Source organism: Pseudomonas sp. KU26590 (genome assembly GCF_026153515.1).
GTDB lineage: Bacteria > Pseudomonadota > Gammaproteobacteria > Pseudomonadales > Pseudomonadaceae > Aquipseudomonas.
In genome coordinates this window covers 5,352,712-5,410,382 of the sequence record NZ_CP110644.1, presented here as the reverse complement: position 1 = coordinate 5,410,382, position 57,671 = coordinate 5,352,712, and the positions used below count along the sequence as shown (strand labels likewise).

The window sequence follows — 57,671 nt, the reverse complement described above, 5'->3', positions numbered from 1 at the left end:
CAGCGCGTGTCGATGCACAGCGATGCGCTGGCCGTCGACGTCGAAACCCGCTCGACCGTGGTGTTTCGGCTGGGCGAAGAATGGCTCTGCCTGCCCACCCGTTGTCTGGTGGAAGTGTCGCCGGTGCAAGCCATTCACTCGCTTCCGCACCAGCGTTCCCGCGCCTTGCTGGGCGTTGCCAATGTGCGCGGTGCCCTGGTGGCCTGCCTGTCGTTCGTTGAACTGCTCGGGCTGGACCCTTCAGTCGCGCCGGTCGGTGATGCCCGAACATTGCCGCGCATGCTGATCGTTTCGGCAGACGGCGGTCCGGTGGTGGTGCCGGTGGACGAGGTTGACGGCATTCATGCCATCGAGGCCCGACTGCTGGATACCGCCTCGGCCTCGGCGCAGAACAGCAACGCCCGCTTCACCCGAGGCGTCGTGCAATGGAAAAACCGCAGCCTGCGCCTGCTCGATGAAGACCAACTCTTGTCGGCTGTGAACCGGAGCCTGACATGACGCCCGATCAAATGCGCGACGCGTCGCTGTTCGAACTCTTCACCCTGGAGGCGGAAGCGCAGACCCAAGTGTTGAGCGCGGGCCTGCTGGCCCTTGAGCGCAACCCGACCCAGGCCGATCAGCTGGAAGCGTGCATGCGCGCGGCCCATTCGCTGAAAGGCGCGGCGCGGATTGTCGGGGTCAACGCGGGTGTCAGCGTTTCCCACGTCATGGAAGATTGCCTGGTCAGCGCCCAGGAAGGGCGACTTTACCTGCTGCCCGAACACATCGACGCCCTGCTGATGGGCACCGATTTGCTGATGCGCATCGCCACGCCCGGCGCCAACGTGCCGCAGGCGGATGTGGACGGCTATGTGGCGCTGATGAACAACATGGTCAGCGACGATCCGGCCTTGAAAGCCATGCTGGTGCCCACCGCATTGCCTTCCCTGGAAGACATCCTGCTCGCCAACGCGCAGTCGCTGGTCACCTCGCTTCAGTCTGCGCAGGATTCGGCGGCCGAAGAGCTGGCAGCTTCCATTGTCGAAGCCGTTCCGGATCCTGCGCTCAAAGCGGATGGCCCCGGCGAGCGCCGCGTGGCCGAGACCGGTGAACGGGTCCTGCGCGTCACCGCCGAACGCTTGAACAACCTGCTGGACCTGTCCAGCAAGTCGCTGGTCGAGACCCAACGGTTGAAGCCTTATCTGGCCGCGATGCAGCGGGTCAAACGCTCGCAGACCGGCGCAACCCGAGCGCTGGACAGTCTCGAAGCCTTGCTCGGCGCCAACGCCGATCCCGACGCGCAAAAGACGCTGGACGAAGCGCGGCGTCTGCTCGGTGAGGCGCAGCACTTGCTGATTCAACAGACGGCCGACCTCGACGAGTTCGGCTGGCAGGCCTCGCAACGCGCGCAACTGCTCTACGACACCGCGCTGGCCTGCCGCATGCGTCCGTTTGCCGATGTGCTGGCGGGGCAAGCGCGCATGGTCCGTGATCTGGGCCGCTCGCTGGGCAAGCAGGTGCGCCTGGAAATCGACGGCGAGAAAACCCAGGTCGATCGCGATGTGCTGGAAAAACTCGAAGCGCCGCTGACCCATTTACTGCGCAACGCCGTCGACCACGGCATTGAGCTGCCGGCACAGCGCATCGCTTGCGGCAAGCCGGCCGAGGGGCTGATTCAGCTGAAGGCCTCGCACCAGGCCGGGCTGCTGGTGGTCGAGCTGATCGACGACGGCGCCGGCGTTGACCTCGAACGCCTGCGCCTGAACATCATCGAGCGCAAGCTCTCGCCCGCTGAAACCGCTGCGCAGTTGAGCGAAGAGGAGCTGCTGAGCTTCCTGTTTCTGCCCGGTTTCAGCATGCGCGACACGGTCACCGAAGTGTCCGGTCGAGGCGTCGGCCTGGACGCGGTCCAGCACATGGTTCGGCAGCTGCGTGGCGGCGTCGAACTGGACCAGCGCGCCGGGCAGGGCAGCCGCTTCCATCTGGAAGTGCCGCTGACGTTGTCGGTGGTGCGCAGTCTCGTGGTGGAAGTCGGCGGCGAAGCGTACGCCTTTCCGCTGGCGCACATCGAGCGCATGCGTGACGTGCGTGCCGACGAAATCGTACAACTGGAAGGACGTCAGCATTTCTGGCATGAAGAGCGGCATGTCGGGCTGGTCGCCGCCACACAGCTGCTAAACCGTCCGGCCAGCCAGCACAGTGAAGACGTCCTCAAAGTGGTGGTGATTCGCGAGCGCGATGCGGTGTATGGCGTCGCCGTGGAACGCTTCATCGGCGAACGCACGCTGGTGGTTCTGCCGCTGGATCCGCGCCTGGGCAAGGTTCAGGACATCTCTGCGGGCGCCTTGCTCGACGATGGCTCGGCGGTGCTGATCATCGACGTCGAAGACATGCTGCGTTCGGTGGAGAAACTGCTCAATACCGGACGCCTGGCGCGCATTGACCGGCGCAGCCAGCAGGCGGACACCCGAGCTCGCAAGCGCGTGCTGGTGGTCGATGATTCGCTGACGGTCCGCGAGCTGGAGCGCAAGTTGCTGGCCAGCCGTGGTTACGAAGTCGCGGTGGCCGTGGATGGCATGGACGGCTGGAACGCGTTGCGCGGTGAGGATTTCGACTTGCTCATCACCGACATTGACATGCCGCGCATGGACGGCATCGAGCTGGTGACGCTGGTGCGTCGCGACAGCCGCCTGCAATCGCTGCCGGTGATGGTGGTGTCGTACAAGGACCGTGAAGAAGACCGCCGTCGCGGCCTGGATGCCGGCGCCGATTACTATCTGGCCAAGGCCAGTTTCCATGACGACGCGCTGCTTGATGCCGTCGTTGAGTTGATAGGAGATGCGCAGGGATGAAGATTGCCATCGTCAACGACATGCCCATGGCGGTGGAGGCGCTGCGCCGTGCGCTGGCCTTTGAGCCGGCGCACCAGATTGCCTGGGTGGCCAGCAATGGCGCCGAGGCGGTGGAGCGCTGCGCGCAGCTGACGCCCGACCTGATCTTGATGGACCTGATCATGCCGGTGATGGACGGCGTGGAGGCCACTCGACGTATCATGGCGGCGACGCCGTGCGCCATCGTCATCGTCACCGTGGATCGCGAGCAGAATGTGAATCGGGTGTTCGAAGCCATGGGCCATGGCGCGCTGGACGTGGTCGACACGCCCGCGCTGGGGGCCGGCAATCCCAAGGATGCAGCCGCGCCTTTGTTGCGCAAGATACTTAATATAGGCTGGCTCATTGGCGAGCGGGACACGCGGGTCCGCGCCGCGCCGCCACCGGTGCGGGAGTCGGCCCAGCGTCAGCGGTTGATCGCGATCGGCTCATCGGCCGGCGGACCCGCGGCGCTGGAAATACTGCTCAAGGCGCTGCCGACGGATTTCCCGGCCGCCATCGTGCTGGTGCAGCACGTGGATCAGGTGTTCGCCGAAGGGATGGCGCAATGGCTGAGCAGCTCTTCGGGGCTTCAGGTCAGGCTGGCGCGCAATGGCGAGCCGCCGCAAGTGGGCACGGTGCTGCTGGCAGGCACCAACCACCACATTCGTTTGCTCAGGAACGGCACACTGGCGTACACCGCAGAGCCGGTTAACGAAATTTACAGGCCCTCCATCGACGTGTTTTTCGAAAGTGTGGCCAGCTATTGGAATGGTGACGCAGTGGGTGTTTTGTTGACCGGCATGGGCCGTGATGGTGCGCAGGGACTCAAGCTGATGCGTCAGAGGGGCTTTCTCACCATTGCCCAGAATCAGGAAAGCTGTGCGGTATACGGCATGCCCAAAGCGGCTGCGGCGATTGACGCCGCCATGGAGATTCGCTCACTGGACTCGATCGCACCTCGCTTGAAGGAGGTATTCACCCAATGAATTTCCAGGTGATTTCACAGCCCGCCTGTGACCAGGAGCCCACGCATGCATGATTTGCAACTGGACGATCTGAACGCCACGGATGAAAACGCGGCCATGGTGTTGCTCGTCGATGATCAGGCCATGATCGGCGAGGCCGTCCGACGCGGGCTGGCGCACGAAGACAACATCGACTTCCATTTCTGCGCTGATCCGCATCAGGCGGTTGCGCAAGCGATTCTGATCAAGCCCACAGTGATCCTTCAGGATTTGGTCATGCCCGGCCTTGACGGCCTGACCCTGGTGCGTGAGTACCGCAACAATCCGAAGACCCGTGACATACCGATCATCGTGCTTTCGACCAAGGAAGACCCGCTGATCAAAAGCGCCGCCTTTGCCGCTGGCGCCAATGATTACCTGGTCAAACTGCCGGACAACATCGAACTGGTCGCGCGCATTCGCTACCACTCGCGCTCGTACATGACGCTGTTGCAGCGCGACGAAGCCTATCGTGCCCTGCGCGTCAGTCAGCAACAGCTGCTCGACACCAACCTGGTGCTGCAACGCCTGATGAACTCCGACGGCCTGACCGGCCTTTCCAACCGCCGCCACTTCGATGAATACCTGGAACTGGAATGGCGCCGCTCAACCAGAGAGCAGACCCAGATTTCGCTGTTGATGATCGACGTGGATTACTTCAAGGCCTACAACGATGCCTTCGGGCATCTCGAAGGTGACGAGGCGTTGCGTCAGGTCGCCAAAGCCATCCGCGCCAACTCCAGCCGTCCATCCGACCTGCCGGCGCGTTACGGCGGCGAAGAGTTTGCGCTGGTACTGCCCAACACCTCACCGGGCGGCGCCCGCCTGCTGGCGGAAAAACTGCGCCAGACCATCGCCAGCATGAACATCCCCCACGTCGCCCCCAGCCAAGGCTCGAGCCTGACGGTCAGCATTGGTCTGGCCACTGTGGTGCCGCAAGTGGGCAGCCACAGCCGCCAGCTGATTCAGAGTGCGGATCAGGGGTTGTATGCGGCCAAACACAATGGCCGCAATCAGGTGGCGGTGGGGTAGGGCCGGAGGGGTGTCCGGCCCTGTTGTTTCAGGGCTGTATTGCCTGATCTGCAGTGCTGTAGCTGAAGGGCGCAGTACCTGCGGCCATTTTCGCCGCATCCAGCTTGATGACGGGCAGCCATTGTCCGCCAGTTCTGGACGCGTATTTCTGTTGGTAAACCCTGGCCTCAGGCAAGCCGGTAGGATTCTGGTAATAGAACGCCTGCAAGGGCAGTCTGGATGGAGTTCCAGCCGCCCAGACCTTGATCAGCAACTCGTTCCAGGTGCTGAATACTTCATTTCGTATGGGTTGCTGGCGTGCTTGCATGAGAACCGAAAAATCGGTGACTTTTTGAGCGCTCAGGGAGCACTGTTGGACTCGATGGGTTAACCGACTGGTGTATGGAAGCCACGTTGCAAGCGTGTTGGCGCCTACACCCGCACAGGTGCTTGGGTCCGCTACGTTGACAGAGGCTTTGTTTGCGGCCTCCATGAGATCAAGGTTTTCACGCAGTAGACTGCCCAGTTCGGGCTCTGAGCCAAGAATGGCTGCAAGCGCGGGATCTTGCTGCGAAAGCGCATTTGCGTCCCTGCCGTTGGCAAGTTGGTCCACGAGCTGCTCATCCTGTTTCAATAGGTCAAACAGTTTTGGGTGCTCTGTGGCGATCTTCAGCAGTCTGCCAGCCACTTCGCCAGCACGCCCGGTTTTCGGCGCGAACCCGCATCCATAAGCCAGCCTCCCGAGATCAGTTGCTCCGTCGTGGGGGAATCCGCACAGATACTCTTGCGCCTTCCCCTGCCTGATCGCCTCATTTTGAGAGAGCAGTACATAGCCGCTGTTCTGCCACAGGTAGGTCACCTTCGAGTCTTTGCGAATGTGCGAGACAGACACCGAGCCTTTTTTGAGCTGGGTTGGGCTCGGGTCCCAGGGATCAAAGTTGCCGTTGGCTGTGCCGCGGGTGGTGACGCCACTGCAATAATAGGATGGGGTGTTGTTATCGCAGGCCGCCCTCGTATCGTTGTAACGAGCATTGAGATCGGCCGCTACTTCCTCACCCCGTGGGCGAGTGTCGATGACTTTCAATGCCAGCGAGGGCGAGACGGCAAGTTGACCGTCCCCGATACCGACGCTGGCGGTCAGTTGGACGGTCTTGTCTTTCTCAAGCTTGACTTTGTCGTACGGGATGGTGAATTCCAGCGGACGAGGTGTCGCACCGATGACAGGGTGCGGTGTGTCGTAGACGGGGTTCCCTGCCCAGCGTATGCCGACCGTGTGGCCCGCCGCGATGCCGTTGTAGGTATAAGTCACTTTCAACGGTTGACCCGCCAGGTTTTTCAGGTCGAGCTGATCCCCATTGGCCGAAGGCACAACTGGGGCGGCGTCCACTGTTTGAAGTTTGATGTGCAGCGTTGTGGTGTCGGATGGCTGAGAGGGCTGCCCGTCAACCGTGACCTCGTAGCTAACGGTGACAGGCGTGCCGAGGCTGGCGAGCACCGTCGCATGGGGGATGGTGAATTCGAGCGGGTTGCCGTCCGGCACATTTCGCGGTGCTGTTTCATAGGCTGTCGCGCCTCGCCACAGTACCCTCGCGATCTGCCCGGCCGCCATGACAGGCGGGTAGTAGACGCTGACCGTCAGATCACCGGTGAGTGCGCCGATATCGACTTGATTGCCGGGCGCCCCCCCCACCGTTGGCGGAGGGTACTGTCCCACCGGGGTGCTATTGATGACTTTGATCGTCTGCGGTTCGGAAATGACCAGGCGGTCACTGCCTACCCCGACGCTTGCCGTCAGCGTTACGGTCTGCCCCAGATCATTCATGACGCTGGCATTGGGGATTTTGAAAATCACGCTTTTCGCGTCGTCTTTGACGGTTTGCACAGGCGTGCGGTACTGCTGAATGCCGCTCGTCCAGTACAACCCGGCAGTGTGACCGTTTGCGATTTCGGGGTATTTCAATTCAACGGTAACGTCGGCGCTGTTCAGAAGGCGTACATCGAGTTCGCCGTTCGCCGCCTCCTGGACCTGCGGTGGCGGCGGTTTGGCGATCGCGGTAGGACTGACGCTGAAAGAGGCCGGTGAGGCCGGTGTTTCGCACTGGCAAGCGCAGTCACATTGTCGGGTGTCCGCCAGGGCACCCGTTGTGATGTCCAGCGCTATAAACGTCGTCGCGATGAGCGCAGAGAAGCGTTTCATAAGACCTCCATGTCGGTCTGTGTGAAGCAACTGATGTTCCCTTTGTTTTTCGATGCCGAAACAAGGGGGCAGGCGTCCTGTCGGCATCAGGGCTGGATTGATTGATCCGTTGGGCTGTAGCTGAACGGCGCATCACTCAGGCGGGCCAGATCCAGCCTGATGATGGGCAGCCAACCGCCGCCGGTACGCGTGGCGTACTTCTGCTGATACGCCCTGGCTTCAGCCAGTCCGCTGCTGTTCTTGTAGAAAAAGGCTTCCAGAGGCAACGCGTTCGGGGTGTTCTGATCCCAGGCTTTGACGAGGACTTCGTTCCAGGCATCCGGCATGTTGTCAGGCCGGTTGCTACGCACTTTGATGCTGGTCATGAACTGTTCCGGGTCCTGAGCGCTCAGGGAGCATTGGTCCTGCTGCTTTGCCAGCGTGCGGGTGAAGGCGTACCAGCCAGGGCCGGTGACTGCGTCCACCTGGCTGCAGGTGCTGGGGTCAGGTGCCAGCGCCGCTCTGGGCTGAAAACCACAACCGGCGTCCGGCCGGTCGGGCTGGGCAGTCCATGCGTCATAGGCGTAGACGCACAGGTAATCCAGCCCTTTGTCCTTGCCCAGGGCCTCCTGTTGGCTGAGCACGGTGTAGCCGCTGTTGCGGTACACATCACTGATATGGGCGTCCTTGCGCAGGTAGGAAAATGACACCCCGCCCAGCGCCAAAGCAGCGGTGCTGGGGTTCCACGGATCGAAATTGCCATTCTGCGTACCCCGCAGCACGACGCCGCTGCAATAGTAGGCAGGCATGCCGTTGTCGCATTTCTCGCGCGTGTCGGCGTACCGGTCATTCAGCCGTGCCGCGACATTTACGCCGACGGGCAGTGGCAGCGCGGGAGGCGGGAAGTTGGCGACCTCCAGTTGCAGGGGCAGCGGCGCCGAGGTCTGCACAGGCACCCCGGCGATCTCGACCGTGTAAACGATGTTTACCGATTTGCCCTGATCCCTGGCGAGCACTTCGCGGGGGACGTTGAAGGTGAGCGGCGCATTACTGGCAGTGGTCTGCGGGGCCGTCTTGTACGCAACCGTGCCCTCCACGCCGAGCGTCACCTTGTGTGCCGCTGACTGGCTAGGGTAGGTGACCTGAAAAGGCACCTGCAGCGGTGCTTTGCCGATATCCAGCCTGCCGTCCACGGGCAGCGCTGATTGCGGGGCCGATAACGGGTCCAGCGTGACGTTCACGATAAACGGAGCGGATGTCTGCACTGGCGCGCCAGGGACTTCAACGGTGTAGCTGATGCTGATTGTCTTGCCAAAGTTAGGCGCGATCGTCGCCTTGGGAATGGTGAAGGTCAGAGGCCGCGCAGTGGCCGTCGTCTGTATTGCAGTTGCATACTCGGTCACGCCCGACAGGCGAAGAATGACCTTGTGCCCGGGCCCGAAACTTGGATAGTCGACAATGAACGGTACCGCTGCCGGCGCGCTGCCGATGTCGAGATTGCCGTCGATGGCAGCAGGTGACTGTGCGGCAGCGAGGGAATTGATGGCCGTCGGCGCTGCTGGCACGGGCCCGGCCTCCGTGTCGTTTGCCTCGACAGACAACGCCCGGGAATTACCCAGGTCATCAACCGTTGCCGGCATCTCTGAGCCGATGCACGTCAAGGCCAGGGCCAGATTCATCAAGATCGAAAGCCCGATAGCAACGGTTTTCATGGTGACCTCCTGTCACGGTTGGTGAATGTCCAACTTTCCTTCGGGCCTGTCTGGCCATGCGAGATCAACCGGCGGCCGGTCAGGGCAGAGTCGACTGGTCGCTGTGATCGTAAGCAAACGGCACGGACTGACTCAGATCCAGGCGCAGCACCGGCAGCCACTCCCCGGTTCTGTCCTTGAATTTGGCCTGGAAACTTCTGGCTGCGCTCAAGCCGCTCTGGGCGGTGTAGAAAAATCCCTGCAAAGGCAATCTGGCAGGCATGTTCTGCGCCCACGTCTCGATCAGGAATTCGTTGTGTGCCGTATTGGCCGGTGTCGCGGCACGGACCCCCAGCATGGTCATGAACTGGGCGGGGTCCTGGACGCTGAGTGAACATTGCGCACTGGTTTTGGTGTAGGCGAGCCAGCTCTCTACCGTGGTGGCGTTTTTGCTGGCGCAGCTGCTCAGGTCATCGGTGGGCAGTGGCTGCGTTGTGGCGGCTGAATCACATCCCTTGCCCAGCGGCGTCATTCCGGAAGTGCCCGCGTTGTAGGGGTAGACGCAGAGGTAGTGCAAGGGCTTGCTTTGTTTGATGGCATCCGCTGGCGCCGACAGGAGGTATCCGCTGGCCACGTAGGTCTGCTTCATGTTGGCGTCGGATCTTACGAACGAAAACGACTGAGCCCCGAGTTTTGTTGCGCCGGCGCTGGGGTTCCATGGGTCAAAATTGCCGTCTGCCACGCCCCGCAGCAGCACGCCACTGCAATAGTAAGCCGGCAGCAGGTTGTCACATTGCGCGGGCACATTGGCGTATCGGGTATTCAGCTCTTTCGCCGACTCTATGCCCGTCGCCAGCGGGAAGCGGGGTGGCGGCGCCAGGTTGAACTGTATTTGCAGGTTCAGCGGTTCGGAGGTTTGCACAGGGACGCCAGCGATTTCGACGGTGTAGGTGAGGCTCGCCGAGCCTCCAAGGTCCTTGGCAATCACCTCGCGGGGCACGTTGAATATCAGCGGCGCAGTGCTGGTGGTGGTTTGCGCGGCTGTCTTGTAAGCGACGCTACCCGCCCAGGCCAGCGTGACTTTTTCCCCTGCCGCCAGGCTCGGGAAACCCACCGTAAAAGGCACTTGCAACGGCGCTTTGCCCACGTCCAGCTTGCCGCCTTCGGCCAGGGGGGCCACTGGCGCCAGGAGTCGGTCAAGCGTCACGCCCACGGTAAGCGGCTCGGAGGTAAACGCCGGTGCGCCAGGGATTTCAACGGAGTAAGTCACTTGGGCAGAACCGTTGAACGCCGCGGCGACCGTCGCCTTCGGGACATAAAATGTAATCGGCGAGGTGGCCGCAGTGGTCTGCAGCGGAGCGCTGTAGACCGTCGGTCCTTCCCAGCGCAGGATGACTTTATGACCCGGCCCGAAACTGGGGTAGCTCACTTTGAAAGGGACATTCGCCACGGCCTTGCCAATGTCCAGATTGCCGTCTGATGTGAGCTGTTCCTGCGAGAGCAGCAGCATGCCGGTCTCTTGTCCGGTGTCATCGCGCACGCCGGACGTCTCCTGCGAATTCGATGGCTCGATGGAGGCGGCTGGGCTATCGGCGTTGGCACCGCCGGCTATCCACATCGTGCAAACGAGAGTGAGAAGTGACGCGCGCAATGAGTTCATGCTGACCTCCTGGTCATCCTGCTCCTGGGACCACTCCCGGTACATTTGCAGTATGGAACTGGCGCGTCTGCTTGCTAGACGGATTCGCAATAGCCCGAATCGCCATTTGCGATTAAGCCCCCGGCGGTGATTTCCCGATAAGGTGCAGCGAAGATTGTCGTCATTGCCGCGCCATGGCGTGCCCTGCACCAACGACTGCGATATACTCGCCGGCTTTGTGAAAATCGCCTGCGAGTGCTGCCTACCATGGAAATCAACCCGATCCTAAACAGCATCAAGGACCTGTCCGAGCGCTCCGAAACCATTCGGGGGTATCTTTGACTACGATCACAAACATGATCGTCTGACCGAAGTTAACCGCGAGCTCGAGGATCCAAACGTCTGGAACAACCCGTCTTACGCCCAGGAGCTGGGCCGCGAGCGTTCACTGCTGGCGCAGATCGTCGACACCCTCGACGAAATGAGCACCGGCCTGGTGGATGCCAAGGACCTGTTGCTGATGTCCGCCGAAGAAGAAGACCAGGCCGCCGTCGACGACGTCGCCGCTGAAGTCGAGCGCCTGCGCGAGGCCCTGGAAAAACTGGAATTCCGTCGCATGTTCAGCGGCGACATGGACCAGAACAACGCCTACCTGGACATCCAGGCCGGCTCCGGCGGCACCGAAGCCCAGGACTGGGCGAACATCCTTCTGCGTATGTACCTGCGCTGGGCTGACAAGCGCGGCTTCGACGCGACCATCATGGAACTGTCGGCCGGTGAAGTCGCCGGTATCAAAGGCGCCACGGTGCACATCAAAGGCGAGTACGCGTTTGGCTGGCTGCGCACCGAAATCGGCGTCCACCGGCTGGTCCGCAAGAGCCCGTTCGACTCCGGCAACCGCCGCCACACCTCGTTCTCGGCCGTGTTCGTGTCGCCGGAAATCGATGACAACATCGAAATCGACATCAACCCGTCGGACCTGCGCATCGACACCTACCGCTCCTCGGGCGCCGGTGGTCAGCACGTCAACACCACCGACTCGGCGGTCCGGATCACCCACGTTCCGACCAACACCGTGGTCAGCTGCCAGAACGAACGTTCCCAGCACGCCAACAAAGACACCGCGATGAAGATGCTGCGGGCGCGTTTGTACGAGCAGGAAATCCAGAAGCGCAACGCCGCGTCGCAAGCGGTCGAAGACACCAAGTCCGACATCGGCTGGGGTCACCAGATCCGCTCGTACGTGCTCGATGCCTCGCGCATCAAGGACCTGAGGACCAGCGTCGAACGCAGCGATTGCGACAAGGTGCTCGATGGCGACATCGACGAATACCTGATCGCGAGCCTCAAACAAGGGCTGTAATCGCCACACCACTGTTGCGGGTCGGGCGCGTCATCATGACGTCGCCGCCCGCGATCCTTCGTCGCGCTTCCCGGCCAGACGAAGGGCCACGAACCTGTGATGGATAATCAAGACATGAGCGACCAACAACTCGACCCGCAAGCCCAGCAACAGGAAGAAAACAGCCTGATCGCCCTGCGCAAGGAAAAACTTGCGGCCGAGCGCGCCAAGGGCAATGCCTTCCCGAACGACTTCCGTCGCGAAAACTACTGCAACGACCTGCAGAAACAGTACGCGGACAAGACCAAGGAAGAGCTGGCTGAAGCGGCGATTCCAGTCAAGGTTGCCGGGCGCATCATGCTCAACCGTGGCTCGTTCATGGTGATTCAGGACATGACCGGTCGCATCCAGGTCTACGTCAACCGCAAGACGCTGCCCGAAGACACCCTGGCCTCGGTGAAAACCTGGGACATGGGCGATATCATCGCAGCCGAAGGCACCCTGGCCCGTTCCGGCAAGGGCGACCTGTATGTCGAAATGACCAACGTGCGCCTGCTGACCAAATCCCTGCGTCCGCTGCCCGACAAGCACCACGGCCTGGTCGATACCGAACAGCGTTATCGCCAGCGTTACGTCGACCTGATCGTCAACGATGACGTGCGTGAAACCTTCCGCGTTCGCTCGAAAGTCATCGCCCACATCCGCAGCTTCCTGATGCAGCGCGACTTCCTCGAAGTTGAAACGCCGATGCTGCAGACCATTCCGGGCGGCGCCGCGGCCAAGCCGTTCGAGACGCACCACAACGCGCTGGACCTGGAAATGTTCCTGCGCATCGCGCCTGAGCTGTACCTCAAGCGTCTTGTTGTGGGTGGGTTCGAGAAGGTGTTCGAGATCAACCGCAACTTCCGTAACGAAGGCGTCTCGACCCGTCACAACCCCGAGTTCACGATGCTTGAGTTCTATCAGGCGTACGCGGACTACGAAGACAACATGGACCTGACCGAGGAGCTGTTCCGTGAACTGGCCCAGCTGGTTCTCGGCAGCACCGACGTGCCGTACGGCGACAAGGTCTTCCACTTCGGTGAACCGTTCGTGCGTCTGTCGGTGTTCGATTCGATCCTCAAGTACAACCCCGAGCTGACCGCCGATGACCTGAACGACATCGACAAGGCCCGTGCCATCGCCAAGAAAGCCGGCGCCAAGGTGCTGGGCTTCGAAGGTCTGGGCAAGCTGCAGGTGATGATTTTCGAAGAGCTGGTCGAGCACAAGCTGGAGCAGCCGCACTTCATCACCCAGTACCCGTTCGAAGTGTCGCCGCTGGCCCGTCGCAACGATGACAACCCGAACGTCACCGATCGTTTCGAGCTGTTCATTGGCGGCCGTGAAATCGCCAACGCCTATTCCGAGCTGAACGACGCGGAAGACCAGGCCGAGCGCTTCATGGCCCAGGTGGCGGACAAGGACGCAGGCGACGATGAAGCCATGCACTACGACGCAGACTTCGTCCGCGCGCTGGAATACGGCATGCCGCCGACAGCGGGCGAGGGCATCGGCATCGATCGTCTGGTCATGCTGCTGACCAACTCGCCGTCCATACGGGACGTCATCCTGTTCCCGCATATGCGGCCGCAAGCCTAAGCGTCAAAACAAGCCGCCTGAGCAGGGCGGCTTTTTTTTGTCTGTAAAGTTACGCAGGCCAACCGTAGGAGCGTGGCTTGTCCCGCGATCGGCGACGCAGTCGTCGCAAAACCGGTGATGCGGTGTGTCAGGTAAACCGTGTGCTCAGGGTTTACGACGGGTTCCCCGCCGATCGCGGGACAAGCCACGCTCCTACAGACTCCGCGCCTGCCAGTCATTCAAAAAGGAAACCCCGTTGTGAACCGCACGATCGCTCAAAAGGGAGCCGCTGGCCTGGCCACGGCAGTCGCACAGAGTGTTCAGTACCAGGGCCGCAAGGCGAGTCGACAGGGAAGTGAACAGCGTCGCCAACAGATTCTCGATGCGGCCATGCGCATCCTCATTCGTGACGGCGTCAGGGCCGTGCGTCATCGCGCGGTCGCCGCCGAAGCGCAAGTGCCGCTCTCCGCCACCACCTACTACTTCAAAGACATCGATGACCTGCTCACCGATGCCTTCGCGCAATACGTTGAGCGCAGTGCGGCGTACATGGCCAAGCTGTGGACCAGCACCGAGGCGCTGCTGCGCGAGATGGTCGCGCGCAATGACGGCAGCGCCGAGGCCCGCGCCCGGCTGGCCGATGAGATCGCGCGTATGACCATGGAGTACGTGCGTCATCAATTGCTGACCCGGCGCGACCAGCTGATTGCCGAGCATGCGTTCCAACTCGAAGCGCTGATCAACCCGCGGCTCGCACCGCTGGTGAGTGCCCATCAGCAGATTTTGTTGCAGGGCAGCGCCCAGTTTCTCGAAGTCATGGGGTCAGCTCAGCCGCAACTGGATGCCCAAGTGTTGACGGGGCTCATCTGCCGGATGGAATATCAGGGGCTGCTCAACGGGCCTCGGCCCGGCGCAGACGAAGACATGCTCGCTATTCTTACTCGCCAGATGCATCTGGTACTGGGCACTGCCAAGCCGATGGCTGGCTGATACCTCAAGGAGAACCCGATGAGAGTCTGGAGCGCATTGCTCGCCCTGTCGTTCGCGCTGTTGAGCGGATGCCTGGTGACATTCAAGGACCCGATTCCGGCCAGCAATACCGCCCCGCCCAAATTGCTCGGCACCTGGAGCAGCAAGAATGCCTGGGGCGAGCCGCTCGAACTGGAAATCAGCCGCGCCGGCCCCGACCGCTACAAAGCGGTCAGCTACCGCAAGGGCGATCGCAAGAACCGTGACGAATATGCCTTCACCGTGTCGCGGCACGGCAGTCGCTGGTACGTGTCCGCCGCGTTGCCTGACAAATACGGCGGCAATTACGTCATCGCCGGTTTCGATCTGATGGAGAGCGCGAACGGTGCCGACGAACTGGTGGTCTATGACCTCGACCTGGAGCGGTTTCAGCAGTTGGTCGAACAGAAAGTGCTCGACGGCGAGCGGGTCGATACGGTCAAGGGCGACGGCATGTTGATCTCAAGTCCCATGGACAAAGTCTTTGCCTACCTCGACGACCCGGCCTATTCCGACGTCTTTCTCAAAGCAGCTCAATATCAGCGCATGACCAAATAGCGCAAACGGTTCAATAAGGGGTACCGGGTGGACGAATACCAACAGACTATTCGCACGTTGTCCGATCGTATCGTGGTGGCGCAGACGCCGATTCGCGTCCTTGATGCCGTGAAGTGGGATGACAACATCCGCAAGACCTTCCTCGACGGCAAAGGCAAAAACCTGCCGGAAGTTGATCGCGCGTACTACGAGAATCGCCCGCTGGGCTTCGATTCCGGTGCGGTGAAGCTGGAGTTCCAGAACATCGAGCGTGACCTCACGCGGCAGCTGGGCCAGTTCAACCCGGTCGGGCAGATCATGCGCCGCATGTGCAAAGAGTACCGGATGGTCATCCGCATGCTCGAAGCGCGGGGCACCCCGGACTTCGGCTTGATTTCTCAGGAGCTGTACGGCGCGGCGTCCGATGCCTTTCACGCCGGCGACCCGACGCTGTCCGACCTGGGCATGATGCTCTCCGATTACCTGGACAACATTGCCGGTCGCGGCGATCTCAAGGATGAGCCGAAAATCCTGACGGCCAAAGACGCCGTCGCCATGCTGCAAACCCGGCTCAATCGTACGTTCGGTGAGGCGGAAGAAACGATTCGGGTGTTCGAGTCCGACGGCATCGTGGCGGACGCTGCGGCCGGCGCCGATTACATCAAGATCCGCAGCGACGCGATGTTCAACGAGCGCGACGTGCGGGCGCTGGAAGTCCACGAAGGCCTGGTGCACGTCGGCACCACGCTCAATGGTCAGAATCAGCCGATCTGCACCTTCCTCTCCAAAGGCCCGCCCTCGTCGACAGTGACTCAGGAAGGCCTGGCGATTCTGATGGAGATCATCGGTTTTGCCTCCTACCCGAGCCGCCTGCGCAAGCTGACCAATCGCACCCGCGCCATTCACATGGCCGAGGAGGGCGCCGACTTTTTGCAGGTGTTCGACTTCTATCGCGAGCAAGGCTTCGGCATGTCGGAAAGCTACGGCAATGCCAGTCGTGTATTCCGGGGCTCGGTGCCGAATGGGCTGCCATTCACCAAGGATCTGTCCTACCTCAAGGGCTTCATCATGGTCTACAACTACATCCAGTTGGCCGTGAGAAAGGGCAAGCTGGAGCAGGTGCCGCTGCTGTTCTGCGGCAAGACCACGCTGGAAGACATGCGCACGTTGCGCCAGTTGGTGGACGAAGGCCTGGTGGTGCCGCCCAAATACCTGCCCGACCAATTCCGCGACATGAACGCGCTGTCGGCATGGATGTGCTTCTCCAACTTTCTCAACCACCTGAGCCTGGACCGGATCGAAGCGGATTATTCGAACATCCTCTGATACGTCCTCGTTTGACTGGGACTTGTAGGAGCCGGCTTGCTGGCGAAGGCGTTAATCCAGTCGACATGTGCGCAACTGACCCAGCGCCTTCGCCAGCAAGCCGGCTCCTACGGTTTCACACCGTGGCCCACATCGTGAATAGAAGGACATCGCTTGAAGCGTCTTCTTACCTTGCTCCTGGTCATCTCCCTCAGCGGCTGCAGCGAACTGCTGTTCTACCCGGAACGCGGTCTGCCACTGACGCCGGATAAAGCGCACCTTGCCTGGCGCGACGTCAACCTCACGGCGGCCGACGGCACCCGCCTGAACGCGTGGTTTCTGCCAGCCAAGCCCGGCGTACCGGTGAAGGGCACGGTGCTGCACCTGCATGGCAACGGCGGCAACATGGCCTGGCATCTGGCGGGGAGTTGGTGGTTGCCGGAGCAGGGCTATCAAGTCCTGCTGGTGGACTATCGCGGCTATGGCCGGTCTGAGGGTGAACCGAGTCTGCCGGCCATCTATCAGGACATCGACGCGGCGTTTGACTGGCTGAACGCTGCGCCCGAGGTACAGGGCAAACCGCTGGTGGTACTCGGCCAAAGCATCGGCGGGGCGCTGGCCGTGCATTACTTGTCGGAGCATCCGCAGCAGCGCGCGCGGGTCAAGGCGCTGGTGCTCGATGGCGTGCCGGCGAGCTATCGTGAGATGGCGCGCTATACCCTCAGCACGTCGTGGCTGACGTGGCCCATCAAACGGCCGCTGTCGTGGGTAATCCCCGACGGCGACAGCGCCATCAACGGCATGCCGCAGCTCAAGGGCACGCCGATGCTGCTGTTCCAGAGTCTGGATGACACGCTAGTGCCGCTGCACAACGGCATCAGCCTGTATCAGGCCGCGCCACCGCCGCGTGTGCTGCAACTGACGCGCGGGCCGCACGTGCAGACCTTTAACGACCCCACTTGGCGTGAAGTCATGGTTCGCTATCTGGACGATCCGCAGCACTTCAACGGGCTGCGCAGGCTGGGAGAAATTCCGAATTACCCTGATGCTCAAACTGGCAAGGCGGCACCGGCTTCTCAACCGTGAGCAGAGCAGAGTGCATAAGGGGACTGCATAAGGGGACTGATTTATTTACTGCATAAGGGGACTGATTTATTTACAACGCCCCACCGTAAATTAATCTGTCCCCTGCGGTTCTTAGGGCGACCTCCCCGGGGTGACAAGATTAAAGTGCTCTACTCGAATTTTTGTTGTTATTTATATTTCTTGTATCTTCAAGATTGTATTCTGCCGCGCGAGCAACACACTTATTCTGATCTTTGAGTAGTCTTTCTAGTACTGCAATCGGTGCTTTTTTGTTGGCGGCCACGGCTATCCTTACGACATAGCTCTCATCTCGAGAAAGAGCTTCAAACATCGCGGCTGACAGCTTTCTTTTGGCTGCCACAAACTGCCGGACAGTGCTGTCGAACTGACACAGCTCCTCTAAGATCTCCAATGGGACAGTTTTATTATGGGACACCCATCGCCTGTAATTCGGATAATTTTTATTACGTCACGCCACACCGAAACTGGGGCCTCCTCAAAAGCTGCTCTGTCGTACTCACTCTTAATGGAGCTACTCCTTAGCGCAACAAATTCTTCAGCAGATTTGATCATTTCACATCTCTATACTTTGGCGACTGAGAACTGTTTTTCTCGATGGTACTTTGCGAGTTAAAGGGAATCGTCTCCTTTGAATTTCAAAAGCGTCCAACCCCTACCGTGTTTTACTTTCGAGCTCTTCAACTCTGCGCTTGTAGTGTTTCGCCGCAACTCGAGCAACGTCTTCGTTCACATCCTGAAGCAATCGCTCAAGGATTTCCAATGGGGTCTTTTTATTGGCGCATATTGCGATCCGGACGTCAGAATCCTCATCCTGTGAGAGGCGTTCAAATAACGTAGCCGAGAGTTTTCTTTTACCTGCCACGAACCATCTGGTGCTGGCATCGAACTCACATAACACTTCAAGAATTTCTACTGGCACGGTTTTATTGTGCGCGACCCAGCGCCTGTGATCGGGGAATCTTTCTATGACGTCACGCCACACGGCAATTGGCGCTTCCTCCATGGCGGATCTGTCATATTCCGCCTTTATGTCACTGTCACGAAGTACTACAAATTCTTCAGCAGATCTAATCATTTCACCTCTTTACTTTGGGGATTAAAAGGGACTGGTTCCTTAAGCTCTCGGTCTGACTTTTATTTTTTCTAAAGTCGTAGTTATCCCTTGCGGCGCGGGCCACCTCTTCGTTTACGTCCTGAAGAAGGCTTTCGAGAATATCCATCGGCGTTTTTTTATTAACGCTAATGGCAATTCGGATGTCTGTGTCGGCGTCTTTTGAAAGGGTCTCAAAAAGTGCGTATGAAAGCTTTCTTTTGCACGCTACAAAGAATCTTACATTGGCGTCAAACCCACATAGCTCTTCGAGAATCTCAACTGGCACGGTTTTATTGTGGGCGACCCATCGCCTGTGATCGGGGAATCTTTCTATGACCTCACGCCACACGGCAATTGGCGCTTCCTCCAAGGCGGATCTATCATATTCGGCCTTTATGTCACTGTCTCGCAAAGCTACAAACTCGTCGGCTGACCTAATCATTTTACGTCCTTACACTTCACAGCTTTGATGTTTTGACCGGTTTTGGTTTTGTAGTTCCTTGTGTGGTCGCCATAGATATGAGCATGGGCCAGCCATGCACTATTAGGCTTATACGATATTAAACTAGACCGTCCCCTATAGTCCTTATTTTTCTCTCATCAAGATTAAGCCTAGCTACGCTTGCGACATCTTCGTCCTTATCTGTTAGCAATCGCTCTAAAATAGCGATTGGTGTCTTTCTATTCGCGGCTATCGCCACCCTCACAACATCGCTAACGTCTTTAGATAGCATTTCAAACATCGCTAGGGATAATTTCCGTTTTCTCGCGACAGACTGCCTGATAGTGCTGTCAAAAATACAAAGTTCTTCAAGTATTTCCAGAGGTACGGTTTTGTTGTGCGAAACCCATCGCCTATAGTTTGGGTACTTGATGATGATCTCGCGCCAGACAGATATTGGAGCTTCTTCCATCGCAGCTCGATCATACTCGTTTTTTAAATCGCTACTTCGTAATGCGATAAATTCTTCAGCAGAATTGATCATTTATTGTCCTTGCATTTCAGGGACCTGAAGTCAATGTTCTTTCCGATGCCATTTTTGTGCTTGCTCACGTGATCACCGTGAATGTCCGCGTCAACGACCCACGTGCCAGTTTTATGAAACTAAAGGGATCCGTCCCCTCTGGTCCTAACCCGCCCTCGAAATTAAAGGGGGCCGCCCCCTCTGGTCCTAGTCTGTTTGCTCTCCAACTCTTCAATTCTACGCTCGTAGTTTTCCGTCGCCACACAAGCAACGTCTTCGTTCACATCCTGACGCAGTCGATCAAGGATTTCCAACGGAGTCTTTTTATTGGTACATATTGCGACCCGGACGTCAGAATCCTCATCTTGTGAGAGACGCTCAAACAACGCAGCAGAGAGCTTTCTTTTACGTGCCACGAACCATCTGGTGCTAACATCGAACACACATAGCATTTCGAGAATCTCCACCGGCACGGTTTTATTGTGCGCAACCCATCGCCTGTGATCGGGAAATTTTTCTATCACCTCACGCCATACGGCAATTGGCGCTTCCTCCATGGCGGATCTGTCGTATTCGGCTTTTATCTCACTGTCGCGCAGCGCTACAAATTCTTCGGCGGAATTAATCATTTTATATCCTTACACTTTAGCGATTTGAAATTTATATTTTTTCCAACTGTGCTTTTGTGTTTGTCCATGTTGTCGCCATATATATCAGCATCAGCCTGCCACATACCACTAAGCGAATACACTTTCCACGCACTTTCCCCATGTCCTGTTTTATCCTCCGACCACCACGTTTTAGATACAAAGTGTCGATAGTATTTTGCATAACCCACGCCGGGGACATTACCCTCGCAAACTCGGTCATAGCGATTGACCTCCCATTTTTTTCTGCATGCGCGTTTACAGTTTTGGTTAGGCTTATCAGACTTAGGCTTTCGCCCCGGTCCAACGGTCGAACTTGCCAGCCCTAACGGATCGACCCAGCTGATTGAGTTCGGCCCGTATTGGTAGATGTTCAGTCCACCCAGATACCCAACCGGGTCCTCGCTAATGAACCGCCCGACCCTTGGATCATAGTACCGATGCCGGTTGTAGTGCAGGCCGGTCTCGTGGTCGTGGTATTGGCCCTGGAACCGGATCGGGTTGGTCAGGCCGATTTGTTGGGCGAACTCCGAGCGCTGTTCGGTTGCTTCGCCCCAGGCTTTGTATTGCGCGCTCCAGGCGGTTTGGCCGTTTTGGTCGGTGATTTCTTGAGGTGTGCCGAGGTGGTCGCAGTGGTACCAGACGAGGACGTCGATTGGCAGCGCTGTGGGTTTGTAGTTCCAGAGCGGGTCTTCTTTGAAGTTGTAGCGACCTTCGTATGCCGGTTGGCTGACGAGGCGGATTGTTTCGTGGCGGATGGCCTGGGCCACGGGAACGAAAGTGCCGGGCTCGTGGATGTAATGCACCGTGCGGCCGAGAGCTCCGGCGTACGGCGGTGGGCTGCTTTCCCACGCGAGGTTGTCGCCGTCCCAGCCGTACAGGGTGAAGCCGCAGCCGAGCTCGCGCTCTTTACGGGCGTGTTCGTTTTCGTTCCAGCCGGTACCGGCTTCAGGACGAGGTCGGTAGTGAGCTTTTGAGAGTTTGTAGAGGCGCCTTCCGAGGGGGTCGTAACCGAAGTCGACGGTGAGTCGCGGATCGCTGAAATGCGCGAGGCGATCGAAGAGGTCCCAGTGCAGTTCGCTGCGCAGGCCGTTGGTCCAGCGCTCTGTCTGGTTGCCGCGTTCGTCGTATTCGTAGTGGTTGCCGGCGTAGTCGCGCAGGAGGTTGTCCACGAGTTTATGGCGGACAGGTTCGGGGTCGAGTGGACGGCGGACGGGTGCTGCGCTGTCGTCGAGCAGGTTACTCGCGGGATCGAAGGCGAAGGTTTCCACGCCCAAGCGACTGGTCGCATTGATAAGTCGGCTGACGGGATCGTATCGGTAGCTCAATTGCCCGCGACGGCTGTCGTTGATGTCGGTGAGCTGGTCGGCGGCGTCGTAGGTGTATGCGCGTTTGATGAGCGTGGTTTTATCGTCTGCCCGGCTCAGTAGCTGTTCTTGAAGGCGTCCCGCAGGGTCCCATTGCTGGGTTTGCAGCAGGTTATTGCCTTGGTGCCGGCTGATCTCGCGGTGGAGGTCGTCGCGCTCGTAGCTGAGCAGTTCGTGTTCATCGAGCTTCAAGCCAAGCAGATGGCCGCTGCCATAAGTGAGCCAACTGACGCGGTGTCCATCAGGCCTGATAGTCGCGACGCGGTTATTCAGCGCGTCGTACTCGTGCTGCCAAACGGCAACCAGTGGCTTGTCCAGATTCGAGTAATGCTGATGTTCGCGCAGCAGGTTGCCGGCCGGGTCGTGGAACCATTGCAGCTTGCTGATGGCGTTGGTCGCCATGACCAGATGGCCATTGCCGTCGTAGGCAAAGGTTTCGCTTTGGGACTTTTCGCCAAGGGTGGCGCGGCGTTCGGTCAGGCGGCCCATCGGATCGAAAATCAGTGCGATCGTGCGCTGGCCGTTAACCGTCTGAGCGAGCCGTCCGGTTTCGGGGTCGTAGTGATAGCGAGTCGAGCGATTGTCGAAGCCTCGTTCTTCCAGCAGCCGGCCCACAGGGTCGTAGTGAAAGTGGGCTAGGCGTTCGTTTTCGTTTTCCAGCGAAACGAGGCGGCCTAACTTGTCCCAGCGGTAACGCAGGGTTTGTTCGGCGGCGTCGACGCGTTCGGCGATGAAGCCTGCCGCGGTGTAGCGCCAGGTGGTGCAGCGTTCGAGGCCATCGGAGTGGGCCAGCAAACGACCTTCGGCGTCGCGACTAAAGCGTTCTTCGGTTTTGTCCGGGTGCTTGATCAGCACTAACTGGCCTAACTTGTACTCGTATGTGGTGCTGTGCCCAGCAGGATCGGTGAAGCGAACCATCTGGCCGCGATCGTCATACTCCCACGCGCTGACCTTGCCCGAGCAGTCGGTGTATTTCAGCAACTGGCCCGCAGCGTTGTACTCAAGTTTCTTGGTATTCCCGTTGGCGTCCTTGATCGCGGTAGGAAGGCCGAATTTGTTGTAGGCGTATTCGGTAACGTTCTCTAGCGGATCGATTGCTTCAACCAGATTTCCGCGAAGGTCGTAGTCACGCTTCCACAACCCACCCTCGCCATCGCTGATCTTGATCAGATGGCTTTTGTCGTCGTAGGCGTAATTCATCACGCTGTGATCAGCGCGGGTGTGTTCGGTCAGATTGCTTAGCTTGTCGTAGCGATAGCGATCCGTGCTGCCGTCAGTGTGTACGTGGCGAATGATGTTCTTCGCCGCATCACGGAAGAACCATTCGGAACGGCCGTCGGCGTGGCAAATGCGGTACGTGTAACCGAGGCTGTCGTAGTAGTGCCGGGTTTCGTGGCCAAGGGCGTCAGTGACGTAGGTCAGACGGATGTTTTCATCCCACGCCAGTCGGGTATCGAAACTGCCGTCGTCCGCCCATTCGCGAACGGCCTTCGCGTCGGGACCGGAGCCTTGCCACTGAAGGTTCAAACCACGATTGGTGCGGTCGGTGTAGCGGGTGATCAGGTGGTGTTCGTATTGATAACGCCATGCAGCGCCGTTCTCGTCCTGAGCCAGAACAAGGTCACCAGAATCATCGTACTGATATGCGCACAATTGGCGTTTGACGTCGCCGTCCCGAATTTCCCAAAGACCCGTCAGCCGCCCCAGATCATCAATCAAAGTGCCCAAGCGAAGATGGACCTTGTTGGCATCTTTTTCCGAGTAAGTGACCAACTCGGAGAGCACCGAATCCCCATCATGCCGATGCTCGTGATGCAGCATGACTCCGGCGCCGTTGGGCAGAACCTTGTTGATCAGGACAAACCGATCACCTCGACGAACATAGGTTTCCCTGTGCTCAAGGCCCCGCATCAGCAATAACCGATCTTTGCTGAGGCGAACGACGGTCAGGTTTTCAATGGCGTTGAAGTGAAACAGCTTGACCTTGGGAAGAGGGAATTCATGGCTACGCCCATCGGAGTCATGAAACACCAAACCATCGCCGACGAGATCAAACCGCGTGGTAAACGGCGTAATCCAGCGTGCGCCAATAACATCCTCATCGTAAGCATCCAGACTCGAGCAATAAGTCCGCGTCCATTCGATTGGAAACGGCCCCGGCAGACTGAAATCGGCATGACTAACCGACTCCGAGCCCACCGCAAAACTGATGCTGTTACCCGTAGCAGCACAGGCACAGTTTTTCTGCTCATTGGGCAGGCCCTTCGCAGGTTTCTCGAACTGAACAGCCTCAAGCTTGCCTTCACCCGCTTGGCGTTTAGCCTGATTAACCACCCCTGGCTTGATGTTGAACGACTGGCCATGCCCATTGCGCGAGCGCCATGTGACTACCGCACCTGGCAATGTCTCCAGCAACGACCCAATCGAGTTCTGAAGCCCAGGATCCGCCAGACGATTAATCTGATCCCGAAGCTCCGGGCCCATTGCGCGCAACGAACCTGCATGTCGGAGCACCTGCTCTTTCAGCGCTTCGGGCACGAAATATTCGGCAGCACCGTTAACAGCGCCCTTACCTGCAGCCATGCAAACATCCGCAGCGGCCGCAAAAATGTTGCCGATGGCCGCCTGATGATCGTAGGCCCAAAGATCCCCAGCGGCCTGAACCAACTGCTCCGCTTCCAGCAAATCAGCGTTGGCGTCCAGCTTCGGGTCGACCAGCTTCTCCAGGCCAGCAGCGATCTGAAGAAGCACTTCTTCACCGAGCTTCCCCGCGTCGTCAAGAATCCCGGGGAGCCTGGCCTGCGCCTGTGGCACAAAGTCATCAAGGGTCCCGACAATGGTGGCGTTGAGGTGCCCGATCAAAATCTCGATCAGCACGTCACTCACCACCAATTTCCCGGTCCGACGTATCTCCTGGCGCACCAGAAACAGCATTGGTCGCAGGCTCATCCGTGCGGCTGCCATTCCGGGCGGGCGTGGCAGCATTCCGATCAGATTGATGCCTAAACTGACCCAGTCCAGAGGATCGCGTTTGTCACTGGTCGCCAGTCGAGCAATGTCATTCAGCGCATCAACGAGCGCCATGATGTTGCCCACCACCGGCAGCCCGCCGGCGAAAGTCTTGATCCGCTCAAGCGTGACGACCCCGCCGCTAATCTCTTGCAGCCAGGCGTCGACATTGGCCGCACCAAGACCAACGTCTTCAACCTGAATCAGATCAAGCGGAACAATCGCGACCTGTGGTTCGCGTTTTTCACCACCAACGGGCAGGTTCAGGGGGGTCGCCAAGGATGCTCTCCGTGCTCAAAAAACCATCCGAAAAGGCGTGAATGCCAATCCGGGGGCTACGGAGATATCAAGGGCTGTGCCAGCTATGAATTAGCCAAGTAAAATCAATAGCTTAAGAAATAAAACAACAGGTTTGAGCGAACGCCGAACCCGATAACAAAGTAAAAGTGCGCAAGAAGTTGCGCACCCCTGCGCAACTTCTTGCGCACTCGCCTACACGCCACAAACCACGTGGCCTCCAGCCCATCAACCACCCCGTTTCCAACAAACGAGTGCGCAACTTCTTGCGCAGTCCCCAAAAACACGTGGCGCAATCAGTTCTCCCTAAAAGTACCTCATCCCCAACCCCATCCGGAGAAAAACGCAGGCCACAAAAAAGCCCCGCCTGTCTCTCAACAGGCGGGGCTCTTTATGTGCCGCTACAACCGCATTACTTCATCGAAGAGCGCGGTGCTACTGGCTGGTTGTCGTTGGAGATGGTGACTTCCACGCGACGGTTCATGGCGCGGCCCGAGGCGCTGGCGTTGTCAGCAACCGGGTATTCCTTGCCGTAACCCTGAGCAACGATACGCTCCGGGCCTACGCCCATTTTGATCAGTGCCATGCGCACGGATTGGGCGCGGCGCTCGGACAGCGAGTCGTTGTAAGCCGCGGAACCGGTGCTGTCGGTGTAGCCTTCAACGATGACCTTGCGATCAGGGTTTTCCGACAGGAACTGGGCCAGCTTGTTGACGTTGACCAGGCCGGACGACTTCAGCTCAGCCTTGTTCAGGTCAAACAGTACGTCGCCGAAGGTCACCAGGGTACCGCGTTCGGTCTGCTTGGCGTTCAGGCTGTTCTGCAGGGCCTTGATCTGAGCATCGCGAGCATCCAGACGCGCTTGTGCACGTTGGGCCGCAGCGCCTTTCAGATCGTTTTCAGCGGTCTTCAGGTTGATGGTCTGCTTGGCCAGCTCAACGCGCTGGTTGGTCAGATACGCCAGCTGATCGACCTTCTTCTGGTCATCATTGTTGCGGTACGCGGCGTCAGCCTTGTCCAGCCACTCGCTGGCGTCTTTGGTTTCCAGCGCAGCCAGTTCAGTGGCTTTAGGGTTGCTTTGCAGCGCGGAGTAATTGGTGCGGGCTTGTTCCAGGTTCACGTTAGGCTGCGACGAGCATGCCGCCAGACCAACGCTCAAAGCCAGCAGGGCAGGAATAAGTACTTGTTTACGCATAATATTTTCGTCCTTTAACTCAATGGCCAATGCTTGAACTGCGAAGAATTACTGTGTGACAGGCTGAACCTGACGCATGCCTTCTTCACGCAATTCGTTGACGCCCTGACGAGCATCCTGCACCGCTTTCTGTGCCTTCGCGGCCTGAGCCTTACGCTCGGCTACACGTGCATCCCATTCGGCTTGCTCGGCGTATTTGCGAGCCTCGTCGTACTTTTTGTCCTGCATCGCCAGCTCGGCTTGCTTGAACTTGTCCTGAGCGGACTTCATTTCAACGGCAGCGTACTCGGTAGCGCCAGCGGTGACGGCGGCGTTGACGGCCGACTGGGTCACGGCGTACTGCTCGCTTGGAGGATTGCCCGCGCAACCAGCCAGAAGCACGCTGGTGCCCAGTGCCAGTGCAGCCATCTTCAGCCCGCGCAGGCGATTGAACGTTGGTTTGGCAGTGCTGGTGTTCATGGTGGTCAACTCCATTTCTTAACTCCTGAAAACTGGTTGTTCCATTTCAGCTACGGCCCACGCGGATGGATGGTGTTGCGTCACTTCCGCTGTCATCTGATGGCTTTACTGAATGGCTAATTGCTCGGACCGCTGCATTTTTTGAATAGTTCAGACATTTTTCTACACTTCCGGTCAGCTTTTGTTACGTGTTGTAAAAATGGCGCTTGAAAAATGACTGCTTTTTCCAGCGCCTGATCATCGGCCCGATGTGCCTGTGGAAAATTTTGAGGGGCAAAAACGACGTCGCAGAGACAATCGTCACAGCGCTTCCCGATCGGAAATTTCCTGGAGATGGCGCCGGGAAAGCTCCAGAAACCGGGGCGTCGGGCCCACGTCTTCGTAAAGCGGGTTGCCTTCCTCATCGGTGGCAACCACATGCTGACCGCGCACGTAAGGAAAGCTTGCCTCCAATTCTTCCAGCGCGGCGCCGATCAGTTCGCCCAGCAACTCCTCGGGCGTGCGCTTTGGGTACATCTCGGCAATCGCCGCAAGCCGCGCGGCGGCCTCAACATCCAAATGAATGGCGTAGGCGGTCTCGGTCAGACGGCCTTTGGCGTTCTGTTCCCACTGTTCGGCGAGCTCTCGGATCTTCATACATACCTCATCAGTTGCCGCGCGAGGGCGGGCGTTGGACGTGGCGGAGCCACATTGAAGCGCGAGTGAGACTGGCTTCCCCGGCGGTGAACATACGTCGAGGGTTGCGTCGGGACATCAATTTGTCGCTCTATACGCACCAATAGAAACGAAACCCAGCATGGCGTTCCGTTCGACAGCAGCGAATGGACCCCTGCAAGGGCTCGCCGGTAAAAACAACAAGGCTGAAGGAGAGGGCTGGATGGCTGATATCGATGCACGATTGCGCGAGAACGTTCACCTGCTGGGTGAGCTGTTGGGCAACACCATTCGTGATCAGCACGGCGCTGATTTCCTCGAGAAGATCGAGCGCATCCGCAAAAGCGCGAAGGCTGACCGCCACGCCTCGACCCAGGGCACCGAGCAGCTGAGCTCCAGTCTCGAAGGCCTGGGCGAAGACGAATTGCTGCCAGTGGCACGTGCGTTCAACCAATTCCTCAATCTGGCGAACATCGCCGAGCAATATCAGCTGATCCATCGTCGCGATGATGGCAAGCCGCAGCCGTTTGAATCCCGCGTGTTGCCTGAACTGCTGGAGCGCCTGAAGCAGGCCGGGCAGACACCCGAGGCGCTGGCGGAGCAATTGACCACGCTGGAAATCGAACTGGTGCTGACCGCGCACCCGACCGAAGTCGCGCGGCGCACGCTGATCCAGAAGTACGACGCCATCGCTGCGCAACTGGCCGCGCTCGATCATCGCGACTTGAATCGCCACGAGCGTGAGCAGATCACCGAGCGCTTGCAGCGACTGATTGCCGAGGCGTGGCACACCGAAGAAATCCGCCGCGTTCGCCCCACCCCTGTCGATGAGGCGAAGTGGGGGTTTGCGGTCATCGAAAATTCCCTGTGGCAAGCGATTCCCAACTACCTGCGCAAGGCCGATCAGGCGCTGCATGCAGCGACCGGTCTGCACCTGCCGCTGGAGTCGGCGCCGATCCGCTTCGCTTCCTGGATGGGCGGCGACCGCGACGGCAACCCCAACGTCACCGCTGCCGTCACGCGCGAGGTGCTGCTGCTGGCGCGCTGGATGGCCGCCGACTTGTACCTGCGCGACGTCGATCAACTGGCCGCCGAACTGTCGATGCAGCAAGCCAGCCCTGCGCTGATGGAAGCTGCGGGTGACAGCGCCGAGCCTTATCGCAGTGTCCTCAAACAACTGCGTGAGCGGCTTCGGGCCACGCGCAACTGGGCCCACGCATCACTGACCGTTACCCAGGTCGCGCCAGAAGACGTGCTGCACGAAAACCGCGAGCTGCTTGAGCCGCTGCAACTGTGTTTCGACTCGCTGCATGAGTGCGGCATGGGCGTTATCGCCGATGGCCCGTTGCTCGACTGTCTGCGTCGCGCGGTGACCTTCGGCCTGTTCCTGGTGAAGCTCGACGTGCGCCAGGATTCCACGCGGCACAGTTCGGCCATGAGCGAGATCACTGAATACCTCGGGCTCGGCCGCTATGACGAGTGGGATGAGCCGACCCGCATCGACTTCCTGCTGCGTGAACTGGACAACAAGCGCCCGCTGCTGCCCGCGTATTTCAGCCCTGAAGCGGACACCGCCGAGGTGCTGGCGACCTGCCGTGAGGTAGCGGCTGCGCCGGCGGCATCGCTGGGCTCCTACGTGATTTCCATGGCCGGCGCCGCCTCCGATGTACTCGCCGTTCAACTGTTATTGAAAGAAGCCGGACTGCAGCGACCCATGCGCGTGGTGCCGTTGTTCGAAACCCTCGCCGACCTGGACAACGCCGGCCCGGTGATCGAGCAGCTGTTGAGCATTCCTGCCTACCGTCGAAGCCTGGAAGGTCCGCAGGAAGTCATGATCGGCTACTCGGATTCGGCCAAAGACGCCGGCACCACCGCTGCGGCCTGGGCGCAGTACCGGGCGCAGGAAAAATTGGTGGAGATCTGCCGCGCCCAAGAGGTTGAGTTGCTGTTGTTCCACGGTCGCGGCGGCACGGTCGGTCGTGGCGGCGGCCCTGCACACGCGGCGATTCTGTCCCAGCCGCCGGGCTCGGTGGCGGGGCGTTTCCGTACCACCGAACAGGGCGAGATGATCCGCTTCAAGTTCGGCCTGCCGGACATCGCCGAGCAGAACCTCAACCTGTATCTGGCCGCAGTGCTGGAAGCCACGTTGCAACCGCCGCCCATGCCGCAACCCGCCTGGCGTCAGGTGATGGACGAGCTGGCGGCCGATGGCGTGAAAGCCTACCGTGCCGTGGTTCGGGAAGACCCGGAGTTTGTCGAGTACTTCCGTCAGGCCACGCCGGAACAGGAGCTGGGCCGCTTGCCACTGGGCAGCCGTCCGGCCAAGCGCCGTGAAGGCGGGGTCGAGAGCCTGCGCGCCATTCCGTGGATTTTCGCCTGGACCCAGACGCGCCTCATGCTGCCCGCCTGGCTGGGCTGGGAAAACGCATTGAGCAAGGCGCTGGAGCGCGGTCAGGGTGATCTGCTGGCTGAGATGCGTGAGCAATGGCCGTTCTTCCGCACCCGCATCGACATGCTGGAAATGGTGCTGGCCAAGGCTGACAGCGACATCGCCCAACTCTACGACGAACGTCTGGTGGAGCCAAAACTGTTGCATTTGGGGACGCATTTGCGCGGCCTATTGTCGCAGGCGTGTGACGTGGTGCTGGGTCTGACGGGCCAGTCCCGGCTGTTGGCCCACAGCCCGGAAACGCTGAAGTTCATCAGCCTGCGCAACACCTACCTCGACCCTCTTCATTTATTGCAGGCGGAGTTGCTGGCGCGCTCCCGTCAGCAGGACGCAAGTCTGGAGAGTCCGCTGGTGCAGGCGCTGCTGGTGTCTGTCGCAGGTATCGCCGCCGGATTGCGCAACACCGGGTGACGGGCAGGCAACCCGGCCGAATGAACACGACCCTTTTCATTCGGCCGAACCTTGAGCGTCGTGAGCGGTGCGGCGTCACTCGGCTGCACGAGGTCTGACCCATGCGCGGATCGATGCCAAGCTACTGGTTTTTCGCGGGTTACTGCGACTTTCGCCGTCTTGTGCGGCATGAATCGGCTGTGTATCTTGATCAGCCTTTGGCCGTTGGGTCAGTAAAATTTTGCGATTGGCCCCATTTAGGCGAATCCGACGATATTTCTATAAAAATTTGAGGAGCACAACAATGCGCGTGATTCTGCTGGGAGCTCCCGGGGCCGGCAAAGGTACTCAGGCAAAGTTCATCACTGAGAAATTCAACATTCCGCAGATTTCCACCGGCGACATGCTGCGTGCTGCGGTCAAGGCCGGTACTGAACTGGGCCTGAAAGCCAAAAGCGTCATGGACAGCGGCGGCCTGGTGTCCGATGACCTGATCATCGGTCTGATCAAGGATCGCCTGTCCGAGCCTGACTGCGCTGGCGGTTGCCTGTTCGACGGCTTCCCGCGCACCATTCCTCAGGCTGAAGCCCTGAAGAAAGCCGGCCTGGCCATCGATCACGTCATCGAGATCAAGGTCGACGATGAAGAGATCGTCAAGCGCATCTCCGGTCGTCGCGTTCACGAAGGCTCCGGTCGCGTTTACCACACCCTTTACAACCCGCCAAAGGTTGAAGGCGTGGACGACGTCACCGGCGAGCCGCTGGTTCAGCGCAAGGACGACGTCGAAGCCACTGTTCGCCATCGCCTGTCGGTCTACCATTCCCAGACCAAGCCGCTGGTGGAGTTCTACACCAAGCTGCAGGCTCAGGACGGCACGCCAAAGTGCAGTCACATCGAAGGCGTGGGTACTGTCGAACAGATCACCGCCAAGGTGCTTGAAGCCCTGAGCTGATTCGCGTCTCAAGGCACTGAACAACGGCCCGCTTGCGGGTCGTTGTTGTTTATAATGCGGCACTTTTTTCGCACAACGATGGAAACCCCGATGACCACCTTGCTGGCCCTGGACACCGCCACTGAAGCCTGCTCAGTCGCTTTGCTGCACGACGGCAAAGTGCTGACTCACTACGAGGTGATCCCGCGCCTGCACGCGCAAAAACTCCTGCCGATGATCAAGGACCTGCTGGCCGAGGCGGGCATCGGCCTGTCGGCGCTGGATGCCATCGCCTTTGGGCGCGGGCCGGGCGCGTTCACCGGCGTGCGCATCGCCATTGGTGTGGTGCAGGGGCTGGCGTTCGGTCTCGATCGCCCGGTACTGCCAGTCTCCAACCTCGCGGCGCTGGCGCAACGGGCCTTTCGTGAGCAGGGCGCCACTCAGGTCGCGGCTGCCATCGACGCGCGCATGGACGAAGTCTATTGGGGTTGCTACCGCGAAGTGGCGGGGGAGATGAGGCTGGCGGGCGAAGAGGCGGTCATGCCGCCGGAGCTGGCAGCTTTACCGAGCGCTGCAACGGGCGATTGGTTCGGTGCGGGCACCGGCTGGGGTTATGCCGAGCGCATTGCGGCAAATGTCAGCGCCCAGGACGCTACGCTCTTGCCTCACGCGCTGGACCTGCTGACCCTCGGCACGTTCGCCTGGCACCGTGGCGAAGCCATCGTCGCCGATGACGCCCAACCGGTTTACTTGCGCGACAAAGTTGCCACGCCAAAAGCGCGCTGAGGATCGACCCTATATTCCGCCACTTCGCAAATCTGTAATTGGATGGACTCGCCCAGGCCGAGGCGTCAATGCGCCACGGTGGCAGTCTAAACAGCCAACGACAGCGAGGGCGAGTCCATGAAAAAGCATACGACGGTTAATCAGTCTCTGTCTTCATCCGATCTCCCGGCATGCACCACCGTGGCGATTGATCTTGCCAAGCGGGTCTTTCAGATCGCTGGTGAAGATGCCTTGGGCCAGGTGCTCTATGAGGAGCGGATCAAGTCACGAGAAGCCTTCTACGCATTTTTGTGCAAGCTCGAACCGCACGTTATCGTTCTCATGGAAACCGGTCCGGGCGCTCAAGCCTGGGCGCGGCAGCTGCAAGATCAGGGCAATCTGGCACGCATACTTCCAGCCGGGCGCGTCGCTGATCATCGCAGCGGCGCCAAGAATGATCGCAACGATGCGCTCGCAATATTGCGCGCGGGCCGCGACAGCAGAATTTCGGCAGTGCCCATCAAAAGTGCCGCGGAGTTGGCCATGCAGGCATTGCACCGTATTCGCCAAGGTTACGTGCGTCGGCGCACAGCAGTGGGTAACCAGATGCGCGGTTTGCTGCTCGAGCACGGCGTCGCCATGGCGCAAGGCGAGGTGGCGATCAGCCAGAAAGTACCTCGGGTACTGGAAGACGCTACCCAGCCGTTGCCGGAGATGTTGCGCGAACTGATCGACGAGTTGCTGGGCGAATGGCGCCATTTGGGCGAGCGAGTCAGTGTATTGACCGGGCGTCTGGAGGTTGCTGCGAAACGGGACAAGACCGCCGTGCGGCTGATGACCATACGCGGTGTCGGGCCGATCATTGCCACCGCGATAGTAGCCAAGCAAACCCGGCCTGAGCGATTCGCTGACGCGCGCATGTTTGCGGCCTACTTCGGCCTGGTGCCCGATCAAAACAGCTCAGGAGAGCGGGTTCGCCTGGGTCGAATGACCAAGCGTGGTGATGGGTACATCCGCAGCCTGGCGATACAGGGTGCTCATGCAGTGTTGAGGCAGCTGCGGCACGACTCCGAGCAGCCGGATGACCGTCGGCTGTTGCAGTGGCTGAGCCGTCTGGGAAGCAAAAAAGCCGCCGTACGGCTGGCGAACCGCAACCTGCGCATCATCTGGTCGCTTTTACAGAATGATCAGACTTATCGTCGTGAGCCGTCCAATAGGCAGGCGGCGGCGATGAGTCACTGATCCAAAGCGTTCTGCCACCGGGGCGCAAAAGCGCTCCTGCCCCTGCTAGAAAACATTGACCCCAGGTAAGACCGTCGCGGATAGATGCCTTGGCTCCTACTGGCCCTTGAGGCCTGACTGTAATAGGCATACCGCGAGCTCAACCAATGTTGGCCAGAAGCCCAGAGCGGCTTCCTCGAACAGGCCTTATACATAGATGCAACCGGGTGGCGGTGTTGAAAAGCGGGTAGACAGTGGAGGCGAGTCCATACATAGGAGCCGGCTTGCTGGCGAACCTACGTCATCCGGCACTGCTGCAATGACGGGTTGAATTGTGTTCGCCAGCAATCCGGCTCCTACGAATGGCGGGTATCCCCAAGCCCAGTTACGCCTGATCTGCGACCCACGTCACACTGTTGATGACCGTTCAGCGATAAATCTGCATAAAATTCAGGCTGCTTTAAACAATTGGCAATAAGTGTGGTCTAGTTATCGTTCACATGTTTGCTTAACGGCTTGCTGTGAGATTAAATTGCCACCATCAGACGCCGAGTAAGCATGATGCGAGTCACCGGTCCCTCACCACGTTCGTACCCGATCAAGCGCAAGCCACGCAGGGACTCTGCGACGGTAGACGGCGCGTTCGAGGAAGTGAACGACGAGATCGAAGTGAATCCGCAAGTGGCGCGGCGCCAGACCGGTACCACGGCAAACGTGCCCGCGCGTCAGCAAGACATCATCTTCCCCCGTGCCATGAGCACCCGAGTCGCCCACGCGCTCAGCAGCTATCTGATGACCTCGACCTTCGTCGACTGGGACCTCGAAGTCTCCGGGCTCGACCTCCACGTTTGAACCTCGCCCACCCGCCTTACTACATCGGTTGCCCGTCCTGGAGCGAAAAAGCCTGGCGTGAGTCGCTGTACCCGCCGGATGCCCCAGACCTGGATTTACTCGGGTTGTACGCGCAGGTCTTCAACGCCGTCGAGGGCAACACCACGTTTTACGCCCGTCCCAAGCCTGAGATCGTTCAGCGCTGGGCGGACGCCTTGCCTGAGCATTTCCGCTTCAGCGCCAAAATCCCCCGTGACATCAGCCACGGCGGCGACCTGCGCGACCACTTGGGCGCGGTAGAGGATTTCCTGCAACTGCTGGCGCCACTGGGGTCTAGACTTCAACCGCTGTGGCTGCAGCTGTCGTCCAGTTTCGGCCCCCATCGGCTGAATGAGCTGGCTGCTTTCATTGATGCCCTGGAAGGGCGGCCGTTGGCGGTGGAAGTGCGCAACATGGCGTTTTTCACCAAGGGCGAGGACGAGCGTCAACTCAACCGCCTGTTGCTCGACCGAGGCGTGGAGCGTATCTGTCTCGATTCCCGGCCGTTGTTCAGTTCCGTCTCCACTGACCCAGCTGTGCTTCATGCGCAATCGAAGAAGCCCAAAGTGCCACCGCGTCCGGCGGCGCTGACGTCCTTTCCGCAGGTGCGCTTCATCGGCGGTCCGGATGAGGCGATCAACGAAGGCTTCATCGTGCAGTGGGCGGAAAAGGTGGCCGGCTGGATCGAAGAGGGGCGCACGCCTTCGGTATTTCTGCACACGCCTGACAACATCGCCTCGCCCCAGCTGGCCCGTCGTTTTCACCATCAACTGATGACGTTGTTGCCGGGGCTGCCCGATCTGCCGCAACTGGATCGCGGTCGGCAAGTGGAGCAACTCGGGCTGCTCTGAGGTCGACATAGGGTAGATTTTCCCTACGTCAGACGAGAACCTTCCTGCATGCGCGGCTCGACCTTCTTTCTTCTACTGGTTTTGATCAGCGCGGCGGTCGCGGTGTCGATCTGGCGTGGCTGGTTGCCTGTCGCTGAGCGCTGGAACCCGTGGGCCCCACTGAATGTGCGGGACGAGCCCAACCTCATTACGCCTTTCAAGCTCTGGCGATTGCAGGCCGATCCGGCGTTGTGCGAGGCCGCGCTGCAAACCTCGACCCTGCGCTACACGCACCAGGCCGACAGCGCCGCCGACGCCAAATGCCCGCTGACCAACACGCTGCGTATCCAGGGTGGCGACGTCGCGCTGAGCAGCAGTTTTCTGTCCAGTTGCCGCCTGGCCGTGGCGTACGCGCTGTTCGATATCCATCAGTTGCAGCCGGCGGCCCAGGCGGTGTTCGGGCAAAAGGTCACGCAGGTCGATCACTTGGGCAGCTTCGCCTGTCGCAACATCTACAACCGCAGCGAAGGCCGCCTGAGCCAGCACGCTACTGCCAACGCGCTGGACATCGCCGGCTTTCGACTGGCAGACGGGCGCAGGATTTCGGTGCTCAAGGACTGGAAAGATGACAGCGACGAGGGGCGTTTTCTGAGATGGGTGAGGGATGGCGCCTGCCAGCAGTTCAACACGGTGCTGAGCCCGGACTACAACGCCGCGCACCGAAACCACTTTCATCTGGACATGGGACGCTGGCGGGTGTGTCGCTGAGGCGGGACAAACGCGGGATCAGTCTCAGGCAGCGATACGAAGATTCTGCAGCACAATCGGCCGCGCCCAGCCGTTATCGAAGGCCAGATGACGCTGCTGCTCGGTCATTTCATCGGCACTGAAAGGCGTTGCGGGCTTGTCTGCCAGGTCCCATTCGAACTCGGCAATTGGCAGGAACAGAGGGCGAGGCTGAGGACCCGGGCCTGGTTCAACGCTGTCATCGTAGGGGTTGAGGACGGTCGGGCGGACCCAGGTGTCATCGAATTTGAGGTTGCGTTGCTGCTCGATCATTTCCATCGCGGTGAAAGGCTTGGCGGGCTTGTCGGCCAGATCCCATTCGAATTCGGCGATGGGCAAAAACAGCGGCTCCGGCGGCGCGATTTCCTTGTCCTGAACCGGGCACTCACGTTGCTCGACGATCTTGCCCAGTGCGGTCGCTCCGGCAATCGGCTCGCCGGTCAGGTTGTCCGTTGTGGCGAGGGCGCTGTATTCCGGGGCGGCGCCAGCGTTGTCATCGACCTGCTGAGCCATCGCACGGGCAAACGCATCCTGCCAGAGCTGCGTGACGCCGCTCAGGGTTTGGGTATTGCGTACGCTGTAGTCGCCTGCGTACGTCAAATAGCCTATCGAGGAGGTTTGCTGAATGTCTGACATAAGCGCTCAGTACAGCCCGTGGGTCTGGCAAAATGCCGGATACTTTTGTTATCGGCAGATGTTGCCAATCATTAAGAATATTTGAGCGCGTAGAGACAATGACTGAGCAGCACGCGGGCAGCCGCATTCGGGTCGACAGCCTGACCCCCGACGGGCAGGAAACCGCAGCGCAGTGGGCGCTTCGGCTGGGTTTGCCGCTGGACGATGCAGACGCGGATTTCGCCCTGCAAGTGGCCGAAGACGGCCTGCAATTGCAGCAACTGGGTGACGACGCGCCGGGCCCGGTGCGCGTGGATTTCATCGAAGGCAAGGCGGCACATCGGCGTCTGTTTGGCGGCGGCAGCGGGCAGATGATCGCCAAGGCCGTGGGCATTCAGCCGGGCGTACGGCCTCGGGTGCTGGATGCCACGGCGGGGCTGGGCAAGGATGCGTTTGTACTGGCGAGTCTGGGGTGCGAAATAAGTCTGATCGAGCGCCAGCCGATCATCGCGGCGCTGCTCGAAGACGGTCTGGCGCGCGGGGCGAGGGATCTGGACGTGGGCGGGATCATCGCGCAGATGCACCTGTTGACCGGCAACTCCATCGAGCTGATCCGTCAGTGGGAAGGCGAGCCGCCCCAGGTCATTTACCTTGATCCGATGTTCCCACACCGGGAAAAGACCGCGCTGGTGAAGAAGGAAATGCGCCTGTTCCGCCCGCTGGTGGGTGACGACATGGACGCCCCGGCGTTGCTGGAAGCGGCGCTGGCGCTGGCGACTCATCGCGTCGTGGTGAAACGCCCGCGCAAGGCACCGAGCATCGAAGGCACCAAGCCGTCTTACGCGCTGGACGGCAAATCCAGCCGCTACGACATTTACCCGAAGAAGGCGTTGAAGAGCATGGGTTCATGACACTCATCCGGTAAACCTGAACCTGGCAACCGTCGGCGCAGTCCTCTGCTGTGCCGATGCCTGACAAGCCACCGTTTCAGGTGTGCGCTCATCGGCGATTGCCCTGACCAGAGCTGTAGCCGGAGATCACCGATGAGCACTTCCCCTTTGTCCGTAACGCCCTTGCCGTTCGAGCCTCAGTTTGAGCAGATACCCGATGATGAGGCTCAGACGAGCAAAGAGCTGGCTGAGACCATGCACAGCATTCTGGAAACCACCTACAAGGATGGCGGTCACGCCATACGCAGCGTGCATGCCAAGGCCCATGGTTTGCTGCACGGGCAGATCCATATTCTGGATGGCCTGCCCGCTGAGTTGGCGCAGGGCGTCTTCGCGCATCCCGGCACGCTGGACGTGAGGATGCGCTTTTCAACCAATCCGGGTGACCTGCTGGACGACAAGGTGTCAACGCCGCGCGGGCTGGCCATCAAGCTGGTCGGCGTGCAGGGCGCGCGCCTGCACGGCAGCGAAGGTCAGGTCACCCAGGACTTCGTCATGCAGAATGTCAAAGCGTTTGGTGCAGCCACGCCCAAGGACTTCCTCAAGACCCTGAAGCTGCTTGCCAAAACCACCGACAAAGCACCCGGCATGAAGAAAGCGCTGTCGGCATTGTTTCGAGGTCTGGAGTCGACGGTTGAAGCCATGGGCGGTGAGAGTGGCACGCTCAAGTCACTGGGCGGGCACCCGATGACCCATTTACTGGGTGAAACCTATAACAGCGTCGTGCCGTTTCTCTATGGCTGCTATTACGCCAAGCTGAGCCTGGTGCCTGTTTCCCCCGAACTCACTGCGTTGACCGATCAGAAGGTGGACCTGAATGGCCATCCCGACGGTTTGCGTGAAGCGGTACGCAGTCACTTCGCGAGCAAGGGAGGGGTGTGGGACGTGCGTATCCAGCTGGCGACCGACCTTGAAAAAATGCCGATTGAAGATGCTTCTGTGGAATGGTCCGAGGAGCTGAGCCCTTTCGTGACCGTGGCCCGTATCGAAGTGCCACCCCAAGACAGCTGGTCAGAAGAACGCCAGCAAGAAATCGACGACGGCATGGCCTTCAGCCCCTGGCACGGCGTGGTTGAGCACCGTCCACTGGGCGGCGTCATGCGGGTGCGCAAGCCGTCCTATGAGCTGTCTTCAGGCTTCCGCGCCAGCCACAACGGCTGCCCGATGCACGAGCCTCGCTGATTGATCGCAAGCCAGTCCTACGGGTACGCGCGGTGTTGTAGGACCGGCTTCAGCCGGGAAGAGGCCGGTGGGATCATCATCAGATTTGTGGTGTGGCGTCTGGCGCTTTCCCGGCTAAAGCCGGTCCCACAATATAGTCCGGCGCCAGTATCCATGGATGCACGCGGTGTTGTAGGACCGGCTTCAGCCGGGAAGAGGCCCGCGTGCGCACCATCAATTCCTAATTGTGACGCCTGACGCCTTCCCGGCTAAAGCCGGTCCCACAATACTGGCCGGCGCCGATCTCTATGGATGCACGCGATGCTTTCAGTGGGACCGGCTTCAGCCGGGAAGAGGCCGGTGTGATCACCATCATTTCTACAGCCCTAAACCCGATACGCCTTCAAGAACAGCGTTACCACTTCACTGGCATGATGGTCGGCAGTCTGCTCGTCCGCTATTTCCCCGGTGCCGATGAGAAGCCTGAAATGGTGCACGCCCTTGATCAAACTCAAAAAATGCCCCGCCGCATCAAGGGGCGATTCAAAATGCAGCCCGTTTTTACCGCTCAGCTTACCCAAAAACCGCTCCAGTTCGTGCAGGACCCGTTGCGGTCCTGCTTCGAAGAACACCTGAGTCAGCGATGCTCCCTGCGGTCCCAAGGTGATGATCAAACGGTTCAGGTCGATGGACTCGGGGCTGTTGATCAGCGTCTGAAACCCTCTGGCAATATCCAGTAATACCTTTTCAACGTGCTCATCAACCGGCACGTCCACGAATAACTCGGGGACCTGCTCCTCGCAGCGAGCGACCACCGCACAGGAAAATAACGTCTCCTTATCGGTGAAGTGGCTGTAGACCGTGAGCTTTGAAACCCCGGCTTCAGCGGCAACGGCATCCATGCTGGTGTTGGCGTAACCGTTGCGGATGAACAGGTTTTTGGCCGCTTCAAGAATGGCCTGTCGCTTGGCCAGATCCTTGGGGCGGCCGGGGCCGGGGCCGGTGGGGGAGCTTGACTTCACAACGCGCCGAACACTTTTTTCGCCAGACCGGTAGCCGCCGCTGCCGGGTTGGCGCGGATGGTTTCTTCCTGTTTGGCGATCATTTCGAACAAGCCGTTCAACGCCTTCTCGGTGACGTAGCCTTCGATATTGGAGCTCTTCGCGTCCAGCACGCCCAGGGTCGCGGCCTGACCGGCGAAAGCGTTGTATTTCTGCGCCAGGCCGACCTTGTCAGTGGCCTGTTTGATGATAGGCAGGAACTTGGCGCGGATCTGTTCGCGGCTGGACGTGCTCAGGTACTGGGTGGCGGAGTCCTTGCCGCCGCTGAGGATGGCCTTGGCGTCCGACACGCTCATCTTTTTCACGGCATCGACCAGCAACGTCTGCGCCTGGGGCATCGCCGCTTCCGCCGCCTGGTTCATGCTGGTTTCCAGCTGATCGACCTGCGCGCCCATGCCGAACTGCTTCATCTTCTTGGCGACCTTGCCCAGGTTGCCGGGCAGTTCGATACGCACATCCTTGTTGTTGCTGAAGCCACCCGGTACGCCCAGTTGCTTGACCGCGACTTGGGCGCCTTGGGTGAGGGCATCCTTCAGCCCGCCGGTGGCGTCCGATTGCGACAGATCATTGAGCGACAGCGCGAAAGCACTGGCCGATAACAGCAGGCCGGCGCATATACCAGTGAACGAGAGGGAGCGACGCAACATGGGTAATGTCCTTTTCAGCGGTCTGTGATGCACGGCCGATTAACGGGCCGGGCTCAAACGAATTTTGACGGGCGGTTTTTCGTCCAGCGTCAGGTCTACCGTGTAACGCTCGGTGCTGATCATCAGCAGCTTGCCGTCCACTTCAATGCGCGCGCTGACCGAGTAAGTGTGACCCGGCTGGACCTGCTTCTGATCGTAGGTCAGGTGAAACGGCAGATGCACCTGGCCTTTGATCGGGCCGTTCTGGCTGGCGAGGATCTGCGCGGGCGCGTCTGCCAGCGTCACGTCCTGCAGCGTGACCTTCAGCGTAGCCGTCGGTGGAAGCGCCATGCGCTGCAAGTAAAACACCTCGCCATCCACCGAGCCCGGCAAGTTGTCCGGCGCATGGGCGCAAGCGGCCAGCACGGTGGTCATGAGGGTGAGCAGGATGTGTTTCATGTGATGCTCCTTGTCAGTTGAAACGTTTGAGGGGCGGCTTGGGGCAACCAAAGCGCTACGTTCTGGCACGGTCATCTGTGGGAGCCGGCTTGCTGGCGAACGCGGTGGGTCAGGCCCATGAGTGGCGGCTGACACACCCGGTTCGCCAGCAAGCCGGCTCCCACAAGTGCGTTATCGCTAGGCGATCGGCGCGTCCCCAATGACTTCATCACTGCGATGCAACGCCACCTGGCGGATCGACAGCCTGATTTCCGCTGGCAATACGCGCTTGGCGGCGCCTTCCGCCAGATCCCCCAACATATCGTGATAGCTCAATTTGCCGGCGGCGTCGGTGCGCAATACACCCTGATCCAGCAGCGTCTGAATGAAATGCCGGAACAGGCTCTTGTCGAAAAACTCCGGCGCGTTCAGGCCGTGCAGGATCGACAGCCGCTGAGCCATCGTCGTGCACAACTCCTCAAGCCCTTCGGCGCTGAGCGTGTGCTGACCGCTGTTGAGCAGCAGGGAAATCGCCATGTAGAAACGCTGCAAGGTCTGGGCAATCGCCCGCGACAGTACCGTCAGCAGCACGAAAGCCCGCGAACTCGGCGCCGGGCGCAGGTACACGCCGTTCTCGAATCGCAACAAGCCCTGCTCAACAAACGCTGCCAGCCACTGATCGATGACCTCATCCAGGTCGTCCAGCGACCAGCGGATGAACAACTCCGATTGCAGGTACGGATACAACGCCCGCGTGTACCGGAGAATCTGCTCGCGGCTCATGCGCGACGAGCTCTGGAAGAAGCAGGCCAGCAACGAGGGCAGCGCGAAAATGTGCAGCACGTTGTTGCGGTAGTACGTCATCAGGACCGCATTTTGCTCGTCCAGATACAGAATCTTGCCCAGCGCATCGCTGAGTTCCGAGAGCAGGTTCATGCCTTTGACATGGGCGATCAGCGCCCGACCATCGCCGTCCGGCAGCGTGGTATGGGGCGAGTAGGGCACGGTGCGCAACAGCGTCAGGTACAGATCCAGCACCCGCGCCAGGGCTTGATCGTCCAGCGCGTGTTTCGCTGTCGACAGCAACGCCAGCGCCACCAGATTCACCGGATTGATCGCCGCTGCTTCGTTCAGGTGGCGGGCCACGCGTTCACCCAGACGGTGGGTGGTCTCATTGAGCCAGGCCGGTTTGAACACCGGGCCCAGCTCTTGGGTGCGCCAGTCCGGCTGCTCGTGGTCGAGAAACTCGGTCAGCTTGATCGGCTCACCGAAGTTGACCGAGACCTGGCCGAAGCGCTGCTTCAGCGCGCCGATGACTTTGAAGATGTCGAAGATCGACTCTTTCTTCTTGGCCGCACCGCGCAGTTCGCCCAGGTAAGTCCGGCCTTCCAGTACGCGTTCGTAGCCGATGTATACCGGCACGAACACGATGGGCATGCGCGAGTTGCGCAGGAAGCTGCGCAAGGTGATCGCCAGCATCCCGGTCTTCGGCTGCAACATGCGCCCGGTGCGCGAACGTCCGCCTTCGACGAAGTACTCCACCGGGAAGCCTTTGGTGAACAGCGTGTGCAGGTATTCGTTGAACACCGCGGTGTACAGCGGATTGCCCTTGAACGTGCGGCGCATGAAAAACGCGCCGCCGCGGCGCAGCAGGCCGCCGATCACCGGCATGTTGAGGTTGATGCCGGCGGCAATGTGCGGCGGGGTCAGGCCGTTGCGAAACAACAGGTACGACAGCAGCAGATAGTCGATGTGGCTGCGGTGGCATGGCACATAGATGATCTCGTTGCCCTGGGCGACGTTCTGCACGCCCTCCAGGTGACTGACCTTGATGCCGTCGTAAATCTTGTTCCAGAACCAGCTCAGCACCACTTCCAGAAAACGGATAGCAGTGTAGGTGTAGTCCGAGGCGATTTCGTTGCCGTAGTGCAGGGCTTTGTCCCGGGCCTTGGCTTCGGTGATTTTCTCCCGTGCGGCCTCGTCGAGAATGGCCTGCCTGACCAGCGGATCCGCCACCAGCCCTTTGACAATATGGCGACGGTGCGAAAGGTCCGGGCCGATCACGGAGGTCTTCAGGTTGCGGAAATGCACACGCAGCAGGCGTTGAGCCATGCGCACCGTGCGCTCGTAACCCTTGTTCTGATCGACCAGCTCACGCAGATGAACCGGCGCCGAGAACTGCACGCGAGTCTTGCGGCCCAGGATCAGAATGGTCACAAAGCGACGCAGACGCCCGGTCACCGCCCAGCTGTCGGCAAACAGCAGTTTCCACGGGCTGTCTTCCTTGTCCGGGGACTGGCCCCAGAACACGCTGACCGGAATGATTTGCGCGTCTTCGGTGGCGTTTTGCGTGACCGCGCTGACCAGACGTTCGAGGGTCGGTGGTGCGCCGCGTTTGTCGTGGCGCCCCAGCCAGTCAGGCTCGGGCGTCAGGTAGAAAAACGCGGCCGGCTCGGTCAGGTTGCCAACGGCCACTGAGAGTACGGGGCGCGGCAGACCGGCCTTGCGGCACTCGGTGTCGAGGACGGCGAGATCGCTCATCGAAGGGTTTTGCAGCGCATAGAAAACCGGGCGGCTGCGGTCGAGATTGAGGGTGAAAGACGACTGGTTGATTGTCTCCGAGCGCACCCACAGGTAAAGCAGGCGGCGCACGGTGCCGAATACAAGACGGCGAAACGGAGAACGGGTCATAGAGTTCTGCTGAGAGGGGCGACGCCCGCGAGGCCGCCAGTTTGCCGCATCTGACAGGGATGGGCAAAGCGGCGCGGGTGCCCGCCAGGATTACGTATCAGGACGTATGCCAGGTGATTTCTTCTTCACCATCAACGCTGATGCGAATCCATTGATCGGCTTCGGCGTCACTCTCTTCCTCGACCCAGGTCCCCGGCGCGCAACGCACTTCGACTTTCAACGCGGTGAAGGCGGCGCGGGCGCAGGCGATGTCGTCTTCCCACGGGGTTTTGTCGCTGTCCAGGCACAGGCTGTTCCACTTGCCGACGGCCTTGGGAATCCAGGTCACGGGCACGTCGCCCGCCCGGCATTTCCAGGTCTGGCCTTTCTGCGTCCAGTCGCTGCACGGGCCGATGTCGGCTGTGAGCCAGGCGGTGATCGCCTTGTGGTCGACGTCAGCGTCTTTCAGGTAAATCTCGATATCGGGTTGGCGCATGGATGCCTCTTGGTTGTTCTGAAAAATCCACTCGCGGATTCAGTCTGTTCAGGTGCTTGAAGCCGTCAATTCAGGACGAAATAATCGTAGCGCATGGACACCGTGACCTCGAACGGCTCGGCCTGCTCGATCACCTTCGCGCGGCGTTCGGCACTGGCGCGCCAGCCGTGGGGCGTCATGGCCAGCAGATTGGCGCGGGCCTGGCCGTCCACCAGCGTCAGGGTGAAGCGCAGGGTTTCGCTGTGCTGCAGGCTCATGCCTTCCGGCACCAGCGCAAGGTGCTTGTCATCGCTGTAGTCGCGGACTTCGTCGTACAGGCGTTGACGCAATTCCATCAGGTGGTCGTTGGTCGGCCCTACACGCATCAGGCCGCCGCCCGGCGACAGCAGACGCTTGGCCTCGGCCCAGTCCAGCGGGCTGAACACGCTGGCGATGAACTGCATGCTCGCATCCGGCAATGGCACGCGCGCCATGCTGGCGATCAACCAGGTGATCTTCGGATCACGCTTACAGGCGCGCTTCACCGCTTCCCGGGAGATGTCCAGCGCATAGCCGTCAGCGTCGGGCAGGCCCTGGGAAATTTGTGCGGTGTAATAACCCTCGCCGCAACCGATGTCGACCCAGTGCGCAGGGGCGCGCTCGGCGGCCAGTTCGGCCAGACGCTTGGCTACCGGGGCGTAATGCCCAGCGTTGAGGAAGTCGCGGCGCGCCTCGACCATGGCCTGATTGTCGCCGGGGTCGCGGCTGTTTTTATGCTGCACGGGCAGCAGGTTCAAGTAACCCTGACGGGCACGGTCGAAGCGGTGCCCGGCGGGGCACACGACACCGTTATCCGCTGAATCGAGCGGTGCGGAGCAGATCGGGCAAGTCAGCATCAGGCGAGCAACTTGACCAGGGTCTGGTAGTAGATCTCGGTCAGCACGTCGAGATCGCTGGCGAGGATGCGTTCGTTGACCTGATGGATCGTCGCATTGACCGGCCCCAGTTCGACCACTTGGGTGCCGAGGGTGGCGATGAAGCGACCGTCCGACGTGCCGCCGCTGGTCGACGCACGGGTGTCGCGACCGGTGACGTGTTTGATGCTCGCCGACACCGCGTCCAGCAGCGCGCCCGGTTCGGTGAGGAACGGCAGGCCGGACAGCGCCCATTCCACGTGCCAGTCCAGGTCGTGCTTGTCGAGAATAGCGGCCACGCGCTGCTTCAGGCCTTCGACGGTGGATTCGGTGGAGAAACGGAAATTGAACACCGCCACCAGATCACCCGGGATCACGTTGGTTGCGCCGGTGCCGGAATTCAGGTTGGAAATCTGGAAGCTGGTGGGCGGGAAGAAATCATTGCCGTTGTCCCAGTGCTCGGCGGCCAGCTCAGCCAGCGCAGGCGCTGCCAGATGAATGGGGTTCTTTGCCAGATGCGGGTAGGCGACGTGGCCCTGAATGCCTTTAACAGTGAGGGTGGCGCCCAGTGAACCGCGACGGCCGTTCTTGACCACATCGCCCACCAGCGTCGTGCTCGATGGCTCGCCGACGATGCACCAGTCGAGACGTTCCTTGCGCGCCGCCAGGCGCTCGACCACCGCTTTGGTGCCGTGGTGGGCCGGGCCTTCTTCGTCGCTGGTGATCAGGTAGGCGATCTTGCCCTTGTGGTTCGGGTGATCGGCCACGAAACGCTCGGTGGCGACGATCATCGACGCCAGGCTGCCTTTCATGTCCGCCGCGCCACGGCCGCAGAGCATGCCGTCTTCGTCGATCAGCGCGCTGAACGGATCGTTCTGCCAGGCCTGAACCGGGCCGGTCGGCACCACATCGGTATGACCGGCGAAGCACAACACCGGACCGTCCTGGCTGCCGTGGGTCCCCCAGAAGTTATCCACGTCCTGAATACGCATCGGCTCCAGGGCAAAACCGGCGTCGCTCAGGCGTTTCATCATCACGGCCTGGCAGTCGGCGTCCAGTGGCGTGACGGATGGGCGACGGATCAGGTCGCAGGCGAGTTGCAGCGTGGGCGAGAGGTCGGCTGGGGCTGTCATGAAAGGTCCGAGATATTGAGTGAAGACAAGGCGATAAACCGGCGAATAGCTTAAAGCAAAACGGCGACCCGAAGACCGCCGTTTAGTACAGCGCCCCAATGTTTCAGGCAGTAGCGGGTTCGTCTGCCGGTTTCGGTTTCGGCAGCGAAGACAGAAACGCCATGATCAGCGCCGCCAGATACGGCAGCGATTGCACCAGCAGCATCGTCACCCAGAAGCGCATGTCATTGCTCGGCAGACCCTGCACCAGACAGATCCCCAATGCAGCGCCCCACAGCATTAACATGATGAACAGCTCTTCGCGGGCCTCGGATATCGCCACCAGCAAGCCATGGCTTTCGGCGTTTTTCGGGGTGCGGAAGAACGGGATGCTGGTGGTGAAGAACCCGTACAGCACCGCTTTGGCAATGGTGTGAGACAGCGCCAGCCCCGCGAGGGCCGCATAGAACGCGTCCGTGAGGTTCACGCCAACGGCGCGACGGTACAGGAAGATGATCTTGCCGACCTTGAAGAAGAACAGCGCCAGCGGCGGAATCGCGAAAATCAGCAGCGGCGGATCAACACGGTTGGGCACGATGATCATCGCCGACGACCAGAGCAGTGCGCCGACCGTGAAGAAGATGTTCATGCCATCGGCCACCCACGGCAGCCAGCCCGCGAGGAAGTGATAACGCTGGCCGCGGGTCAGTTCGGTGTCCTTGCCGCGCAGCAGGCTGGCGGCGTGACGCTTGATGATCTGAATCGCGCCATAGGCCCAGCGGAATCGCTGCTTCTTGAAGTCGATGAAGGTGTCGGGCATCAGGCCCTTGCCGAAGCTATTGTGCGCGTAAGCTGCCGAATAGCCTTTTTCGAACACGCGAAGGCCCAGCTCGGCGTCTTCGCAGATGCACCAGTCCGCCCAGCCCAGTTCTTCCAGAACCGAGCGGCGGGTCATGGTCATGGTGCCGTGCTGAATGATCGCGTCGCGGTCGTTGCGGGTGACCATGCCGATGTAGAAGAAGCCTTTGTATTCCGAATAGCAGAGCTTTTTGAACGCACTTTCGTGCTGGTCGCGGTAGTCCTGCGGGGACTGCACTACGGCGATTTTTGGGTCGGCGAAGTGTGGGACCATGTGCTTGAGCCAGTTGCGGTCGACGCAGTAGTCCGAGTCGATCACGGCGATCACTTCGGCGTCCGGCGCCGTGTGCGGGATCAGGTAATTCAGGGCGCCGCCCTTGAACCCGGCCAGGGGGGCGACGTGGAAAAACTTGAAGCGCGGGCCGAGCATTTCGCAGTGGGCCTTGACCGGCTCCCACACGGCCGGGTCCTTGGTGTTGTTGTCGATCAGCAACACTTCGAAATCCGGGTAATCCAGTGCGGCCAGTGCGTTGAGGGTCTGTTTGACCATCTCCGGCGGCTCGTTGTAGCAGGGCACGTGAATTGACACTTTCGGTCTGTAGGCCGAATCCCCTTCTACGGGCAGGAATTCGCGGCGACGCTTGTGCGTCCACACCGCTTCGGCCAGTTCGTGGGCCTCGGTCAGCAGCACGATGAACACGCCGAACGCGCCCAGCGCCAGTAAAAATCCTACAAGCAGACTGAACCAGGTGCTGTATTGCTGGCTGTAGTCGTAGCCGATCCAGACCAGCACCGAGCCGCACAGGAAGGCGATAAAGGTCAGGAATGTCCGGCCACGTTGACGCAGCGCCGAGCCATCAATCAGCAGCAAGGCGAGGGCGAGCATTGCCAACACCGCCGAGCCGATCGCCAATACGCGCCACTGGGGGATCGCCACCACCGGGCCTTCGAAATTGAATTTCTGCTGGCGTGCAGCGTTGTAAACGCCCCAGTACGCGCCGACCGAGCCTTCGTCACTGGCTTTCCACGGCTGATCGAAGGCCTCGATCACGAAGTAGTTGAAGCCCTGACGGTTGAGCTTGTTAACCAGCGTGCGCAGGTAAACCGCCTGATCCGACTGAGTAGCGTCCGCACCGCCGCGCATGTGGCCATTGCTCGGCCAGCCAACCTCAGAGAGCAGCAGCGGTTTTTTCGGGAACATGCGTTTCAGTTCGCGGGCGCGGTCGAGCACGTACTGCCCGGCTTTATCCATCGGGATGTATTCCCAGTACGGCAGGATGTGCGCGGCGATCAGGTCAACGTGCTTGGCCAGTTCCGGGTACTTCTCCCAGATATGCCACTGCTCGGACGTGGTCACCGGGACTTTAACGGCGGCGCGCACGCGGTCGAGGGCGGCCATCAGGTCCTTGGGTTTGATCTCTTCGCGATACAGCGCTTCGTTGCCGACTACCACGCGAACGACGCTGCGCGAGGTGTTCGCCAGCTCGATCGCCGTGGTGATCTCGCGCTCGTTACGCTCAAGGTCCGGGCTGATCCAGATGCCCAGGGTCACCCGCAGGCCGAACTCCTCGGCCAGCTTGGGAATGTCCTTGAGGGTGCCATCCACCGAGTAGATACGGATGTTGTCCGTCTGCTTGCTCATCAGCTCCAGGTCCTGACGCATTTCTTCGTCGGACGGGTAGAGATCCTTCTGTGGGTTCTGCCCCAGCCGGAAAGGCGAATAGGAGAAACCGGAGATCTGCTCAGGCCAGTTGGGGGCTGAGACGGGGCGGTTAATCAGCGCCCAGAAGCCAGTGAACAGCGCAGCAATCGCCACGACGACAACGAGGTTGAGTCCAAATTTACGCGATGACATAGATGCTTCAGGTTCCAAGAGGGGAACGGGGAGGAGTGACAGGGTACAGCGGGCCGAAACTTTGGCAACCGACAAGTGTTGAAGTTCTGTTCGGTCACCCATGTAGGGCGTTAACTGTGCTCTGCGGGTATGCCGGGAAAGAGGTGACTTTCAGACCAAACGCCTGCAACTCAGCGCTTTGCGAATCGCCGTCAGGGCCTATAATGCGCGCCGGTTTTTTGGGGTATTGGTCATGAGCACAGAAGATCCGCGTTTCGCTGGCGTCGCCCGCCTGTACGGCATCGAGGGCCTGGAACGCCTGCGCGCGGCCCACGTGGCGGTGGTCGGCATCGGCGGCGTGGGTTCCTGGGCGGCAGAAGCCATGGCGCGCTGTGGCGTGGGCGAGATTTCCCTGTTTGATCTGGACGACGTGTGCGTCAGCAACAGCAACCGCCAGTTGCACGCCCTGAGCAGCACCGTTGGCCGCGCCAAGGTCGACGTCATGGCCGACCGCCTGCGTGAGATCAACCCTGATTGCGTCGTCCATGCCGTCGCTGATTTCGTCACCCGCGAAACCATGGCCGAATACATCACCCCTGAAATGGACTGCGTGCTCGATTGCATCGACAGCGTCAACGCCAAGGCCGCGTTGATCGCCTGGTGCAAACGCCGCAAGATCCAGATCATCACCACCGGCGGTGCGGGTGGGCAGATCGACCCGACCCTGATTCAGGTCTGCGACCTCAACCGCACGTTCAACGACCCGCTGGCATCCAAGGTGCGTTCGACCCTGCGCCGCGACTACGGCTTTTCCCGCACGGTCACTCGCCATTACAGCGTGCCGTGCGTGTTCTCCACCGAGCAACTGCGCTATCCCAAACCCGACGGCAGTATTTGCCTGCAGAAAAGCTTTGTCGGGGATGGCGTGAAGCTGGACTGCGCGGGCGGTTTTGGCGCGGTGATGATGGTCACCGCCACCTTCGGTATGGTTGCCGCGACCAAGGCGGTGGACAAAATCGTCGCCGGCGTGCGACGGCCGTCGGAGCGGGCCAAAGCACAGCCAACGGACTGACGGCGGAGGGTGTGGGAGCATGCTTGCTGACGAAGACGGCATTTCAACGGCTGAACATTTAGCGGAGGTGCCGGCCTCTTCGCGGGCAAGCGCGCTCCTACAGTTCGGTCAGGGTCTAACCCAGAGATCGATTCAGCCGCAAACCCTGTAGGAGCGCGCTTGCCCGCGAATGCGATCTGCCAGTGCAATCAATCCCGACAGGCCCACCCCGTTCGCGAGCAAGATCGCTCCTACACGGGCTCTCGGCAACGCACACAATCTTCGGGCTACGCAAAATCCGTAGGAGCCGGCTTGCTGGCGAACGCGTTGGATCTGAAAAGAACATGTCGACTGACACATCGCCTTGGTGAGCAAGCTCCCACAGGTCTTGCGTTTGCTGCGTGACAGCGCGGCGTCTGGACGACGGAGAATTGCCTACGCCGCGATCTGCCGCATCTTCTGCAACACCGCATTCAACCCATTGCTGCGGGATGGCGACAGCTGACGACTCAGTCCCAGCTGCGTAAACCACTCAACCAGATCGACCTGCTGCAGCGCTTGTGCAGACAAGCCATTGACCCGCGCCAGCAGCAACGCCACCAGGCCACGAATCAACCGCGCGTCGCTGGCGGCGCGGAACTGCCAGTGCCCGTCGATTACATCGCCGACCAGCCACACCTTGCTCTCGCAGCCGTCAACCAAGTGCTCATCGTTTTTTTCGTCGTCGCTCATCGGGGCCAGGCGCTCGCCCCATTGCATCAACAATCGTGCGCGCTGCTCCCAGCTCAATGAAACGTTGAAGGTCTCCAGCGCGGCGTGTGCATCGCTCGGCAGGCTCATCGCAACAACTCCAATGCCTGATCCAGTGCGGTGAAAAATCGTTCAAGGTCTTGGGAATCGTTGTACAGCCCCAGCGACACGCGAATCGCGCCGGAGAGTCCCAAGCCATTGATCAACGGGATGGCGCAATGGTGACCGGCGCGAACAGCGACGCCTTGCTCAGTCAGCAGGTGAGCAAGATCGGCGTTGTGCACGCCCTCTACGACAAAGCTCACCAGCGCCACATGGGGATCGCCCAGCACCTGCACGCCGTCGCGCAGCATCAGCCCGGCGCGCAGCCGCTCATGCAGGCGCGCTTCGTATTCGGCGACGGCGGATTGATTAAGGCCGTTGAGATAATCCAGCGTCGCGCCAAGGCCGATCACTGCGCTGATGGGTGGCGTGCCCGCCTCGAAGCCCAGGGGCGCAGGGCGAAACGTTGCCGTCTGGTAGTCGGTCTGCAGGACCATTTCGCCGCCGAACTGCCAGTGACGCAGCTGCGCCAGCGCTTCATGTCGCCCAAACAACACGCCCACGCCATCCGGGCCATAGAGCTTATGGCTGGAAAACACATAGAAGTCGCAGCCGATGTCCTGCACATCGTGTCGGCCATGGACGACGCCCTGGGCGCCATCGATCACCGTCAGCGCGCCCTGTGCCCGAGCGAGCGCGACAAGTTGCCCAACCGGCTGCCAGGTGCCGAGCACGTTGGACAACTGACTGACCGCCAGCAAACGGGTGCGTGGAGTGATCAGCCCGGCGGCGGCCTCCACATCGACCACCCCGGCGTCGGTAATGGGCAACACCACCAGCTTCAGGTCGCGACGCAGGGCCAGTTGCTGCCAGGGCAACAGATTGGCGTGATGCTCCAGCGCGCTGATGACAATCTCGTCGCCGGACTGAAACACGTGCTCCAGGCCATAAGCGAGCAGGTTGAAGGCGGACGTGGCGCCGTGGGTGAAAACGATCTGCCCCGACGCCCCGGCATTCAGCCATTCGCCGGCCTTGCGCCGGGTGTCCTCGAAAGCCTGGGTCGCCATGGCGCCCGGCAGATGCTGAGCGCGATGCACATTCGCCGCGCCATTGGCGTAGTAATGCACCGTGGCGTCGATCAGGGCGTGGGGTTTTTGTGCGGTAGCGGCGCTGTCCAGATAGGTCTGGCCTTGCCGTTGCAGGGCGTCGATGGCCGGAAAGTCAGCGCGCCAGGGAGAAATGAGGGGCATGTCAGTCACGCTCGTTGGGGCGGGTTCGGTCCCCGGGGGACACCGAACCCGCACGCAGCATCGATCAGTTGTGAGCGTGCAGCGCTTCGTTCAGCTCGATGGCCGACTTGTGGGATTTGCACTCCACCGCGCCGGTCTGCGAGTTGCGACGGAACAGCAGGTCCGGTTGACCGGCCAGCTCACGGGCCTTGACGACCTTGACCAGCTCGTTTTTGTCGTCCAGCAGTGCCACTTTGGTGCCAGCGGTAACGTACAGACCGGCTTCAACGGTATTACGGTCGCCCAGCGGAATGCCGATACCGGCGTTCGCGCCGATCAGGCAGCCTTCGCCGACCTTGATCACCATGTTGCCGCCGCCCGACAGGGTGCCCATGGTCGAGCAACCGCCGCCCAGGTCCGAACCCTTGCCGACGAACACACCCGCCGACACGCGACCTTCGATCATGCCCGGGCCTTCGGTGCCGCCGTTGAAGTTGACGAAACCTTCGTGCATCACGGTGGTGCCTTCGCCGATGTAGGCGCCCAGGCGCACGCGCGCGGTGTCAGCGATGCGCACACCGGCCGGCACGACGTAGTCGGTCATTTTCGGGAATTTGTCCACCGAGAAGACTTCCAGCAGATGGCCTTTCAGGCGGGCTTCCAGCTGACGCTCGGCCAGCTCGCCCAAGTCGATGGCGCCCTGGCTGGTCCACGCGACGTTCGGCAGCAGCGGAAACACGCCGGCCAGGCTCAAGCCGTGGGGCTTGACCAGACGATGGGACAGCAGATGCAACTTGAGGTAAGCCTCGGGGGTGGAGGTCAGCGCGGTGTCGTCAGCCAGCAGCGTGGCAACCAGGGGGTTGTGGCTCTCGGCGAGTCGGGTCAGCAGCGCGGCCTGGGTGTCGTCGATGCCTTTGAGGGCATTGGCCAGACGCGAGGACAGATCGGTGTTGAAGGCGATGGCCTGATTGCCACCGGTGTAGCCCAGGATCGGTGCGACGGCGGCGACGATTTCAGCCGACGGGTTGAGCAGTGGCAGGGCGTAGAAAACTTCCAGCCAGGTGCCTTTACGGTTTTGTGTGCCAAGGCCAAAGGCCAGGCTGAACAGAGAAGTGGACATGCAGATACCTCGTTATTTAGGGCTATCTCAATCAGGCGATAGCCGCAGCGTACAGTTCGGGTTTGAAGCCAATCAGGGTTTTGTCGCCAAGATCCAGCACCGGGCGTTTGATCATCGAGGGCTGAGCAAGCATCAGCTCAATGGCCTTTTCCTGATCGAGGTCGGCTTTCTGCGCCTCGTCCAGTTTCCGAAAGGTCGTGCCGGCGCGGTTGAGTACCGTCTGCCAGCCATGCTCGTTGCACCAACGGGTCAGGTGGTCGCGATCGATGCCCTGGGTCTTGTAGTCGTGGAAATCGTAATTCACCGATTTTTCGTCGAGCCAGGTGCGCGCCTTCTTCATTGTGTCGCATGCCTTTATCCCAAACAGGTGCAACGTGTGGGTTTCCTTGGCCATGGGCCTGCTCCTTTCGGGACGGTTGAAAAAAACGGTGGAGGATTATGCCACGTACACGCCGGGTAAGCGCGGCGGGCCGACGCTTTGTCTATTTGACCCGGGTTTACGCGCCATGTCTGGGGGCGACGGCGGTTGGCCACTCATGATGTATCAGGAACCCATGACCGTTACAGGCATTAAGATGGGCACTTTGCAGGACGCATCGAGTCTGTTGCCGATGTCAGTCATGAGTCAAAGCCTGGGGAAACACGCCATGCAAACAGCCTATACCGTCCTCATCCTATTGACGCTGGTAGGTGTCTCGCGATTGCTGGCCCGGGTGATTCCGCTGCCGTTGCCGCTGGTGCAGATCGCCGCTGGCGCCTTGCTCGCCTGGCCGACGCTAGGCCTGCACGTGGGGCTCGATCCTGAGCTGTTCCTGTTTCTGTTCCTGCCGCCGTTGCTGTTTTCCGATGGCTGGCGGATGCCCAAGCGCGACCTCTGGCGCTATCGCTGGGCGATCTTGACCCTCGCGGTCGGACTGGTGGTTTTCACCGTAATCGGCGCCGGCTACTTCATTCACTGGCTGCTACCTTCCATTCCCTTGCCCGTCGCCTTTGCGTTGGCGGCAGTGTTGTCGCCGACCGACGCCGTGGCGGTTTCGGCCATTGCCCAGGACCGGCTGCCCGTGCCGATCATGCGCATGCTGCAGGGCGAGGCGCTGATGAATGACGCGACCGGCCTCGTCACCTTCAAATTTGCCCTCGCAGCCGCCATCACCGGGGTGTTCTCCCTGACCGATGCCAGTCTGAATTTCGTGCTGGTTGCCTGCGGCGGTCTGGCCGTGGGCGTCGCGCTCAGCTGGGTGGTGGGGCGTTTGCGCAGCTGGATGATCACCCGGGGCTGGGATGACCCGGCGACCCACGTGGTGTTCATGTTGCTGCTGCCGTTTGCGGCTTACGTCTTGGCCGAGCGGCTTGAGTTGTCCGGAATTCTCTCGGCGGTGGCGGCGGGGATGATGCAAAGCTGGGTCGATCTGCTGCCCCGCCAGACCAGCACCCGGTTGCTTAATCGAAGCGTGTGGACCTTGTTGGAGTTTGCCTTCAACGGCCTGATTTTCCTGCTGCTGGGTTTACAACTGCCGGACATCATCACCGCCGTCACCCATCACGAAGCGACCCTGTGGCCGACCCTGTTGTGGCGCTGCCTCGATGTGCTGGCGATCTTCGTCGTGTTGGCGGTGTTGCGTTACATCTGGGTGCAAAGTGTCTGGCGGCTGATGATCCAGATTCGGCGCTGGCGCGGCAGGGGCGACGGAACCCTTGATCTGTCCACCCGTTCGTCATTGCTGCTGACCGTAGGCGGGGTGCGCGGTGCGGTCACGCTGGCAGGCACATTGTCGGTGCCGCTGCTGATCAGCGCGGGCGTCGACTTTCCCGAGCGTGACTTGCTGATTTTCATCGCTGCGGGGGTCATCCTGCTGTCGCTGGTGTCGGCGAGCATTGGCTTGCCGTTGCTCTTGCGTGGGCAGGTCAGTGAGCCAGACCTGCGCATGAAGCGCGAAGTGAGGGACGCCTGGAAGCGCACGGCGCAGGCGGCGATTCAGACGTTGGAGAACGAAGCGATCCCGGCAGCGACGGATTCGCCCGATGCCGCGCAGGCGGTGCTCGCCATGGAAGTGAAGGCGCGGATCATGTCCGAATACCGCCATCGTCTGGATATCTTCAATGACACCGCCGAGGCGCAGGCGCTGGCGTTTCAGATGGACCAGCTGGAGAGACGCATGCGCCTCAACGCCCTGCGCGCCCAGCGCCTGGCGCTGTACAGCCTGCACCGTCATCACCAGATCGGCGATGACGTGCTGCGCATGGTGCTGGCGGAACTGGATCTCAATGAAGCCAACCTTGGTTTGGCGCACTGAGGCTGGAGGCTGGCCTCAGCGAGCCAGCTCTCAGCGGCTGGTTACAAAATCCCGGATGCGCTGCGCCGCTTCGATGCACTCGGCCAGCGGTGCAACCAGTGCCATGCGCACGCGGCCGGCGCCGGGATTGAAGCCGTCGACATCGCGGGACAGGTACGAACCGGGCACCACGGTCACGTGTTCGGTGACGAACAAATCCCGGCAGAACTTCGCGTCATCAGTCCCGACGCTGGGCCACAGATAGAAACCGCCATCCGGGTGTTGCACGTCCATGACCGGGCTGAGGATTTCCAGCACGGCGTCAAACTTTTCCCGGTACAGCGTGCGGTTGGCGCGCACGTGTTCCTCGTCGCTCCAGGCCGCGATGCTCGCCAGTTGCGTCTGCACCGGCATCGCGCAGCCATGGTAGGTCCGATAGAGCAGAAACGCCTTGAGAATCTCGGCATCGCCCGCGACAAAACCCGAACGCAGCCCCGGGAGGTTCGAGCGCTTGGACAGGCTATGGAACACCACGCAGCGCTTGAAATCCTGCCGCCCGAGTTCCGCGCACGCGCTGAGCAGACCGGCCGGCGGAGTGGCTTCGTCGAAATACAGCTCGCTGTAGCACTCGTCGGCCGCGATCACGAAATCGTGCTTGTCGGCCAGGGCAATGAGCTTCTTCAGGGTTTCCAGCGGGATCAGCGCACCGGTCGGGTTGCCCGGCGAGCACAGAAACAGAATCTGGCAGCGGTCCCAGACGTCAGCGCTGACCGCGTCGAAATCCGGATTGAAACCGTGCTCGGCCAGGCACGGCAGGTAGTGCGGTGTGGCGCCGGCCAGAAACGCCGCGCCTTCGTAGATTTGGTAGAACGGGTTGGGGCTGATCACCAGGCCGTTGTCAGCGCGATTGACGACCGTCTGGGTAAAGGCAAACAGCGCCTCGCGGGTGCCGTTGACCGGCAACACATGTTTGGTTGCATCCAGCCAGCCGGCCGGCACGCTGAAACGGCGCTCGCACCATTTTGCGATGGCTTCACGCAGCGCAGGAATCCCGGCCGTGGTCGGGTAGACCGCCATCTGATCGAGGTTGTCCGCCAGCGCCTTGGCGACGAATTCCGGCGATTTGTGCTTGGGTTCGCCGATCGACAGGGCGATCGGACGTTTGTCTGGATTCGGCGTGACAGCACCGAGCAACGCGCGAAGTTTCTCGAAAGGGTAGGGCTGAAGCTGCAGCAGGGCGTTATTCATGTCGAATCGTTCTCAAGGCTGGGCGCACGCACTCGTGGTCACGATGTGGCTGGGCGCCGTGGAATCAAGTCGTTAAGTCGTGCCGTCCTGGCGGTTTCAGATGCTGATGCGCATTTCGCTGCCGGGCTCCGGGTTGACGCTGAGCTGCTCGACGATTTCATCCTGCAGGCGTCGGCACAGTTGCGGATCGGACAGCGGCTGGTGGTTTTCATCGGTCAGGAAGAACACGTCTTCCACGCGCTCGCCCAGCGTGGCGATCTTGGCGTTCTGCAATGACAGATCGAACTCCAGGAAGATCTTGCCCAGTCGAGCCAGCAGCCCGGGGCGATCCGGCGCACTGAGCTCCAGCACCGTGACCGGCCGCTGTGCGTCGTTGGAAATGGTCACCACGGGTGCAAAGGCAAAGTGCTTGAGCTGGCGCGGTACCCGGCGTTTGATGATCGTCGGGTAATCGTCGGGGTTGCGCAGCGCTTCGGTCAGGCCTTCGCGAATGGCCTTGATCCGCTCCGGATTTTCGCCGATCGAACCGCCTTCACTGTCGAGCACAATGTAGGTGTCGAGGGTGAACTGGCTGGTGGAGGTGATCACCCGGGCGTCGTGAATGTTCAGGTTCAGCTGGTCCATCGCCGCCACGGTCACGGCGAAAAAGTCATGCTGGTCGGGCGCATAAATGAAGATCTGCGTGCCGCCTTCGAACTCGCGCTGGGTGGTTTCCTTGATCAGCACCAACGGGCCGCCGTCGGCTGGTTGCTGCAAAATCGCATCGCTGTGCCAGGCCACGTCGCCTGCGGTGTGACGCAGGAAATAATCATCACCCAGCTGCGACCACAATTGCTCGACGTCATCGGGGTCGGTGCCGCTGCGCACCAGGATGTCCAGCGCAGCGGTCTGCGTGCGCCGGATTTGCTCTTCGCGGTCGACCGGGTTCTCCAGCCCACGCTTGAGCGCGCGCTTGGTCTCGGTGTACAGCTGGCGCAACAGGCTGGCGCGCCAGGAGTTCCACAGCGTCGGGTTGGTTGCGTTGATGTCGGCGATGGTCAGCACGTAGAGGTAGTCCAGATGCACTTCATCGCCAACGAACTGGGCGAAGTCGTGAATCACCTGCGGGTCGGACAAGTCCTTGCGCTGGGCAGTGGTCGACATGACCAGATGGTTCTGCACCAGCCAGACAATCAGCTGAGTGTCCCAGTGGGGCAGGTGATGGCGAATGCCAAACGCTTCGGCATCGATCGCGCCCAGTTCCGAGTGATCGCCGCCGCGGCCCTTGCCGATGTCGTGATACAGCCCGGCCAGATAAATAAGCTCCGGCTTGGGCAGTCTGGCCATGAGCTTGCTGGCCAGCGGGAATTTCTCTGACACCTGCGTGTATTGCAGCTTACGCAGGTGCTTGATCAGGTTCAGGGTATGGGCGTCGACCGTGTAGATATGGAACAGGTCGTGCTGCATCTGCCCGACGATGTGGCCGAACTCCGGCAGGTACAGCCCGAGAATGCCGTAACGGTTCATCCGCCGCAGATTGCGATGGATGCCGATTTCGCACTTGAACAGCTCGATGAACAGGCTGGTGTTGCGGATATCGTTGCGGAAATCGTCGTTGATCAGGTAGCGGTGCTCGCGCAGCAGGCGAATGGTGTCGGCCCGCACGCCCTTTATTTCCGGGCGCTGCGCCATCAGCACGAAGATCTCGATCATCGCGAAAGGCGTGCGCTTGAAGACGTTCGGATGGGTCGCTTCGATGTAGCCGTCGTGCAACTGGAAACGCGAGTTGATCGTCTCGGTGACCGTGCCTTCGTCGTCCGCGAGGATGACTTCTTCGAAGTGCTGGATGATCAGGTCGCTGAGCTGCGCGATGCTCATGACCACCCGGTAGTACTTCTTCATGAAGCGCTCGATGGCCAGTTTGGCGTCGCTGTCCTCGTAACCCAGCAGGCGCGCGATGCTGGTCTGGTAATCGAAGAGCAGACGGTCTTCGGAACGCCCGGCGAGCATGTGCAGCGCGTAACGGACCTTCCAGAGAAATTCCTGGG

The 57,671-nt window shown here is 60.4% G+C and carries 48 protein-coding genes (2 of these 48 only partly in view); 21 read left to right on the top strand and 27 right to left on the bottom strand.

Annotation, left to right across the window (positions count from 1 at the left end; translation table 11 throughout):
- The 4 genes in view from OKW98_RS24050 to OKW98_RS24035 are tightly spaced (at most 45 nt apart) and all read left to right on the top strand, a layout consistent with a single transcriptional unit that may run on beyond the window.
- Positions 1 to 498 carry the 3' portion of a chemotaxis protein CheW gene (locus OKW98_RS24050; RefSeq protein WP_265386962.1) on the top strand. It extends 186 nt beyond the left edge of the window, so the window shows 498 of its 684 coding nt (coding positions 187–684); the start codon falls outside the window, past its left edge; its stop codon occupies positions 496 to 498.
- Positions 495 to 2,831 (top strand): hybrid sensor histidine kinase/response regulator, encoded by a 2,337-nt coding sequence (locus OKW98_RS24045; protein ID WP_265386961.1) that lies wholly within the window; start codon positions 495 to 497, stop codon positions 2,829 to 2,831. Before OKW98_RS24050 ends, OKW98_RS24045 begins: the two co-directional genes overlap by 4 nt.
- Positions 2,828 to 3,838 carry a chemotaxis response regulator protein-glutamate methylesterase gene (locus tag OKW98_RS24040; RefSeq protein ID WP_265386960.1) on the top strand — a complete coding sequence of 337 codons (1,011 nt, stop codon included), beginning with the start codon at positions 2,828 to 2,830 and terminating at the stop codon, positions 3,836 to 3,838. Before OKW98_RS24045 ends, OKW98_RS24040 begins: the two co-directional genes overlap by 4 nt.
- A 45-nt stretch (positions 3,839 to 3,883) precedes the next feature.
- Positions 3,884 to 4,888, top strand: coding sequence for a response regulator (locus OKW98_RS24035; protein WP_265386959.1), 1,005 nt, complete (start codon positions 3,884 to 3,886; stop codon positions 4,886 to 4,888).
- Positions 4,889 to 4,916: 28 nt separating this feature from the next.
- Here the strand turns inward: OKW98_RS24035 and OKW98_RS24030 are convergent, their stop codons facing one another.
- The 3 genes from OKW98_RS24030 to OKW98_RS24020 form a co-directional block, all read right to left on the bottom strand.
- On the bottom strand, positions 4,917 to 7,064 hold the full coding sequence (locus tag OKW98_RS24030; RefSeq protein ID WP_265386958.1) for a hypothetical protein: 2,148 nt from the start codon (positions 7,062 to 7,064) through the stop codon (positions 4,917 to 4,919).
- Between the two features lie 86 nt (positions 7,065 to 7,150).
- Positions 7,151 to 8,755, bottom strand: a complete 1,605-nt coding sequence (locus OKW98_RS24025) for a hypothetical protein (protein WP_265386957.1) — start codon at positions 8,753 to 8,755, stop codon at positions 7,151 to 7,153.
- 79 nt (positions 8,756 to 8,834) lie between these two features.
- Positions 8,835 to 10,394 (bottom strand): hypothetical protein, encoded by a 1,560-nt coding sequence (locus OKW98_RS24020; protein ID WP_265386956.1) that lies wholly within the window; start codon positions 10,392 to 10,394, stop codon positions 8,835 to 8,837.
- A 246-nt stretch (positions 10,395 to 10,640) separates the two neighbouring features.
- Here OKW98_RS24020 and prfB point away from each other — a divergent pair.
- The 6 genes from prfB (at position 10,641) to OKW98_RS23990 (ending at position 17,268) form a co-directional block, all read left to right on the top strand.
- Positions 10,641 to 11,736 (top strand): peptide chain release factor 2 gene (gene prfB, locus OKW98_RS24015; protein ID WP_237251153.1). Its coding sequence is split into 2 segments (ribosomal slippage): positions 10,641 to 10,712 and positions 10,714 to 11,736, totalling 1,095 coding nucleotides; the frame shifts between segments, so codons are not numbered across the junction.
- Between the two features lie 114 nt (positions 11,737 to 11,850).
- Positions 11,851 to 13,353: a lysine--tRNA ligase gene (gene lysS, locus OKW98_RS24010; RefSeq protein ID WP_265386955.1), complete on the top strand. Its 1,503-nt coding sequence runs from the start codon at positions 11,851 to 11,853 to the stop codon at positions 13,351 to 13,353.
- A 237-nt stretch (positions 13,354 to 13,590) separates the two neighbouring features.
- Positions 13,591 to 14,322, top strand: coding sequence for a TetR/AcrR family transcriptional regulator (locus OKW98_RS24005; protein WP_265386954.1), 732 nt, complete (start codon positions 13,591 to 13,593; stop codon positions 14,320 to 14,322).
- A gap of 18 nt (positions 14,323 to 14,340) precedes the next feature.
- A complete protein-coding gene (locus OKW98_RS24000) occupies positions 14,341 to 14,898 on the top strand; it encodes a hypothetical protein (protein ID WP_265386953.1) in 558 nt (185 codons plus the stop codon).
- A 27-nt stretch (positions 14,899 to 14,925) separates the two neighbouring features.
- Positions 14,926 to 16,203, top strand: a complete 1,278-nt coding sequence (locus tag OKW98_RS23995; RefSeq protein ID WP_265386952.1) for a flavohemoglobin expression-modulating QEGLA motif protein — start codon at positions 14,926 to 14,928, stop codon at positions 16,201 to 16,203.
- 153 nt (positions 16,204 to 16,356) lie between these two features.
- Positions 16,357 to 17,268 (top strand): alpha/beta hydrolase, encoded by a 912-nt coding sequence (locus OKW98_RS23990; RefSeq protein ID WP_265386951.1) that lies wholly within the window; start codon positions 16,357 to 16,359, stop codon positions 17,266 to 17,268.
- A gap of 139 nt (positions 17,269 to 17,407) precedes the next feature.
- On the opposite strand, the gene OKW98_RS23985 is transcribed toward OKW98_RS23990, so the two are convergent.
- The 9 genes from OKW98_RS23985 to OKW98_RS23945 form a co-directional block, all read right to left on the bottom strand.
- Positions 17,408 to 17,704 (bottom strand): hypothetical protein, encoded by a 297-nt coding sequence (locus OKW98_RS23985; RefSeq protein WP_265386950.1) that lies wholly within the window; start codon positions 17,702 to 17,704, stop codon positions 17,408 to 17,410.
- A 237-nt stretch (positions 17,705 to 17,941) separates the two neighbouring features.
- The gene (locus OKW98_RS23980; protein WP_265386949.1) at positions 17,942 to 18,364 is read right to left on the bottom strand and encodes a hypothetical protein; all 423 of its coding nucleotides are present in this window, start codon (positions 18,362 to 18,364) and stop codon (positions 17,942 to 17,944) included.
- A gap of 1 nt (position 18,365) precedes the next feature.
- Complete coding sequence (locus OKW98_RS23975) at positions 18,366 to 18,824, bottom strand: hypothetical protein (protein ID WP_265386948.1); 459 nt, start codon at positions 18,822 to 18,824, stop codon at positions 18,366 to 18,368.
- 118 nt (positions 18,825 to 18,942) lie between these two features.
- Positions 18,943 to 19,368, bottom strand: a complete 426-nt coding sequence (locus tag OKW98_RS23970; protein ID WP_265386947.1) for a hypothetical protein — start codon at positions 19,366 to 19,368, stop codon at positions 18,943 to 18,945.
- Between the two features lie 161 nt (positions 19,369 to 19,529).
- Positions 19,530 to 19,976, bottom strand: a complete 447-nt coding sequence (locus OKW98_RS23965) for a hypothetical protein (protein WP_265386946.1) — start codon at positions 19,974 to 19,976, stop codon at positions 19,530 to 19,532.
- Positions 19,973 to 24,649 (bottom strand): RHS repeat-associated core domain-containing protein, encoded by a 4,677-nt coding sequence (locus OKW98_RS23960; protein WP_265386945.1) that lies wholly within the window; start codon positions 24,647 to 24,649, stop codon positions 19,973 to 19,975. The genes OKW98_RS23965 and OKW98_RS23960 overlap by 4 nt, the downstream gene beginning before the upstream one ends.
- 430 nt (positions 24,650 to 25,079) lie before the next feature.
- On the bottom strand, positions 25,080 to 25,862 hold the full coding sequence (locus OKW98_RS23955) for an OmpA family protein (RefSeq protein WP_065989904.1): 783 nt from the start codon (positions 25,860 to 25,862) through the stop codon (positions 25,080 to 25,082).
- A 48-nt stretch (positions 25,863 to 25,910) separates the two neighbouring features.
- The gene (locus OKW98_RS23950) at positions 25,911 to 26,336 is read right to left on the bottom strand and encodes a DUF4398 domain-containing protein (RefSeq protein WP_192132220.1); all 426 of its coding nucleotides are present in this window, start codon (positions 26,334 to 26,336) and stop codon (positions 25,911 to 25,913) included.
- A 285-nt stretch (positions 26,337 to 26,621) separates the two neighbouring features.
- Positions 26,622 to 26,957, bottom strand: a complete 336-nt coding sequence (locus OKW98_RS23945) for a pilin assembly protein (protein WP_237260488.1) — start codon at positions 26,955 to 26,957, stop codon at positions 26,622 to 26,624.
- Between the two features lie 241 nt (positions 26,958 to 27,198).
- On the opposite strand from OKW98_RS23945, the gene ppc reads away from it, so the two are divergent.
- From ppc to OKW98_RS23910, 7 genes are all read left to right on the top strand, one after another.
- Entirely contained in the window at positions 27,199 to 29,835 is a 2,637-nt protein-coding gene (ppc, locus tag OKW98_RS23940; protein ID WP_265386944.1) for a phosphoenolpyruvate carboxylase, read from the top strand.
- Positions 29,836 to 30,118: 283 nt separating this feature from the next.
- Entirely contained in the window at positions 30,119 to 30,766 is a 648-nt protein-coding gene (gene adk, locus OKW98_RS23935; protein ID WP_237251145.1) for an adenylate kinase, read from the top strand.
- A gap of 90 nt (positions 30,767 to 30,856) precedes the next feature.
- Complete coding sequence (tsaB, locus tag OKW98_RS23930; protein WP_265386943.1) at positions 30,857 to 31,531, top strand: tRNA (adenosine(37)-N6)-threonylcarbamoyltransferase complex dimerization subunit type 1 TsaB; 675 nt, start codon at positions 30,857 to 30,859, stop codon at positions 31,529 to 31,531.
- Positions 31,532 to 31,648: 117 nt separating this feature from the next.
- Positions 31,649 to 32,752 carry an IS110 family transposase gene (locus tag OKW98_RS23925; protein ID WP_265385193.1) on the top strand — a complete coding sequence of 368 codons (1,104 nt, stop codon included), beginning with the start codon at positions 31,649 to 31,651 and terminating at the stop codon, positions 32,750 to 32,752.
- 540 nt (positions 32,753 to 33,292) lie between these two features.
- A complete protein-coding gene (locus OKW98_RS23920) occupies positions 33,293 to 33,583 on the top strand; it encodes a hypothetical protein (RefSeq protein WP_265389825.1) in 291 nt (96 codons plus the stop codon).
- On the top strand, positions 33,580 to 34,452 hold the full coding sequence (locus tag OKW98_RS23915) for a DUF72 domain-containing protein (RefSeq protein ID WP_265386942.1): 873 nt from the start codon (positions 33,580 to 33,582) through the stop codon (positions 34,450 to 34,452). Before OKW98_RS23920 ends, OKW98_RS23915 begins: the two co-directional genes overlap by 4 nt.
- Positions 34,453 to 34,500: 48 nt before the next feature.
- Entirely contained in the window at positions 34,501 to 35,199 is a 699-nt protein-coding gene (locus OKW98_RS23910) for an extensin family protein (RefSeq protein WP_265386941.1), read from the top strand.
- 24 nt (positions 35,200 to 35,223) lie between these two features.
- Here OKW98_RS23910 and OKW98_RS23905 read toward each other — a convergent pair whose 3' ends face one another.
- Positions 35,224 to 35,853, bottom strand: coding sequence for an energy transducer TonB (locus OKW98_RS23905; protein WP_265386940.1), 630 nt, complete (start codon positions 35,851 to 35,853; stop codon positions 35,224 to 35,226).
- Between the two features lie 98 nt (positions 35,854 to 35,951).
- Between OKW98_RS23905 and OKW98_RS23900 the strand changes: the two genes are divergently transcribed.
- Positions 35,952 to 36,743 (top strand): class I SAM-dependent methyltransferase, encoded by a 792-nt coding sequence (locus tag OKW98_RS23900; protein ID WP_265386939.1) that lies wholly within the window; start codon positions 35,952 to 35,954, stop codon positions 36,741 to 36,743.
- Positions 36,744 to 36,875: 132 nt separating this feature from the next.
- Positions 36,876 to 37,964 carry a catalase family protein gene (locus tag OKW98_RS23895; protein ID WP_265386938.1) on the top strand — a complete coding sequence of 363 codons (1,089 nt, stop codon included), beginning with the start codon at positions 36,876 to 36,878 and terminating at the stop codon, positions 37,962 to 37,964.
- 365 nt (positions 37,965 to 38,329) lie between these two features.
- Here OKW98_RS23895 and OKW98_RS23890 read toward each other — a convergent pair whose 3' ends face one another.
- From OKW98_RS23890 to OKW98_RS23855, 8 genes are all read right to left on the bottom strand, one after another.
- On the bottom strand, positions 38,330 to 38,965 hold the full coding sequence (locus OKW98_RS23890; protein ID WP_265386937.1) for a TetR/AcrR family transcriptional regulator: 636 nt from the start codon (positions 38,963 to 38,965) through the stop codon (positions 38,330 to 38,332).
- On the bottom strand, positions 38,962 to 39,651 hold the full coding sequence (locus OKW98_RS23885; protein WP_265386936.1) for a DUF4197 domain-containing protein: 690 nt from the start codon (positions 39,649 to 39,651) through the stop codon (positions 38,962 to 38,964). The genes OKW98_RS23890 and OKW98_RS23885 overlap by 4 nt, the downstream gene beginning before the upstream one ends.
- 39 nt (positions 39,652 to 39,690) lie before the next feature.
- On the bottom strand, positions 39,691 to 40,089 hold the full coding sequence (locus OKW98_RS23880) for a YbaY family lipoprotein (protein ID WP_265386935.1): 399 nt from the start codon (positions 40,087 to 40,089) through the stop codon (positions 39,691 to 39,693).
- Positions 40,090 to 40,266: 177 nt separating this feature from the next.
- Positions 40,267 to 42,759, bottom strand: a complete 2,493-nt coding sequence (gene plsB / locus OKW98_RS23875; RefSeq protein ID WP_265386934.1) for a glycerol-3-phosphate 1-O-acyltransferase PlsB — start codon at positions 42,757 to 42,759, stop codon at positions 40,267 to 40,269.
- Between the two features lie 97 nt (positions 42,760 to 42,856).
- Positions 42,857 to 43,234, bottom strand: coding sequence for a hypothetical protein (locus OKW98_RS23870; protein ID WP_265386933.1), 378 nt, complete (start codon positions 43,232 to 43,234; stop codon positions 42,857 to 42,859).
- 65 nt (positions 43,235 to 43,299) lie between these two features.
- On the bottom strand, positions 43,300 to 44,109 hold the full coding sequence (locus OKW98_RS23865) for a putative RNA methyltransferase (protein ID WP_265386932.1): 810 nt from the start codon (positions 44,107 to 44,109) through the stop codon (positions 43,300 to 43,302).
- Complete coding sequence (dapE, locus tag OKW98_RS23860) at positions 44,109 to 45,260, bottom strand: succinyl-diaminopimelate desuccinylase (protein WP_265386931.1); 1,152 nt, start codon at positions 45,258 to 45,260, stop codon at positions 44,109 to 44,111. Before dapE ends, OKW98_RS23865 begins: the two co-directional genes overlap by 1 nt.
- Positions 45,261 to 45,363: 103 nt before the next feature.
- Positions 45,364 to 47,952, bottom strand: a complete 2,589-nt coding sequence (locus OKW98_RS23855) for a glycosyltransferase family 2 protein (RefSeq protein ID WP_265386930.1) — start codon at positions 47,950 to 47,952, stop codon at positions 45,364 to 45,366.
- Positions 47,953 to 48,184: 232 nt separating this feature from the next.
- Between OKW98_RS23855 and tcdA the strand changes: the two genes are divergently transcribed.
- On the top strand, positions 48,185 to 49,003 hold the full coding sequence (tcdA, locus tag OKW98_RS23850; RefSeq protein ID WP_265386929.1) for a tRNA cyclic N6-threonylcarbamoyladenosine(37) synthase TcdA: 819 nt from the start codon (positions 48,185 to 48,187) through the stop codon (positions 49,001 to 49,003).
- Positions 49,004 to 49,417: 414 nt separating this feature from the next.
- Here tcdA and OKW98_RS23845 read toward each other — a convergent pair whose 3' ends face one another.
- From OKW98_RS23845 to OKW98_RS23830, 4 genes are all read right to left on the bottom strand, one after another.
- On the bottom strand, positions 49,418 to 49,822 hold the full coding sequence (locus tag OKW98_RS23845; protein ID WP_265386928.1) for a SufE family protein: 405 nt from the start codon (positions 49,820 to 49,822) through the stop codon (positions 49,418 to 49,420).
- Positions 49,819 to 51,024, bottom strand: a complete 1,206-nt coding sequence (locus OKW98_RS23840) for an aminotransferase class V-fold PLP-dependent enzyme (protein ID WP_265386927.1) — start codon at positions 51,022 to 51,024, stop codon at positions 49,819 to 49,821. Before OKW98_RS23840 ends, OKW98_RS23845 begins: the two co-directional genes overlap by 4 nt.
- A 64-nt stretch (positions 51,025 to 51,088) precedes the next feature.
- Positions 51,089 to 52,123, bottom strand: a complete 1,035-nt coding sequence (gene dapD / locus OKW98_RS23835) for a 2,3,4,5-tetrahydropyridine-2,6-dicarboxylate N-succinyltransferase (RefSeq protein WP_265386926.1) — start codon at positions 52,121 to 52,123, stop codon at positions 51,089 to 51,091.
- 31 nt (positions 52,124 to 52,154) lie between these two features.
- Positions 52,155 to 52,517 (bottom strand): ArsC family reductase, encoded by a 363-nt coding sequence (locus OKW98_RS23830; RefSeq protein ID WP_133772712.1) that lies wholly within the window; start codon positions 52,515 to 52,517, stop codon positions 52,155 to 52,157.
- Positions 52,518 to 52,770: 253 nt separating this feature from the next.
- Between OKW98_RS23830 and OKW98_RS23825 the strand changes: the two genes are divergently transcribed.
- Positions 52,771 to 54,417, top strand: a complete 1,647-nt coding sequence (locus OKW98_RS23825; protein WP_265386925.1) for a Na+/H+ antiporter — start codon at positions 52,771 to 52,773, stop codon at positions 54,415 to 54,417.
- Positions 54,418 to 54,447: 30 nt separating this feature from the next.
- Here OKW98_RS23825 and dapC read toward each other — a convergent pair whose 3' ends face one another.
- Entirely contained in the window at positions 54,448 to 55,644 is a 1,197-nt protein-coding gene (gene dapC / locus OKW98_RS23820) for a succinyldiaminopimelate transaminase (protein ID WP_265386924.1), read from the bottom strand.
- Positions 55,645 to 55,740: 96 nt separating this feature from the next.
- A protein-coding gene (locus OKW98_RS23815; protein ID WP_265386923.1) for a [protein-PII] uridylyltransferase crosses the window boundary here: on the bottom strand, positions 55,741 to 57,671 show its 3' portion. It continues 769 nt past the right edge of the window; the window shows 1,931 of its 2,700 coding nt (coding positions 770–2,700); its start codon lies off the right edge, out of view; it ends in the stop codon at positions 55,741 to 55,743.

Excerpts from the sequence above, each read along its gene's own strand:
- OKW98_RS24035 (WP_265386959.1), top strand. The coding sequence starts at position 3,884 with ATGCATGATTTGCAACTGGACGATCTGAACGCCACGGATGAAAACGCG.
- OKW98_RS23855 (WP_265386930.1), bottom strand. The coding sequence starts at position 47,952 with ATGTCATCGCGTAAATTTGGACTCAACCTCGTTGTCGTCGTGGCGATT.
- OKW98_RS23830 (WP_133772712.1), bottom strand. The coding sequence starts at position 52,517 with ATGGCCAAGGAAACCCACACGTTGCACCTGTTTGGGATAAAGGCATGC.
- OKW98_RS24025 (WP_265386957.1), bottom strand. The coding sequence starts at position 8,755 with ATGAAAACCGTTGCTATCGGGCTTTCGATCTTGATGAATCTGGCCCTG.
- OKW98_RS23975 (WP_265386948.1), bottom strand. The coding sequence starts at position 18,824 with ATGATTAGGTCAGCCGACGAGTTTGTAGCTTTGCGAGACAGTGACATA.
- OKW98_RS23870 (WP_265386933.1), bottom strand. The coding sequence starts at position 43,234 with ATGCGCCAACCCGATATCGAGATTTACCTGAAAGACGCTGACGTCGAC.
- OKW98_RS24020 (WP_265386956.1), bottom strand. The coding sequence starts at position 10,394 with ATGAACTCATTGCGCGCGTCACTTCTCACTCTCGTTTGCACGATGTGG.
- OKW98_RS23950 (WP_192132220.1), bottom strand. The coding sequence starts at position 26,336 with ATGGAGTTGACCACCATGAACACCAGCACTGCCAAACCAACGTTCAAT.
- dapE (WP_265386931.1), bottom strand. The coding sequence starts at position 45,260 with ATGACAGCCCCAGCCGACCTCTCGCCCACGCTGCAACTCGCCTGCGAC.
- tcdA (WP_265386929.1), top strand. The coding sequence starts at position 48,185 with ATGAGCACAGAAGATCCGCGTTTCGCTGGCGTCGCCCGCCTGTACGGC.
- OKW98_RS23910 (WP_265386941.1), top strand. The coding sequence starts at position 34,501 with ATGCGCGGCTCGACCTTCTTTCTTCTACTGGTTTTGATCAGCGCGGCG.
- OKW98_RS23920 (WP_265389825.1), top strand. The coding sequence starts at position 33,293 with ATGCGAGTCACCGGTCCCTCACCACGTTCGTACCCGATCAAGCGCAAG.
- OKW98_RS23980 (WP_265386949.1), bottom strand. The coding sequence starts at position 18,364 with ATGATTAGATCTGCTGAAGAATTTGTAGTACTTCGTGACAGTGACATA.
- OKW98_RS23845 (WP_265386928.1), bottom strand. The coding sequence starts at position 49,822 with ATGAGCCTGCCGAGCGATGCACACGCCGCGCTGGAGACCTTCAACGTT.
- OKW98_RS24000 (WP_265386953.1), top strand. The coding sequence starts at position 14,341 with ATGAGAGTCTGGAGCGCATTGCTCGCCCTGTCGTTCGCGCTGTTGAGC.
- OKW98_RS23965 (WP_265386946.1), bottom strand. The coding sequence starts at position 19,976 with ATGATTAATTCCGCCGAAGAATTTGTAGCGCTGCGCGACAGTGAGATA.
- ppc (WP_265386944.1), top strand. The coding sequence starts at position 27,199 with ATGGCTGATATCGATGCACGATTGCGCGAGAACGTTCACCTGCTGGGT.
- OKW98_RS23900 (WP_265386939.1), top strand. The coding sequence starts at position 35,952 with ATGACTGAGCAGCACGCGGGCAGCCGCATTCGGGTCGACAGCCTGACC.
- OKW98_RS23825 (WP_265386925.1), top strand. The coding sequence starts at position 52,771 with ATGCAAACAGCCTATACCGTCCTCATCCTATTGACGCTGGTAGGTGTC.
- OKW98_RS23905 (WP_265386940.1), bottom strand. The coding sequence starts at position 35,853 with ATGTCAGACATTCAGCAAACCTCCTCGATAGGCTATTTGACGTACGCA.
- plsB (WP_265386934.1), bottom strand. The coding sequence starts at position 42,759 with ATGACCCGTTCTCCGTTTCGCCGTCTTGTATTCGGCACCGTGCGCCGC.
- OKW98_RS24045 (WP_265386961.1), top strand. The coding sequence starts at position 495 with ATGACGCCCGATCAAATGCGCGACGCGTCGCTGTTCGAACTCTTCACC.
- OKW98_RS23885 (WP_265386936.1), bottom strand. The coding sequence starts at position 39,651 with ATGTTGCGTCGCTCCCTCTCGTTCACTGGTATATGCGCCGGCCTGCTG.
- OKW98_RS24040 (WP_265386960.1), top strand. The coding sequence starts at position 2,828 with ATGAAGATTGCCATCGTCAACGACATGCCCATGGCGGTGGAGGCGCTG.
- OKW98_RS23880 (WP_265386935.1), bottom strand. The coding sequence starts at position 40,089 with ATGAAACACATCCTGCTCACCCTCATGACCACCGTGCTGGCCGCTTGC.
- OKW98_RS23970 (WP_265386947.1), bottom strand. The coding sequence starts at position 19,368 with ATGATCAATTCTGCTGAAGAATTTATCGCATTACGAAGTAGCGATTTA.
- OKW98_RS23925 (WP_265385193.1), top strand. The coding sequence starts at position 31,649 with ATGAAAAAGCATACGACGGTTAATCAGTCTCTGTCTTCATCCGATCTC.
- OKW98_RS24030 (WP_265386958.1), bottom strand. The coding sequence starts at position 7,064 with ATGAAACGCTTCTCTGCGCTCATCGCGACGACGTTTATAGCGCTGGAC.
- adk (WP_237251145.1), top strand. The coding sequence starts at position 30,119 with ATGCGCGTGATTCTGCTGGGAGCTCCCGGGGCCGGCAAAGGTACTCAG.
- lysS (WP_265386955.1), top strand. The coding sequence starts at position 11,851 with ATGAGCGACCAACAACTCGACCCGCAAGCCCAGCAACAGGAAGAAAAC.
- OKW98_RS23945 (WP_237260488.1), bottom strand. The coding sequence starts at position 26,957 with ATGAAGATCCGAGAGCTCGCCGAACAGTGGGAACAGAACGCCAAAGGC.
- tsaB (WP_265386943.1), top strand. The coding sequence starts at position 30,857 with ATGACCACCTTGCTGGCCCTGGACACCGCCACTGAAGCCTGCTCAGTC.
- OKW98_RS23895 (WP_265386938.1), top strand. The coding sequence starts at position 36,876 with ATGAGCACTTCCCCTTTGTCCGTAACGCCCTTGCCGTTCGAGCCTCAG.
- OKW98_RS23840 (WP_265386927.1), bottom strand. The coding sequence starts at position 51,024 with ATGCCCCTCATTTCTCCCTGGCGCGCTGACTTTCCGGCCATCGACGCC.
- dapD (WP_265386926.1), bottom strand. The coding sequence starts at position 52,123 with ATGTCCACTTCTCTGTTCAGCCTGGCCTTTGGCCTTGGCACACAAAAC.
- OKW98_RS23955 (WP_065989904.1), bottom strand. The coding sequence starts at position 25,862 with ATGCGTAAACAAGTACTTATTCCTGCCCTGCTGGCTTTGAGCGTTGGT.
- OKW98_RS23865 (WP_265386932.1), bottom strand. The coding sequence starts at position 44,109 with ATGCTGACTTGCCCGATCTGCTCCGCACCGCTCGATTCAGCGGATAAC.
- dapC (WP_265386924.1), bottom strand. The coding sequence starts at position 55,644 with ATGAATAACGCCCTGCTGCAGCTTCAGCCCTACCCTTTCGAGAAACTT.